The organism is Nocardia violaceofusca NBRC 14427 (assembly GCF_963869435.1).
Taxonomy (GTDB): domain Bacteria; phylum Actinomycetota; class Actinomycetes; order Mycobacteriales; family Mycobacteriaceae; genus Nocardia; species Nocardia aobensis.
In genome coordinates, this window is the sequence record NZ_CAWMPM010000017.1 from 1 (window position 1) to 56769 (window position 56769).

Genomic DNA, 56769 nt, shown 5'->3' on the forward strand with positions numbered 1-56769 from the left:
ATGAAACCGATTGCGTTGCAACTGGTTTGCGTGCAGCTCCACCTCGTCGAGCACAGCCACCGCCTCCGGCCCCGACCCGCTCATGCCGTGTTCGACGGGCACGAGCGGGGGGCCTGCGTGGTGACGCTGCGCTGCCGCCTCCGGCCCCGACCCGCTCATGCCGTGTTCGACGGGCACGAGCGGGGGGCCTGCGTGGTGACGCTGCGCTGCCGCCTCCGGCCCTGACCCGCTCATGCCGGGCTCCGCGCGTACAGCCGAGCCCGCAGCCGCGGGTCCAGCACCGGATACACCAGATCGACCATCAGATTCACCACCACGAAAATCACTGCCGCGAGCACCACCACGGCCTGCACGACCGCGACGTCCTGGGTGCGCACCGCCGTCTCGGTCAATCGGCCCAAACCCGAACGGGAGAACACGGTTTCGACGATTACCGCGCCCGCCAGCAGATTCCCGAAGGTCACCCCGGCGATGGTCAGCGCGGGCAGTGCGGCATTGCGCAGCACCTCGCGCACCACCACCCACAGCCGGGTCGCGCCCTTGGCCAGCGAGACCGTCACATAGCCCGCCCGCATTCCACTGTCGAGGTTCTCCAGCAGCAACCGCGCGATCGGGGCCGACACCGGGATCGCCAGCGTCACCGCCGGCAGCACCAGGCTGGCGACGCCGTCGTTGCCGATCGGCGGAAACCAGCCCAGCCGGAACGAGAACACCTGCAGCGCCGCCAATCCCAGCAGGAACACCGGAATCGACACCCCGGCCGCCGGCAACGTCGCGAACAGTTCCGCCAGCCACCGCCATCGCGTATACGCGGCCACGATCGCGACCACCGTGGCCAGGACCACCGCCAGCACCAGCGCGGTGACCGCGAGCACCGCGGTCTGCGGCAGCACCCCGCTGATCATCGCCCACGCGTCCAGTCCGGTCCGGGTGGAGCGCCCGAAATCACCGTGCACGGCCTGCCCGAGACGGTGCAGGTACTGGCCGAACAGCGAGTGGTCCAGACCGTAGTAGACCCGGGCCTTCTGCTTGTCGCCCGCGGTGATCAGATCACCCTGGGTCGGATCGAACAGCACGTCCACCGCGTCGTAGGGCAGGACGTAGAGCAGCGCGAAGGTCACGGTGTAGGCGCCCCACACCACGAACACGGCCTGCGCGAGTTTCGCGGCCACATAGCGCAGCACGACTACCCCTGCTCGATCCAGGTGTCGTAGAACACATTTCGCGACTGCGCCTCGTAGCCGATGTTGTGCACCTTGGCACCGGCGGCGGTCACCTGCGCGGGGTTGTACACCGGCACGGTCAGCACCTGCTCGTCGAGCAGATACCGCTGCGCCTGCTCGGCGGCCTTCGCCCGCTGGGCGGGGTCGAGGGTTTTGCTCAGCGCGCTGAGTTTCGCGACCGCCTCGTTCGCCTCCGGACTTCCCGGCGCGAGTTTGGCCATATTCCCGTACTGCGGGGAGTACACCTGCTCGAGCACCGAGATATCCGCGCGACTCTGGTTGGCGACCTGGATGTTCCAGCGGCCCTGCTGGGTACTGGCGGCGGTGTAGTCGGGAATCGGCAGCACATTGAGCTGCAGGTCGATGCCGATCTTGCGCAGATCCTGCTGGATCAGCTGGTAGGCGGGCTTGTTGTTGACCAGATTGTCGATGCCCAGCAGATCGAGTTGCAGGCGCCGCCCGTCCTTGACCCGGATGCCGTCGGCGCCCTTGTGCCAGCCGTCGGCCTCGAGGATCTGTTCGGCCTTGCCCTGGTCCTCACGCAGATGCGCGGAGAAGTCCACGTATCCCGGAACACGCTCCGACACAACCGAACTCGATACCTTGTAGCTGGACGTCAGCACCGTCTTGACCAGCGCGTCGCGGCTCCAGCCCAGCTGCACCGCCTGACGCACGGCCTTGTCGTCGGTCGGGAAGCGGTCGGTCTTGAGGTCCAGCGAGATGTCGCGGCCCGGAATGAGTTGCGGCACGATCCGGTATCCCTGCGCCTGCAGTGGCGCCTCGTCGGTGTTGTTGACGTCGAGGATGGCGTCGACGGTTCCCGATCGCAGCGCACCGGTGCGCACCCCGGCTTCGGGGATGACGTCGATCTCGACCGCGTCCAGATACGCGTCACCGTTGTGTTTACGGCTCGCCGGCGCCCAGTGGTAACCGGGCCGCTTCTTCAGGACCGTCTTCTGCTGATAGACGTGCTGGGCGAGGGTGAACGGCCCGGTTCCGACGACATTCTGGGCCTGGCTGCGTTGTTCTTTCGGCAGAACCAGCGTCGAATGCGCCACGATTCCGGAGAAGTACAGCGACAACGCTTGCAGAAACCCGGCACTGGGCCGATCGAAACTGACCCGCACCGTCGTCGGATCGACCACCTCGGTGCCCTGATATCCCACCCAGTAGGCGGTCACCGGAACGATTCCCAGTCGCTGATCGCCCCGGCCGAGCAGATCGAAGTTCTCTTTCACCGAATCGGCGGTGAACTTCGTTCCGTCGCTGAAGGTGACGTCGTCGCGCAGATGGAAGGTGAACTGGGTCAGAGTGTCGTTGTACTGCCACGAGGTGGCCAGCCACGGCTCCAGCGCACCGGTCTTCGGATTCTGGTAGACGAGCTTGTCGGTGATGTTGCTGGTGATCAGCGATTCGGGATAGGAACTGCCGGAGTGCGGGTCGAGATTCGCCGGAGCGTCGAGCACGCCGAAGCGCAACGTCCCGCCGGGTACGGGCGTGGCGTTGTCGTCGCTCACGGCGACCTGCCGGGCGGGTGTGGCGCATCCGGCGACCACCGCCGCGGTGAGCAGGGCGAGCGCCAGCGCAACCGGACGGCGATGAATTCTTCTGTGTGACATAGGTTTCGATTCGTTTCAGGGGCGGCGCGATGCGCTCGTCAGATCGGACGCCTCGGGGCGTGCGCTCAGGCTAGGCCGGTCTCGGGACGGTTCCGAGGGTTGTGATCGGCCAGATCGACTACACCGTCGTTGAAGCGGATCTGAACGAAGACGAGAGATACCGTGCAGATACGTCGAGGGGCCATATCCGTTCACACGCGCACGGCGGCGGGAGCCGGCACCGGTAACCCGAAGCGTTCCCGCAGCGTCGACTCGCCGTATTCGTGCCGGAACAGCCCGCGGCGGCGCAGAATCGGGACCACTTCGTCGACGAAGGTGGTCAGGCCCGAGGGAAAGGCATCGGGCATGAGATTGAAGCCGTCGGCCGCGCCGCGGCGGAACCAGTCCTCGATCGTGTCGGCGACGTCCTCGGGTGTCCCGATCACCGCGCGATGGCCGGCGCCGCCGTGCAGTTCCCGAATCAACTCCCGCAGCGTCAGATCGCGTTCGCGGGCCAGTTCGACGATCGACTCCCGGAAGCCCAGGGAGGCGGAGAAGGTACTCGGATCCGGCGGACCGGCCAGCACCGCCTCCGGGAGTGGGCGATCGAAATCCAGCGAATCCAGCGGCACGCCGAGAGTCGCCTCCAGCCGTCGTCGCTCGGGGCCCTCGTCGACCGACCGGAACAGGGTCTGAAACCGTTGCAGCGCTTCGGCTTCGGTGGAGCCGATGATCGTGGTCAGTCCCGGCAGGATCTTCACCTCGCTGGGATCGCGACCGGCTTCGCGCGCAACCGATTTCACGTGCCGGTAGTGCCGGATCGCCGCGGCCGCCGTCAGTTCCGCCGAGAACACGGCGTGCGCGCTGCGGCCGGCCAGGATCCGCCCGGCCGGCGAACCGCCGGCCTGGACGAACAGCGGATAACCTTGCGCCGAGGGCGGCGTGCGCAGTCCCCACTCCACATCGAAGTGTTCGCCGTGGTGGTGGACGACACCCCCGTCGATCGCACTGTCCCACAGTGCGCGCACCACGTCGACGAATTCCTCGGCCCGGCGGTAGCGCGCATCGCGATCGGGCATCTCGCTCAACCCGAAATTGCCGGCCGCCGCGGGCGAATAGGTCGTGACCACATTCCAGCCCAGCCGCCCGCCGGAGGCGTGGTCGAGCGACAGCAGCCGCTCGGCCAGTTCGACCGGATCGTTGAATGTGGTCGACAAGGTGCCGATCAGCCCGAGGTGCTCGGTCTCGGCGGCGACCGCCGACAGGATGACGCCGGGCTCGAGCGCGCGTCCGGGTTTGTGCCGGGGATCTTCGCGCAGGGCCGGTCCATCGGCGAGGAACAGCGCGTCGAGGGTGCCGCGTTCGGCGGTCCGGGCGGCCCGCACGAAATGCCCGGCGTCGACGAAAGCGCCCGCGTGCACGTCGTCGAGAGTCCACGCGCCGGGCGCGATTCCTACGTCGAGAACGTTGACGTTCAAGATCACATGCGCGGGCTGCGCGGTGGCGGTCATGGAGTCTCCTCGTCGATCCGGATCAAGCGGCGGGAAAGGCGCTGCGCGCATCGCGCGGAAGCACCGGTGCGGGCGCCGGAAGGCCGAGCCGCGCACGCAGTGTGGTGCCGGGCGGCGGCGCGGCAGTCGCCGTGACATGGCGGGCGGCTGCGGCGACGATCGCCGCGGGCGACCCCTCCCCCGCGATCACGACGCCGGCGGCTTCGGTGGTGGACGATGGGGGCGACCCGGCGTCGACCCATCGCAGCACCGGCCCACGCACCGGCGTAGCCGGCAGGCCGAGCACGACGTCAGCGAGATCGCCGAGGTCGTGGTATTCGGCGGGCACCGGGGACTCGGCGAAGATCGGTGGTTTGATCTGTGGCGGTTCCGGAATGTTCAACGGGCCGGTAATACTGTGTGCACCAGTGTGATCCACATATCGGATGCGCGCGGAATCAGCGAACACGCCGTGCTCACGGTCGTCCACGACGGCGTCCGGCGGCCAGCTCTCCCACAGTTCGCGGACGGCGCGCACCGCGTCGGCCGGAACGTCGCCACGCGGCGCCGAGGTCCACACACTGCGCCCGTCGGCGGCCGCCGGCTCGCCGAGCAGCACCAGCCAGCCGACCCTGCCACCGCTGGCGTGGTCGATCGAACCCAGCCGCCGGGCCAGGTTGTAAGGGTGATCGCGCAGCGGGGCGGCGGCCACCACCAGGCCCACCGACCGGGTGTGCCGCGCCAACACCGCGGCGGCGACCGAGGGGTCGAATCGCACGGTCGCGGAGTCTGGGCGCAGCACGACGAAATCGATTCCCGAACCGTCCAGCAGGGCACCGAATTCCGCTGTTCCGGTACCGTGCCGATCGAATATCGCTGCTACCTGCGCCCCGTCCAGGGCGGCGCCGACAATATGGTGATGGGTCACGGCAGGTGAACTTTCGTCGTCGCGGTCATGGGCAATCCCGGCTCGGGAGAAATGCGGGCCGCCATTTCAAAACCGCCCGCAGAATTTCGGCGGCACCGTGATGGCGGCAAGGTGGCCGAATGGCGAATCGGCCACTGCGGCTCGGTTTGTCATCGCGCCGACCACCTGGAGGTTCGATGTTTGGATGTCCGGCCCAGACTATGCCCACCGCTTCGAATCGCACCCGTTTGCGATCGGCAAGATTATCTACACGGTCACTACAGTCGGCCTTCACGTGCGGTGGCCAGGATTCCCATAAACGTTCGACCGCAGCGAATCAGGCTTTAAATTTGGCCGGACCGTAAATCGTGTGCGCGCCGGGCTCCGCCCCTACATTGTCGAAGGCGGCGCGCGGTGTTCCGTCGCCGTGACCGCGTGACGCATCGGGTGTCACGTGAAGCTCCCGGTGTGCCGACGGCCGCCGCGCCGCGCGGTGGTGACAGTCGGGCAGTATCCCCGGGCCGAGTGAAATGGGTTGTCCTGTGGTCGAATCCAATACATCCGCCGATCGGCATACGACGCGTGTGCTGCGCCGTTTCGGTCCCGATCCGGCGAACTGGGTGCAGCCCTCGGCGGCCGATCACGACGTCGTTGTGGTGGGCGGAGGCCAAGCCGGTCTGGGCATCGGATTCGCGCTGCGCCGTGCGGGTATCGCCCGCGTCTCGGTGATCGACGCCGCCGCGCCGGGTGCGAAGGGAGTGTGGACCACCACCGCGCGCATGATCGATCTGCGCACGCCGAAGCAGTGGCCCGAACCCGAATTCGGCTATTCCGAACTGAGTTTCCAGGCCTGGTACGAATCGGTGCACGGGGAGGAGGCCTACGAGAGCCTGTCGCGTATTCCGCGGTTGACCTGGGCACGCTATATCGAGTGGATCGAGACCCACCTCGGCGTCCCGGTGCGCCACCACACCCGATTGACCGATATCGCGCCGGCACCGGACGGCCTCACCCTCACCCTGACGGTGCGCCGACCCGACGGCACCGAAACCACCATCCAGGAGACCACTCGAAAGCTGGTGCTGGCCAACGGTGTCGAGGGAACAGGCGGCCCGTATCTGCCGCCCGAACTCGGTGACATTCCGGCGAGCCTGCTCGCCCACACCGGCCACCACATCGATTTCGCCCGGCTGGCCGGGAAAACGGTCGGCGTCCTCGGCGCCGCGGCCTCGGCCTTCGACGCGGCGGCGACCGCACTGGAGGCGGGCGCCGCCGAGGTGCATCTGTTCACCCGCAGGCCCGATCTGATCGTGCAGGGCGCGGGCGGGGCCGGACCGTCCGGAAATCTCGGCGCCCGCAACAACTATCACCGGCGCGGTGACGAGGCTCGCTGGCGCCAGCGGGTGCTCGCCGCTCGGGCGGGGCGCAGCGTGCCGCTCGAATCGGTCAGGCGCGCCACGGCATTCGCCGGTTTCCACATCCACCTGGACGCACCCTGGTCCGCCGCGACGCAGGCCGGCGACCGGGTGGTCGTCGAGGCGGCCGACGGCAGGCACATTTTCGACTTCGTGATCGCCGGAACGGGATACCAGTACGATCCGCGCACCCGCGCCGAACTGCGCGGCATCGCCGACGATATCGCGCTGTGGGGCGACCGGCACCGCCCCGGCCCCGATCTCACCGATCCCGCCTTGGCGCGGACCCCTTACCTGGACAACGGGTTCCAGCTGACCGAGAAACACCCCGGACGAGCGCCGTGGATCGGCCGCATCCATATCTTTTCCGCGGCAGCACATCTCAGCTTCGGCTATCCCATCGGCGACACCCAGAGCCTGGCTCACCACATCCCCCGGCTGGTCGACGCCCTGGGCCGCGATCTCTACTTCGAGGACCAGCAATCGTCGCCGACCCCCTCCCCCGCAACACCACCCGCGTCGTTGCGCGATCACTATCGCCACTCGATCTGGTCACCACAACAAGCGCACGAGCGAGACTTGGGTGTCCCCCTCCCGTAGAAACATGTCGACCTCGGGTGCATCACGTCGCCCGTCCGTCGGGAAGATCCACAGTCTCGGCTCCCATCCTGCTCTCTCGAGGTTCACGGCGGGGTTCGCCGGTCGAGAAGACTCACCCAGCAGTTCGGGCAATCGCCAGAAGATGCGCGCTGGTGTTGATGATGTCCGGATCCTGCTCCAGCAGTCGTGCGCACCGTAGCGCGGCTGTCAGGAGCGCCGGGACGTCGACCGGGTCGGCGCGGTCGAGCGCCGGCCAGGTCGGCCCCTCGATGCCGTAGATCTGGACCTCGCGGAGCCCAGCGGCTTCGATTTCGTCGCTGAGAAGTTCCAGGCGGCCGTGGACAGATCTGGCCAGGCGATCGCTCTCCACGCAGTCGAATAGTGTTGTACGAGATTGGAAGTCATACCGAATCCTGTCGGCAGAGCGTGTGCGGCTTCAACGGAATTCCCGATCAAATACTCGCGACGGCCGTGATGGTGCGCGGAACCACCGTGATAAGTGCCCTTTCCCGGTGCGCCGCGTGCTGGGCTGCGAGGGTCACGGCATCGACATACTTGGTTCGGATGCGTGCGGTCCACACGCTGCCCCGATCAGGCGACACGGTAGCGTCACCGATCACCCGGACCTGCTTGTTCGGACGCTCGCCGTCGGGACGGAGCGCGGCCTCCACGTCGATGACCAGGCCCACCCGTGGATTTCGCACGATTCGGTCCAGGTGCGGGCGGCCCGCGTAACTGGTCAGGTAGAAGACTCCGTCGACCCACAGAAACCAGATCGGCGTGACGTGCGGATAACCGTGCGAATCGATCGTCGCGAGGCGGGCGACAGTGTCGGAGAACAAGAGGTCTTCGACTTCGAGTTCGTCGAGTCGGCGCATGGATACCCGACCTTCGTTGCCGGTGAACAGGTCTCATCACTATGCCTTCGGACCCCGCGCCATGCATGTCATGTCGATGCCAGAGGCCGTCTCACCAGCCAACGAACTCCACACCCTCGCCGGCGAGGTAGGTTCATAAGCTTGCTATCGGTGCCAGGAGGTGTGTCTACCGTGCCGTTTCCGCCTGAAATCACCCAACGACTGCGCAGTACCCCCGAACAGATGGCCGCCGCGTGGGTCGGAGGAAGTCCCCCGAAGGGCGAACCTGTCGTTCTCGTTCCCTACGACCCGTGCTGGCCCCGAATATTCGACGAGCAGGCCGCCGCGATCCGGCGAGCGCTGGCCGGTCGAATGATCACCATCGAGCATGTCGGCAGTACCGCGGTCCCTGGCCTGGCCGCGAAACCGATCATCGACATCGACCTCATCGTGGCCGACTCCGCCGACGAGCCTGCCTACGTTCCCCACCTGGAACGGGCCGGTTTCCGCCTGGTTCTGCGGGAGCCCTCCTGGCACCAGCACCGCATGCTCACCCGCATCGCCCCGGCCGTGAACCTGCACGTCTTCAGCCCGAACGCGCCCGAACACATCCGACATCTGATCTTCCGGGACTGGCTACGCACCCACCCCGCCGACCGAAACCTCTACGAAACCGCCAAGCGCGACCTCGCCGCGAAAACTGTTGCTACTCCGGCCGACTACAACCTGGCCAAGAACCCGATCATCGACGAAATCTACGACCGCGCATTCGACCACGCTGCCCACAATGAACCCACCCAACGCGGCCCCTCCCCGGCGTAACGGAGCCACCGGCACCACGAAACCACCGCACACCTCGTCCTGTTGGTGGTTTTCGCGGGGTGGTGATTCAAGTCTGGTGGATCTCGCGGATGGCTGTCAGTTTTCGTCGCTGATTATTTCGTCGACGAGGCGCTGTGCCCGACCGGCCAGTTCGTGATCAGTGGCGCGATACTCGGCGAGGGTGAGCAGTGCCTTCCACAGCGCCCAACCGCGGGCACGCGCCCAGGTGGCGCCGTCGTGGTCGAGTGCTCGGCGGAAGGCTTCGCGGCTGTCGCCGGACAGCATCGTCCACGCCAGGACCAGGTCGCAGGCGGGGTCGCCGACCCCGCAGGTGCCGAAGTCGATGACCGCCGCCAGCTTCCCTCGGTCGACAACCAGGTTGCCGGAGGCGATGTCGCCGCGAAACCACACCGGGTCCCGGTCCCACTCGGTGGCCAAGGCTTTCTCCCAGACCGCCGTGGCCGCTACGGTGTCGACGCAACCGGTGAGGATGGTCAGGCAGTGACGGGTCTGCGAGTCATAGTGACCCGGTGCTCGGCCTCGGTAGAAGCTGTGCGCACCGGCCGACGGAGCATCGGTGGTATCGCACCGCTGCAACGCGCGGATGAATTCCGCGACAGCGACGGCGAATTCGGTCATATTCTCGATCTCGGCGCGATCAGCGGTCTCGCCCCGGATCCAGCGGCGCACCGACCACGGAAACCGATATCCGAGGGCGGGTGCTCCCTCACCGAGTACTGTCGGCACCGGTATCGGCAGTGCGGGGGCCAATCGCGGCAACCAGCGGCTTTCCTTGGCGACGGCGGGCGCGTAGCCGGCTGCGGTCGGCAACCTGACGGCCATGTCCTCGCCGAGGCGGTAGGTGCGGTTGTCCCACCCGTCGTCGGCCACCGGCCTGACCGGTAACGCGCTCCAGTGCGGAAACTGTCTCGCGATCAAGCGCGCCACCAGCTCCGCATCGATTCCCGCGCGCCCGTCCCCGGAAACTGTCACCGCGCCAGCCTGACCACAGCCCACCCTGCGTAGCCTGAACGGGCTCCTCAGTCGAGACAGAACTCGTTGCCTTCGATGTCCTGCATCACCAGGCACGACTCGTTGACGCCATCGGCACGCAGCAGGCGCACCCGTACGCGCCCGAGGGATCGACGCATGCCGAACCTCGATGCTCGTACCCCAACACCGAAGACCAGAAACGAGCGACGCGCTCAGGTTCCGCGCAGTCGAAGGTGACTTGGACCTGTCTCACCGAGGCCATCGCCCTACCCTAGCGACGGGCTCCGACGCCGTCTCCACTTCGAATCGCCATGCTCGCAATAGGAGCCGCGCCCGAGTTCGCCGGTAGCCCCACCCGACAGGCTGGTGGATTCGGATGTCGCTTCGCCCGAACGCGAGCAGCTGTCGATCTGCGCGAAAGTCGTTGCGGTATCGATGATCGTCGACGGTCGGCACCTGTCCGGCCTTCCGCGGGCCACGAGTACGAGTTCGCGCTCCGAAACTGCGGACCGTTCGCCGAAAGCCCAGCGCCCTTCGACCCCGGTGAAATACTGGTACCGGGTATCGCCAACTGTCGGCGACACTTTCGGGTCGGCTGATGCCGCTCTTGGTTGGGAGACGTTCGTGCAGTACATGCCTCATATCGAATCGGATATCGCCGCCATGCACACCGAGTACCAGTCACTTCTTCACGGGGATCGATGGTCGTTGCGCACTCTGTTCAGCACCGACGACTGCGATATCGCGGAATACTGTGGCACTTTCGCGCCGAACCGGTTCGGCGCCCAGGCGTGCGAGGCGGTCGAGACGTTCTGTCGCAGACACCGGATCTGGCTGGAAAGCGGTGGTGCCGCTTACAACTCGATGACACCCTACCTGCATCCGCGCACGATAGACCTGCCGCGGATGACGACGATCGGTGTCTACAACGCGATCCTGTTCGCACTCAACGACACGGTGGGCCGCGAGAAGTTCAGCCATCTGTCCGAGGACGAACGAGCGCAGGCACAGCGGGAAGTCGACCATCTGTGTCGATTATTCGAGTCCGGCCGGATCCGGCCGGACAACTCCACGCCCATCGTCGAGGCGAGCCTCGAATTCTTGACGACCCTCACCGAACAAGCCGAGCCCGTATGGTTGCAGCGATTCCGCGCATCGACGATCGACCACCTGCGCTCGGCGATCCGCGATCAGAACGTCGGCGCACGCGGTGACCTGCTCAGCGTCGACGACTACATAGCCCTGCGTAACGAAGTCTCGGGGATGTACCCCGCGATCCAGCTGTGCGAGTTCGCGCGCGACACCACCCTGCCCTGGGAGCAGCTCGCGGTCGCCGGCCTCGCCGAAGACCTGCGCACGCTGGAGCGCCTGACCGCCGAAGTCGGCGCCCTGATGAACGATGTCTTCTCCTTCGAGAAGGAGGTCATCGTGGACCGTTCCGATTTCAACCTCATCTCGATTCTGCTGCTCAATACGCCCGGCGCGACGCTGGCCGACGCCGTACTCGGCGCCGCGCAGATCGTGCGTGAGCGATTCACCCACTTCCGCGGCCTGCGCCGAGACCTGCTCGACCGCTGCGCCACTCTCGGGCCACCGCTGGCCACCGCCGTCACCGCCTATACCGACGACCTCGACCAATGCGTGCAGGCGAGCTGGGTGTGGCAATGCGCCACCTCGCGCTACAAGGGCCGGTCGATATTCGCCGAGGCCCACCACCCATAGGTAGTCCGCCGATGACGTGACGAATCGGGCATGCAGTACCTTTGACTGCAGCGTCTCGATCAGCAGTACCAGCCGGGGGACTATCGCCGGGCACCCGAAGTAGCAGCACAAGCGCATCGGACATGGGGAGTTGGAGTGGATGATCTGAGCACGGCACTCGCCCAGCAATGGGAGCGCGCGCTCGCGACGATCACCGCCCACCCTTCCTACGCCGACGTAGAAATTTCGTTTCTGCGCGATCTGCTGGAAGAAGTCCACGCCGGCCTCACCGCGGAGGTCTTCGACGCGGCCGCCGGCTCCCGGGTGGGAGCGGCGCTGGCGGGTGCCCAGCTCACCGATCCGGCGGTCCCGGTCGTGTCCGCCCCGGTACTGCACAGGCTCACGGAATTCAGCGACCACCCCGACACCGGCCGGCGCATGGCCGCCCTTCTCGTCGCGTTCGGACACGGCCACCACTTCCTGGCCGAAGCGATCCGGGCCGACGATGTCGAGGAAGGCCAGCGCCGGTTCCGGCTCGTGTTCGACCACGCCTCCATCGCCATCGCTATCGGCGACACCAACGGTGTTCTGCTGGAAGCCAATCCACATCTGGCCGACATGATCGGCGTACCGGTCGACTCGCTGCGCGGAATCAGCGTCTACGACTTCGCCCACCCCGACGATCAGGCCGCGATCCGCCAGATGGTCTACGACGACCTGGTACCGGCCAGGGCGGGTACCGCGAAGATCGAACGGCGCCTGCAGCGCGCGGATGGCAGCACCGGATGGGCCACATTCGCGATCACCTATGTCCGGAGCGCCTTCGGCCCGGACTATCTGCTCGCCATCGGTGAGGACGTCACCGAACGCCACCAACTGCAGGAGCAGCTCCACTACCAGGCGCGCCACGACGCGCTCACCGAGCTGCCCAACCGCCGCCACCTGCTCGACACGCTCAGAGCAGTGATCTCCACGGCCGGCGAGAACGATCAGATGGGGCTGTGCTTCACCGACCTGGACCACTTCAAAGAGGTCAACGACCGATACGGTCACGGCGTCGGCGACCAGGTGCTGGCCACCGTCGCCCGTCGCCTGCACGACAGCCTGCAGGACGACGGATGCCTGGTCGCACGGATCGGCGGCGACGAATTCGTCACCCTCATCCCGCCCCCGGCCGACACGCGACGGGTCTCCGATGTCGCAGATCGCCTGCGCGGCGCACTGTCGCATCCCCTCATCGTCGGCGGGCACAGGCTCCACATTTCCGCCAGCATCGGCGCCGTCGTCACACCGATCGCCGGCAAGGACCCGGAATGGCTGCTCGACGCGGCCGACACCTCGCTGTACGACGCCAAATCCGGCGCCCGCGGCAACTGGATCCTGCACACCGTCCACGCTGCCGAGTCCGCCGACGACGGCCCCGCCAGATACGGAAACGCCTGAGGACCTCAGGGCTACGACGGCTGCTCGGCGGCCGGCAACACTCGATAGACGATCTCCACGCCACCACCGTCCAACGGCCGCGAGCTCTCGAATGCGAGATCGGTCCGCGGATCCAGCGAGTCGGTCAGGCGTATGCCGCCGCCGACGAAGAACGGCAGGATCACGAGCTCGAGTTTGTCGAGGACACCGAGCGCGCGATAGGTCTCGATCGTGGCGGGCCCACCGATCAGATGGACATCGCCGCCGCGATTGGCCGCACGCACCTTCTCCAGCAGCCGCACCGGATCGTCGTCGACGGTCACGTCGTCGGGGGTGCCCTCGGGCCGATGCGAACCCAGCACGAAGACCTCGAGATCCGGCCACGGCCAGCGATCGGCGGACAGCGCCGGTTCGAAGGTCGTACGGCCCATCAACGCGGCCTCGCAGGTACGCAGGAATTCGGCGATGCCGTGACTGCCCGGACCGTGCACCGGATCGATGACCTGAGGCGGCCAGCCATCCGGAGTCGTCACGTAACCATCGGCGGTCATACACAGGCGGGCCAGGATCTGCATCGGTTCATCCATTCTGTCGAGTCGCAGAAGAGACGATGCGTGCGGCCGAAAATCATCGACGGTCGGTGCGTCCACGCCATCCGGCCGGTCGGAGACGGCCCTTCACTCGCCCCGGTAGCGCACCTGGAATTCCTTGATGCCGTTCAGCCAGCCCGACCGCAACCGCCGTGGGTCGCCCAGCTTGGTGATGTCGGGGAGGTGGTCGGCGACGGCGTTGAAGATCAGGTCGATCTCCAGTCTGGCCAGGTTGGCGCCGATGCAGAAGTGCGCGCCCGTGCCGCCGAAGGCCAAGTGCGGGTTGGGGTCCCGGGTGATGTCGAAGGTGAACGGAGCGTCGAAGACCTCTTCGTCGAAATTCGCGGATCGGTAGACGATCAGTACCCGCTGCCCCTTCCGGATGCGCACGCCGCCGAGTTCGGTGTCCTCCAGCGCGGTTCGCTGGAACGTACTCACCGGTGTGGCCCATCGGACGATCTCGTCGACGGCGGTCTTGGGTCGCTGCGACTTGAAAAGCTCCCATTGGCCGGGGTTTTCGAGAAACGCGATCATTCCGTGCGTGATCGCGTTACGCGTGGTCTCGTTGCCGGCCACGGCCAGGAGGATGACGAAGAAGCCGAATTCCTCCGAGGTCAGCGCTTCGCCGTCGACGTCGGCGTGGACCAGTTCGGTCACGATATCGTCGGACGGCCGCGACTTTCTCGCTTCGGCCATCTGCCAGGCGTAGGCGAGGAGTTCTGTGGAAGCGGCCAGCGGGTCGACGCCGGCATACTCCGGGTCGTCGTAGCCGATCATTTCGTTGGACCACCGGAAAATCTTCATCCGGTCCTCCTGCGGCACGCCGATCAATTCCGCGATCGCCTGCAACGGCAGTTCGCATGCCACCTGCGTGACGAAGTCACCCGCGCCCGCCTCGGCCGCCGCCGCCACGATGGCCTCGGCGCGGGCGGACAACTCCGCGCGCAGCCCGTTGACGGCCCGCGGGGTGAATCCCTTCGAGATCAGCTTGCGCATCCTGGTGTGTTGCGGCGCATCCTGATTCAGCAGAACGAGCCGCTGCATCTCCATCCGCTCGGGGGTGAGTTCGACGCCGTACCGCGGCAGCGCGGTGTTCTCGGCATTGGAGAACACATCGCTGCGCCGAGACACCTCTTTGACGTCGGCGTGTTTGGTCACCACCCAGAATCCGTCGTCCGGAAAACCGTCGCTGTGCGGCGGCTTCGAATTCCACCAGATCGGAGCCGCACGACGCAGTTCCGCCAGCTCTTCGACCGGCACCCGCCGGGCCCACATATCCGGATCCGTGACATCGAAATTCGCCGGGATATCGGGACGTGTCGCACGCATATCAACCACCGGGCCGTCATCGCTGACTGAAACAGGTTCTAGACACATTCAAGCACAATCGCAGGGCCCTGGGACGCGATCTACGGCGACCGCCACGACGGTTCGGCCGAGCCCGCGGGGGTCGCCGATCTATGCCGGCAACCGAAACGACGGCCTACGCGTCGACCGCTGACCGGGAAATGTCGGCAGTGCAGCGGCACGGCGATGGCAGGCTCGGGATATGACCTCCGTCGATACCCGCTCGGTACCCGAACTACTGGAATTGCCCACCGAACACGGCGTGCTGCGCTACCGCGACACTGGCGAGGGCCCGCCACTGCTGATGCTGCACGGGTCCGGGCCGGGTGTCACCGGCTGGCGCAACTTCAGCGGCAACGTGCCGACCTTCGCCCGGCATTACCGCACGCTGGTGCTCGAGTTCCCCGGGTTCGGGGTCAGCGACGATTTCGGTGCGGCACATCCGATGATGTCGGCGCAGCTGGCGGTCACCGCGTTCCTGGACGGGCTCGGACTCGAGACCGTCCGGATCATCGGCAACTCGATGGGCGGTTTCGTGGCAACGGAATTCGCCCTCGCCGCGCCGCAGCGGGTCGAACGTCTGGTCACCATCGGCGGCATCGGCACGAACATCTTCAGTCCGCAGCCGGGCGAGGGGATCATCCGGCTCAGCGAGTTCGTCGAGAATCCGACCCGCGACAGTTTGGTCGCCTGGCTGCGCTCGATGGTCTACGACCAGGCGCTGCTCACCGAGGAACTGATCGAGCAGCGCTGGGAGCAGGCCACCGAACCCGGCGTCCTGGAGAATTCACGGCGGATGTACGGCCGCGCGGCGCTGGCGCGCATGGCGGAGGCAGCGCGCGCCGCCGATGCCACTCCGGGCTGGGCGAATCTGCGCCGGATCTCCGTTCCGACGCTGATCACGTGGGGACGCGACGACCGGGTGAGCCCGGTCGACATGTCGCTGATCGCGATGCGGACCCTGCCCCACGGCGAGGTGCACATCTTCCCGAACTGCGGACACTGGGTGATGATCGAGCAGAAGCAGGCGTGGGAGGCGACCGTCTCGGCGTTCCTCGCCCGCTAGCCACCACATCGGTGCCGGTTCCGCCGCGCGATTACGGGACCGGCACCGACGGCTGGGCCATCACCGCCCGCAGACCGACGAGCAGCATCTTCATTCCGCGTAGCTGCAGGGCCTCCACCTCGGAGAAGTCGCCGCCGACCTCCTCGTCGACCCACTGGATGTAGGCCTGGCGGCTGGTGTGCACGATCAGCTCCGCCGGGAGTCTGCGCAGGAACGGATCGTCACCGAGTTCGACTCTCGCCGAAAGGAATTCCGTGATCGGCTCGCAGAGTTGCTCGCCCCATTCCAGCCAGCGCAGACGGTACTGCGGCGTATGGATCATCAGCGTCATGAATTTGCGGTCGGATTCGGGTGTCCGGCGCTTGTACACCTCGGTGGTGAACGCGCGCGCCAGTGTTTCGGCGACGTCGGCGTCGGCCGGCGCGTTCTTCAGGAAGTCGATGATGATCGCCTGGCTGCGCCGGAACAGCGGCCCCATGACGTCTTCCTTCACCGGGAAGTGGCGGTGGAAGGTCCTCGGCGCGATGCCGACCGTCTCGCAGATGCGTTCCACGGTCGCGGAGGTGTCACCGTCGGCGACGAACATATCGCGCGCGGTATTCGCGATGGCCAGGCGCAACTCCTCCGCGCGGCGTTCGGTCAGCGTCGGCCTGGACGACTTGCTCACGACCTCTGTCCTCCTTGATCGCAGTCCACAGTAACGCGGTCGGGAAATCGCCTGGAGGGGTTCGCATTCGTCGATCCGTTCGAGCACATCGATGTGATCTGCTTTACATCCATCTGCACCCTCCTTAGACTCAGACCTGTCAGAATCTGACAGGTAGTCATATTCTGCACATGTCTGGCGGTTGGAGGCAACAGGTGGCAACGGTGCAGCTCGAACAAACCCCCAACGCGATGATCGATCGCGTGGCGTCCCTGCTGGAGGCCTTCGTCGGGCAGCGGCCCATGACGCTGGCCGATATCGCCCGGCGCTCACATCTCCCGCGCTCGTCGGCGCATCGAATCCTGCAGCGGCTCGTGGAACTCGGCTGGGTGGAACGCCACGGCTTCGAATACGCCTTGGGCATAAGGATGTTCGAGCTCGGGTCGCAGGTGGTGCGCCAGCGCAGCGTCAACGACGTGGCGATGGCGGTCATGACCGCACTGCACCGGCGCACGGGCCTGACAGCACATCTGAGCCTGTTGTCCGGCGCGGAGATCCTGCATCTGAACCGGGTGGGCGCCTGGCCGACGCCGGGGCGCCAGTGGGCGGTCGGCGCTCGCCAGCCCGTCGAGTTCACCGCGGCCGGGCACGCGCTGCTGGCAGCGATGGAACCGGAGCAGTGGCCCGAGCTCTCCTTCGCCAGCGCGCCGACCTGCTACAGCATGCGGACTCGCCGGCAACTGGAGCGTGAACTGGAGAAGGTGCGCGATCGCAGCGGGGTCGCGGTGGACTCGCAGGGCTGCGCGCTGGGAGTGACGGTGGTCGCGGCCGCGCTCGACATCGATGTCGAGCGAGGGCGCGTGGCGGTGTCCCTGTGCGGTCCGACGCGCTCGATCAAAACCAGCGCGGTCGTCTCGGACGTGCGGCTGGCGGCGAACGAGATCCGGCGCGTGGCGCTCGCGGCGCCGCGGAGAGGTCCGCAGCCCGTGCACGTCTGACCGTCACGAGTAACGGTGCGGCACAGGTGCTTTCGCGGGCAAAAGCATCGCGCTGTCCCCTGAAGTCAGGCGGGCTGGCCAATCGGACGGATCGTCACCGTGTTGAGGTCGACGCCTGCCGGCTGATCGAGCGCGAAACCGATCGCCTCGGCCACCGCATCCGGGCTCATCGCGAGGGGCGGAACCTGTCCGTGCCAGAACGCGGTGTCGATCATGCCCGGGTTCACGACCGTGACTCCGATGCCGCGGGTCGTGGCGTGCAGGCGGAGGTTTTCGGCGAAGCCGACCACTGCCCACTTCGTGGCGGAGTAGAGGGTGCCCGGGCTGTTCTTGATTCCGGCCACGCTACCGATGAGCACCAGCGGGCCGCCGGATCGATCGAGGAGATACCGCACGGGCCCCTGTCGTCCAACGACGGCAGGGGCCCGCGGTCTCGATATCCGCTCAGCGCGCCGCGCTGTCGAGCACGCGTAGATCTCCGGATTCCGCAGCGGCCCAGATCGATTCCCGCAGCTGCGAGCAGTGCCGCATCGCCGCGTCCGAGAGTGCGCCGGCGGCATGACGTTCCACGCACGCGGCACTCGATTCCGCGTCCCACTGAATGCTCGTCTGCGCCCAGCTGCTCTTGCGGGCGAGCACGCGCGCACCGCACTGCCGGCACTCGACCGGCGCCATGGGCACTTCCCGGATACGTTCGTCGACCGGCGTCACGAGGTCGCCTCCGCGGCTTTGCGCGCGACGTTCTCGCGGACCTCCTCCTGCCAGGCGGCCAGCGGTCGCGTGGTGTCGAGTTCGAATTCGAACCGGTCGACCATTTCGGAGGCGACATCGGCGACGTCGACGTAGAACTGCTGATACCAGCGGCGCAGCTGATAGACCGGGCCGTCCTCCTCGCAGAGCAGCGGATTGTCGATGCGCGCCTTGCTCTTCCAGATCGCGACGTCCTGCTCGAAGCCGAGCTTGACCCAGTCACCGAGCGCGACGGCGGTGGCCATCGCCTGATCCTCGGGCAGCGTGTCGGACTTCTCGACGATGATGCCGTACTGCAGGACGAACGAATTCTCGTCGATCGGATAGTGGCAGTTGAGCAACACCGTCTTGTAGTCACCGTGCTCGTAGTGATAGACGAGGTCGTCGATCATGAACGACGGCCCATAGTACGAGGCCACCGACGAGGTGCCGAGCAGCTGCGGCTGCCCCACCGGTCCGGGCAGATCGTCGCGGGCGCCGCTTTCGAAATACTGCGTCGCCACCGGTCCCTCGAAAACATTCTTGAAAAAGGTCGGCAGGGAACCGTGGATGTAGAAGAAGTGCGCCATGTCCACGACATTGTCGATGATTTCCCGGCAATTCGTGTCGACGACCGTGGTGTACCAATGCCAATCGGTCCAGTTGGGGTCGCCCGCGCCCGCGATCCGCGGGATCGTCACTCCCTCCGGCGGCGGATTGCCCTCCGGATCGTTCCAGACGAACAACATGCCGTCCTGCTCGAGCGTGGTCCACGCCCGGGTCCGTGCCAGTGGCGGCACCCGCCGGGCATACGGGATCTGCTTGCAGCGCCCGTTGCCGCCCCAGCGCCAATCGTGGAAGGGGCAGGCGATCTCGTTGCCCTTGACCTCGCCGTCGGACAGGTCCCCGCCCATATGCCGGCAGAACGCGTCGAGGACGTTGACCCGGCCGTCCTCACCGCGGAACACCACCAGTTTGGTGCCGAAGGCCTGCACCGAATGCGGCCGGCCGTCGGCGAAGTCCCGGATCAGCCCCAGACAATGCCAGCCGCGCGCGAATCGCGTCGGCACCGTCCCGGCCTCGATCTGGCGAACCTCGTCCTGCGTCGTCGTCATATCTACCGTCCTTGAAAAGAGAGATGTCCCGCAGCGGTTTTCGCGGCGATGTAGCCGAAGACCAATCCCTGGCCGATGGTGGCGCCCGCGCCCGGATAGGTGTTGCCGAAGGCATTGGCCGCCGTATTGCCGATGGCGTACAGGCCCTCGATGACGCTGCCGTCCTCACGCAGCACGCGGGCCGAACCGTCCGCGCGCACACCGCCGCACGTTCCGAGGTCGGACAGCACCAGCTTCACCGCGTACAAGGTTCCCTTCCTGCCCAGCGGCCGCAGATTGGGATTCGGACCTATGGTGGGGTCGCCGTAGTAGCGGTCGTAGGCGCTTGCGCCCCGGGCGAATTCGTGATCGACACCCAGTTCCGCGGAGGCGTTGAAGGTGTCGAAGGTCGCGGCGAACGCGTCCGCGGGGACACCCATCGCCCGTGCCAGGCTTGCCGGATCGGTGGCTGTCGCCGCGATGCCGTTGTCGTACCAGGGCTGAGGCAACGGCTGACGCGGGAACAGGCCCGCGGCGAAGATGTAGCTGTTGCGGTAGCGCTGATCGAAGACGAGCCACATCTCCTCCACCGGATCACCCGCGCGCTCGCGCTCGAGTACCCGCTGACCGAAGGACATGTAGTCGGTTGCCTCGTTGACGAAGCGCCGCCCGCTCTGGTCGACGATGAACGATCCGGGCAGCGCACGCTCGGCCAGCAGCACCGCCGGCTGCCCGCCGGGCAGCGCGGCCACGGCCGGAAACCACCACGCCTGATCCATCAGTCCGATCGCCGCGCCGGCCTCCTGCGCCACAGTGATGGCGTCGCCGGTATTGGTGTCGCAGCCCAGGCTCGCATGCTCGACCAGCCGGTCCGACTGGTACTTTCGCCGCATCTCGGTGTCGTGGTCGAACCCACCGGCGGCCAGCACCACTCCGCGCCGGGCGGTGACCTCGGTGCGGACGCCGTCACGGTCGACGACTGCTCCGGTGACCGCGCCGTCCTCCCCCACCAGCAGTCGCACCAGCGAGGTGTCGGTCCAGATCGGAATCCCGGCGCGAATCGCACCCGCGAACAGGCCCGCCGCGAGCGCCTGCCCACCGGCGATGTACTCACGTTTGAGGGCGAGTCCGCCCACGCCGATCGCCATGGCCTTCATGCCGCGCCACAGCGCCTTGCGCGGGGTGCGCGCGATCAGGTTGAGCCACTTGTAATCCGCGCCGGTCACCGGCATCGGCAGCCCGGATGCCTCCATCACCCCGGGACGCAGCCGCGACCGGTGCGCACCGAGCTGGGACGCGTCGAACGGCTTGCACTCGCAGGTGCGTCCCGCCGCCGATCCGCCCGGCAGTTCGGGGTGATAGTCGGAGTAGCCGTCGGCCCACATGAATGTCATCGGAGTGGTTCGCGCGAGCATCTCGACGGCGGCGGGCCCGTGTTCGAGAAAGGCTGCGCCGCGTTCAGGTGGTGCCGATTCACCCACTACCGCTTCGACATACGTCGCTGCGGCGCGGGCATCGTCGGCCGGTTGCTGTTCGCGCAGCAGGAAATTGCCCGGTACCCAGAACGCTCCGCCGGATCTGGCCGTGGAACCGCCGACATATTCCGACTTCTCCACGACCAATACCGACAATCCCGCCTCGGCGGCGGTGAGCGCGGCGGCCAGACCGGTGCCCGATCCCACGACCAGCAGATCGACTTCGTGCTCGGCTGTGTGGTTTTCGCTGGAGTTCATCGCCGATCGGCCTTTCATGCTTGCTTCATCTGCTTGGCCCACAACCATTCATGGCCCCAGTAGCTGTCGGCGGTGATCTCCTCGGCGGTGTAGTAGGACTCGTCGACCAGTTCGCCCGCGGTCCCGTATTCGATATCCCAGCCACCGGGCACCCCGACGTAGAAGGAGATCATCTTGTCGTTGGTGTGGCGGCCGAGCGTCGAGGACACCGGGAAATCCCGTGCCATCACCCGATCGAGGGCACGCCCGACGGCATCGAGCGAGTCGACCTCGACCATCACGTGGATCAGCCCGGGGTCGCGTCCTTCCAGCGTGGGCATGATCGCCAGGCTGTGGTGGCGCTGATTCACGCCGAGGAACCTGATGCGCAACGGCCCGGTCCCCGGAGGCGAGGGCATCCGGAATGCGCCGCGGGACAGGAAGCCCAGCGTTTCGGTGTAGAAGGCGTAGGACTCCTCGAAGTTGGCGGTCGGCATCACCACGTGCCCGAGTCCCTGTGCGCCGGTGACGAATCGCTGCGCGTACTTGGTGACGACCGGACTGTGTTCGAGGACCGGTCCGTGGAAGAACTCCAGCGGTGTGCCACCCGGATCGGTCATGCAGATACCGGCTTCGACCTTGCGGCGGTCGGCCAATTCCTGTGACATGGGCGTGAATTCGTATCCGGCGGCGCGCAATGTCGCTTCCGGCCGGCGCAGCGCCGGTCCGTCGCGCAATTCCCAGCCGACCGCGCTCACCCGGTCGACATCGGCGCGTTCGACGGTGATCCGCGAAGGCCGCTCGTCCATACGGAAATGCAGCGCATCCGTCTCGTCTCCGAATCCCGGTGCGAATCCCAGCACATCGAAGCCCAATTCGCGCCAGCGATCCATATCGGTGGCGAGCACCCGGACATAGCCGAGCCCCTTGATTTCAGTCATGGACAACCGCTTTCGGTCATGAAGTAACTCGCGTTCTGTTCGGGCTCGGTCAGATCATCACGCGCAGAGGACCCTGCGGCACTTCCACACCCAGCGAAGCCATGGCCGCGGCGTGATAGGTCGTGCTGGAGACGTGAATGGCGTGGTGCAGCCCGGCGTGGGCATCGCGCCAGAATCGTTGCAGCGCATTGTCCATGCGCAGCGCGTTGCCGCCGGCGCGGTCGAAGATGTCGTCGGCGGCGCGGACCGCCCGCCACGCCGACCGGATCTGATCCCGGCGCACTCGGGCGCGCATTTCGAAATCGATCTCCTTGCCCGCGTCGACCAGGTCCCAGATGCGGTCGACATTGGCCAGCAACTGCTGCCGGGCGGCATCGATCTCAGAGGCCGATTCGCCGAGTGCGTGCAGGACGTAGGGGTCGTCCTTGACCAGAGTTCCGGTGGCCCCCACCCGATTTCGCTGATAGTCGATGCCGGCGGCCAGCACGCCCTCACAGATGCCGATCGTCGCCGAGGTGATGCCCAGCGGGAACATCGTCGACCACGGCATCTTGTACAGCGTTTCCGTGACGCCGTATTCCGCGGCCGCGCTCCCGTCGATGACCTTGCCCTGATCCATCACCCGGTACTCGGGGATGAACGCGTTCTTCACCACGATGTCCTTGCTGCCGGTGCCGCGCAGCCCGACCACATCCCACGAGTCCGCCACGATCTCGTAGTCCGAGCGGGGCAGGATCACATGCAACGGCTGCGGCGGCATGACCGGTGTGCCGTCCGCATTGCCCACCAAGGCGCCCAGGAAAATCCAGTCACAGTGGTCGGTGCCGGAGGAGAACTGCCAGCGCCCGCTCATGACGTATCCGCCGTCGGCCGGCACCGCGACGCCGCCCGGCATGTACGGCGAGGCCATCCAGGTGTCGGTGTCCTCGCCGAGAACCTCCTCCTGCACCTTCGGATCGGCGAAGGCGAGCTGCCACGGGTGCACGCCGACGATCCCGGCCACCCAGCCCGCGGATCCGTAGAGGCTCGCGGTCTTCATCACCGTCTCGGCGAACTCGCGCGGATGCGACTCGTAGCCGTTGTACTTCTTGCGCTGCAGCATCCGGATGACGCCGGCGTCCTTCAGCCCTTTGGCCATGTCGTCGGGCAGCCGGCCCAGCGAATCACCCTCGTCGGCCCCGTTGCGAATCTCCTCGGCGATGCTGTCGATACTGCCGATCACTGTGTTGGACATACGGCCCAGCTTGGCGGCTCGGCCCGCATTTGTGACCTGAGTCTCCTACTCATCGGAACACCGGATCGCGGTCTGAGAGCCGCCCGCGCGATTGAGGTAGCGGACTACTCGTGTGGAACACACGCGGGCGAGCCACGCTGAGCACGTTGCTTCACACCGAGGCGAGCCGCCGGCTCGGACGTACCGGTGGCCTTTCCGAACGAGGGAATGGTGTCGTGGGTACCACGTGGGCGCGCCGGCTGCCTGTCGGAATCGCCCTGATCGGAGTTACCGGACTGCTGCTGTGGGTCTGGCTCGCATCCGGATGGGAAACCATCGGAAAGGTCGCCGGCCTGATCACCGCGGTCATCGGCGTGCTGACCGCGGTGGCGGCACGATGGCCGGGACAGCGGACCACCGTCGATCCCGATGCCGCCTTGGAGGCGCTGGCCGGCGCGGTGCGTGAGCAGTGGCAGGCGGAGGAGAGATTGCGCCGGCTGCCCGACCCGCGGCCGCTGCAACTGCACTGGGAGAACTGTCGACGAGACGGGGTGATGGATTACTGGGAGGTGATCCGCGGCGTCGAGGGCTGCGACACCCCGATCGAACTGGGAGGACGGCTCCGCGAGATCGTCGAGGTCTTCGAGCGGATCCCCTCACGGCGGCTGGTGGTGCTCGGCGAGCCCGGATCGGGAAAATCGGTGCTCGCGATGCAGTTCACCCTGACCGCGGTGCGACGCCGGAGCCCCGGCGATCCCGTCCCGGTATTGATGCCGGTCGCGTCGTGGAATCCGGGCGAGGCGAGCCTGGCGACGTGGATGGAAGCGCGGTTGTGCGTGGACTATCCACTGCTCGGCGGACGCGGCGCCTCGGGATCGACGCTGGCGCACGATCTGATCATCCGGGGCCGGATCTGGCCGGTTCTGGACGGCCTCGACGAAGTCCCCGAAGAGCTGCGTGCCGAGGTGATCACCGCGTTGAATCGCACCCTCACCGTCGGTGACCCGCTCCTGCTGACCAGCCGCTCGGCGGAGTACGAGGCCGCGGTCGACGCTGCCGGCGACGTCGTGACGGCCGCCGCGGTGATCGAATTGACCCCGCTCGGGCTCGAGGAGGTCGCGTCCTATCTGCGAGTCACGTCGGCGCCGCGGCGGGGACGGAACAAGTGGGATCCCGTCCTCGCCCATCTCCACGAGCATCCGCGGGATCGCCTGGCCTCGGTATTGACGACTCCGTTGATGACCTCGCTGGCGCGGTCCGCCTACAGTGACGGACGCGCCGACCCCGGTGAGCTGCTCGACGCCACCGCCTTCGATACCCGGGAGGCCGTCGAGACGCACCTCCTCGACCAGGCGATCCCCGCCGGCTATGCGGGCGAAAGCTCGCCCGCGGGTCGCAACGGCGACGCGGTGGTCGACGCCGAACGCCGACTTCGGCTCCTCGCCGGTGACCTCGACCGCTGTGGCGATCGTGAATTGGCCTGGTGGAAGCGCCATCTCGCCATTCCCTCGCCATTGTTCGCGGTGGTGTCGGGAGTCGCGGTCGGGATGCTCGTGGTGGCAGTGACGCTCGCAGCGGCATGGCCGACCGACAGCTTCACATCGACCAGATGGGGGGAGAGTGTCGAGTGGTCTGTTCGGCTGGGATCGCTCGCCGCGGTCGTCATCGGCTTCTTCACCTTGGCAGACCTGGACCGCGAGAGACCGACATTCCGCCGCCAGGCTGGGCGCTTCACCACGGTGATGGCATTCGGTTCGATCGCCGCGCTCGCCGTCGGCGGGCTGACCTACCGCGCATGGATCGACACGAGCTATCGGTCCGAGATAGCCGCCAGTGCACTCGGCGCCGCGCAATACGTCGCGGAGACCTTCTTGCTCATCGCCCTCGTCGTCGGTTTCCTGCGCGTACCTCCGGCACGGTCGCCCACCGCTGTCCTCCGAGAATCACCTCGAATCGCCGATACGACTGCCGGGCGCTTCCGGGCGAGAATCGGGCCGATCGCCGGCACAGCGGCCGTCGTCGGGATCGTTTTCGGGCTGATCCACGCAATCGGCGCGTCGGCTGAAAGTGTTGCGGTACGGCACGAGTCGGTGCGGGACGGAGTTCTCGACGTGCCGCGCGAGTGGTTGACGGTGGGACCGATCGCCGGGCTCTGCTCGGCACTCGGCGTGCAGCTCGGCCGTCGCATTCTGCGGCCGGTTTTCGCCGCCGGCGCCGAACGGACGACGACGGGCCAGCCGCGGATTCTGGCAGCGGTCACGGTCACCGTGGCCGGGGTACTCGCCGGCGCGTTCATGCTACCGATCGTGAGAGACATGCTCGGTGGTGGGAAGGCAGTATGGGAACCGGCACTGCGCGCCGCGAAGGCCGGTGTCCGGCTCGGCATCGCCCCTGCGGTCATCCTCGCATTCCTGCCATGGGAAACCCGGCCGATGAGCCTGCAACTACGGCTACGAGGCAGGCTGTTGCGTTTGCTCATCGTCTCCGCGATCGCCGCGACAGTGGGAGCGGCGGCGCTCTGGTTCGCGGCAGACCTTCCCGACGCCGGACAGAAGGCACGAGACTGTGTGCTCGTCGGTCCGCCGTTCGGCCTCGCCGTCGGAATACTCGCCGTCGCGCTGGATCGGCCGGTCACCTTGGACCGGCCGATGGGACCCCTGGCATCGCTACGCCTGGATCGACGAGCGGCCGTCATCTACAGCCTCGCCTATGCGGTCGCCGCCGGCGCGGCAACCTGGCTCCACGCCGCGATCAGCTCGGCCGCCGCGCTCGGCGCCCAGGACATCGGCGTCTTCGCCGTCGCGTTCTTCGTGATCTCGTATTTCCTCACGGCCTCCGGCCGGCACACGATCGCATCCGTCTGGTTATGGCTGGCCGGGCGAATGCCGTTGCGGGACATGGAATTCTATCGCACCGCCCATCGCCGCGGGGTGCTCCGGCAAGTCGGCAGCGTCTACCAGTTCCGGCATGCCCTGTTGCAGGACCGGCTCGCCGCAGGCGCGCGACGGCCGTTCCGACACAGTCGCGCGCACGCCGCGCTCGTCCTCGTCGCCGCCGCGGCGCTGGTCCTTTCGTCCGTCGCCGCGCTCGTGCACCAGGCGTACGAACACCGGGAGCGGCTCGCGCGGAGCAATGCGGCCGCACTCCCCTTCGACGACGTTTCCTTACCCCTCGGTGTCGCGATCGACCACGCCGGAACCCTCTACGTGGCGGGCACGAGGTTCGCGACGAGCACCAACCACGTCGACAGCACCACCCGCGGCCGGTTGTGGCGATGGGAGAAGGGTGCGCCCACACCGTCGATGCTCCCTCTCACCGATTTCGGACTGGCCTTCACACTGGCGGTCGACCGAGCGAACAACCTCTACGTCGCCGACAGCGACAACCATCATGTTCTCGCGTTGAGTTCCCGATCGATCGTCCCCGCGACGTTGCCCTTCCCCGAACTGGTGGAGCCTATCGGCCTGGACGTCAGCGAATCGGGCGACGTGTACGTTTCCGACAACGGCACCGGTACGGTCTGGAAACTGCCGGCCGGATCGACGACCGCGACTCCCCTTCCGTTCCCGACACTCGACCATGTCACCGGTGTCGCGATCGACTCTACGGGGACGGTGTACGCCAACGAAGCCGGCCGCAATCGCGTATTGAAGCTGACCACCGGCTCGACCGTTCCAACGACACTGCCCTTCGACGGCCTCGACAAACCGACAGGGATTGCCGTCGATTCCGAAGACACCCTTTATGTCTGCGACTGGAACGGCCGAGTGATGAAACTTCACGCCGGGTCGGCCACCCCCGAGGCGGTGCACATGACCGGACTGAACCGTCCGCAGGGCATCGCCGTCGACGATGCGCACAACCTGTACGTCACCAACCCCTACGACAACCGCGTACTCGAACTACCTTCGCCCCGATGAAGGGTGAACCGGCGACGCCGGATGTGAATCATCGACCCTGAATCGCGCCGAAACAGTATCGCTCGGCACGGCGCGCCCGGCACCGCACACCATTCCCACCATGGCAGTCGAAACTGTCGAAATCTCGGGTAGCACGCTACCCGGATTCAACCGGAGATATCAGCCGGATTCGAGTAGAAATGGCTCTCCCCACGCGGTGTGGCAGCCACTAAAATTCAAGGGCACCATATCTTTTGGATCACCGGGTGATCCGGTTTCCGGGATTACCGTCCGCATGACAACGGCGGGTTTCGACTACGCCAGCGGGCCGTTCTCCCGGAGTGAACTACGTTTATCCGCTCGCCCTGGTAATCCTTTTCTGAAGGGCGAAAGGACATGTTGGTACGAATTCATCACAACGGCGACGACGCACTGGTCGCATGGAAACCCGACGGGTTCATTCCGGGGTGCCGCGGTTTCGCGCTCATGCGGCGACGCAACGGCATCGAAGAAGTCGTCAGCACTTGGGTCGGCTTCACCGACGATCAGGCCACCGCCGGGGAACGTCGCGCGTCCACGAACTGGCCGATTCAGAAATATCAATGGACCGACTACATGGCCGATCCCGGCGACAAGGTCGCCTATCGGGTCCTGCCGATGGTCGGGGACGACAAAGCCAACCTGCGCCCCGACCCGGACGCGGCGAGCGACTGGACCGACGAGATCACCCTGACGCATATGGCATCGCCCGATATCGAGGCGGTATTCAACCGCGGAATCGTTGCCGCACAATGGGTCTCACGCCGATTGGGGGTCACCGGCCACGAACTGCAGAACGCGAAGCTGGAAACCGTGCTCGAGACCACCGGCGATCCACTCCGGAACTACCTCGCCGGACCATTGGGCACGCGGTTGTTCACGCTGCTCGACAAGGCCGCCGGGGACGGATCCGAGGTATACGCGGCGTTGTACGAACTCGACGATCCTCAGCTGGAAGCCGCCCTGGCCGAGCTGGGCGAGCACGCGCACGTCGTACTGGCGAACGGAAGCGTGAAGAAGAAGGGGGACGATCAGAACGCCGAGGCGCGCGGCACACTGCGTGGGCAGATCGACCTGCACGATCGCATGTGTTCGCCGCGCGCTCTGGGACACAACAAGTTCCTGGTCGTCTGCGACCAGGAATCCACACCGCGATGGGTGTGGACCGGCAGCCAGAATTGGACCATGACCGGGTTGTGCACTCAGGCCAACAACTCGCTCCTGATCGAGGACCCGGCCCTGGCCGAACAATATCGGCACCAGTGGGACCTGCTCGAGCAGGCGGGCGACGCCACACCGGCGAGCCTGCGCACCGACAACAGCACACCCCGGGACGAGACCGTGGATCCGGCCCGGGTGCGACTGTGGTTCACCCCGACCGTCGGACAGGTCGACCTCGACGACGCACGCACGCTCATCACGGGCGCGGAGACCGGCATCCTCTTCCTGATGTTCAATCCGGGACCGAAGGACACCCTGCTCAACACGATTCTGGACACGGCTCGCGCGGGACGACCCGACGACCGACGTCTCTACATTCGCGGCGTCCTCAATCAGGACCCGAGCACTACGGCCAATCCGGTGCACCTGTTCGATCAGGACAACACCGAGAAGGCCGACTTCGACGTCGTCCTCCCCGCGGCCATCGACGCGCCGACCATGTTCTTCCGCGAAGAATTGAAGAAGCTGGACCGAGCATTCGCGATGGTGCACAGCAAGGTCATCGTGATCGACCCCTTCGGGGCGAACCCCGTCGTGCTCACCGGGTCGCACAACCTGGGCCCGAAAGCCAGTGGGACCAATGACGAGAACCTGCTCCTCATTCGCGATACGCCGGGCTTGGCGGACGCGTACGCGACGAACATCATGTCCGTCTACAACCAGTACCGGTGGCGCTTCCGCCGGCACCTGCAACCACCGAATCTGCGATGGCAGGGCCTGGTCGACAGCGACTCCTGGCAGAGCTGGTACCTGAAGCCCGACAGCCCTCAGATCCGCGAGATCGACTTCTGGGTCGCATAGCCGGCGCGGAGCGCGAACGATGGGTTGGCCCGCAACCACCGCGCGGGCGGATGCCGCAGATGAGCAACCATGACGCCGGAACCCGAGGCGCTCGGCGTCTTTCGAGAGAGGCATCGCCGACGGCTCCGGACACCAACGAGCACCTCGCTCAGCTCGATCACCGCGGGAGTGGCCGGGAACGCGAGAGGGACAGATGACCGATCCATCCGGCGGCAGCGGTCGCGCAGGTCAGCTCGAACCGCCTGTGCCCGAACCGCTTTCGGAGCCGGAGGTGCTCGCCTGCCACCGGATCACCCACGAGCGCTGATCATCTCCGCCCGGCAGGCACATTCGGTCAGTGCGAGCGCAGCCAGTCGCGGTAGTGCGTGGCGGCCAGCTGGGCGTCGGGCGGCGCTGTCAGTTCGTCGCCTTCGACCGCGGCGAACAGGCCCGCGGTGTTGTCGGTGACGACGTGGCGGCGGTCGCCGGTGGCTTCCAGCGTGAGACGGCCGAGTTCGTCGAGAGCGAAGACGTCGGGGCCGGCGATGTTGCGAATGCCCTGAAGCGGTGAGCCGGTGGCCACCGCCGCGACCTCGGCGGCGACCTCCGCGGAGCTGATGGGCTGGATCGGGGTGGCGGGCAGGTGGACGGCGTCGCCGTCGGTGGTCGAATCCATCGTCGGCGCGATGAACTCCATGAACTGGGTGGCGCGCACGATCGAGTACGGGATCGGTCCCGCCTCGACCAGGTTCTCCTGCAGGGTCTTCGCCCGGTAGTAGGCAAGGGCGGGCACCCGGTCGACGCCGACGATGGACAGCGTCACCAGGTGCCCGACACCGGCGGCCTGCGCGGCGGCCAGCAGGTTGGTCACCGTGGTACGGAAGAAGTCGAGGGACGCGTCGTCGAAGGTCGGCGAGTTGGTCACGTTCACGACGACCTCGGCGCCGTGCAGCGCGCCGTCGAGGCCTTGCCCGGTGAGCAGGTCGAGGCCGGTCGAGCGGGAATGTCCGGTCGCCTCGTTTCCCGCAGCGGTGAGACGCTCGATGACCTGGGAGCCGATCAGTCCGGTGCCGATGACGGAGACTTTCATGAATGCTCCTACCCGTTGGGTTCGAACTCGGAGGCCCGGATCACCGGGGCCACAGGTGTCCAGGCGTTGCGCCTGCCTCGGCCGGTGGAGCGTAAGCGCCGTGGCGGCTTCGTAGTTCAGCGCAGCAATCGTATCGTCGTGCGGTCGCGGGCCAAGCCGATGCGCCGAGAGGGTTTCGACGGCGCGGCCGAGTTGCCGCCGTCTCGTGATCCGACGAGGAGCGTGCCCGGTTCATCGTTTCCGCGTCGGGGTGATCCCGGCCAGGAGTACGTCGGCGACGTGGTCGGCGTAGGTGAGGGGGTCGATGTCCGGGTTCGTGTCGAGGTATTCGAGCATGCTGTCGACCATCCCCTGGTAGGTCACCGCCAGCAGGTGCGGATCGAGATCAGCGCGCAGCCGCCCCTGTTCCTGACCGCGCCGCAGGAGTGTGGCCTGCCGGGCATACAGGGCGCTGTACTCGCGGCCGCGAAGCGCGGCACCGCCGCCGAACGCGCCGAGATTGAGCACGATCTGGCGGATCGTTCGCAGCTCGGCGCCATGCGTCGCGGGCAGTTGCGCCGCGCGCCGAATCGCCGCTCGCAGCAGATCGTCGACATCGGCGTCGAGGTCGATATCGGCCGCTACGTCCGCTTCGAGCGAGGTGAACGCGCGCCGGGCAGCGTGTGCCATCAGGTCGTCGAAGTCGGTGAAGTAGTGCCAGAGCAAGCCTTTCGACACCCCGGCGGCGCGTGCGATCGCATCGGCGGTGGCCGCGGCCAGCCCGTCCCGTCCGACGATCTCGATCGCGGCGGTCTCCAATTGGAGGCGGCGGGCCTCGGCGCTGAGCCGCTGCCGAGCGCGCTGATTCGCGGCCGTCATATCCGCTCGCGAACGACCAGGAGGATGATCAGCGCCATCAGCACGGCGATGCCGAGCATCTCCAAACGCATCCACCCGGGGACGAAATGCGGTAGCAACGCCTCGATGACGTTCACCAGGAACAGCGCGGCCGCGATTACGCCGACGGCACGCAGCGCCGTGACGCTGCCACGACGTGCCGACCGGAACCGCAAGGGCAGCAGCACCGCGAACGCCGCCACGATCACCGCGTGCCCCCACGCCTCGCGCGGTGCCTCGTGCGGGGCCGTCACCGTCAGAATCGCCAGGGCGACAACGGTCGCGACCGCAGTCACGAGATAGGCCCACACCAGCATGCCGAGACGATCGGGCTCGACCGGTGCGGCGGACGTCTTATTGACCATGTAGTCAATACTAATGACCAGCCAGTCAATACGTCAATGCGCTCCTCGGCACATCAGCGCTATTCGTCGGCGACCCGAATGATCGTTCTGCCGGGCGTGCGGTGGCGGCGGGCGAACGCGGACGCGGTCTCGGTGAGCGGTCGCACGGAGCCGACGATGGGCTCGAGCCGCCCCTTCCTGACCCGCTCGGCGAGGTCGGCCAGGCGCGCACGGTCGGGTTCGACGACGAAGAAGACGGCCCGCCCGTCCCTGGGCTGCGTGGTGGGCGGCATGGCGATGGTGACGAGAGTGCCACCGGGACGGACCAATTCGGTCGATCGCTCGAGGATTCGGCCGCCGATGACGTCGAATACCACGTCCACCGCACCGGCGTCCCGCAGGTCGTCGCCGTCCAGGTCGAGGAAGGCCTGTGCGCCGAGTCCGAGCACGATGTCACGGTCGCCGGCTCGGCCGGTGCCGATCACGTGTGCGCCCACCTCGCGCGCGAGCTGCACGGCGATCGAGCCGACACCGCCCGCGGCGCCGTGAATCAGGACCGTCCGGCCGCACGTCAGGTGCGCGTGGTCGAACAAACCCTGCCATGCGGTCAGGCCCGAAATGGGCAGCGCCGCGGCCACGGTGTAGTCGATATCGGCCGCGAGCGGGGCGAGGTTGCGAGCCTCCACCGCGGTGTATTCGGCCAGCGATCCGTCGCGCGCCCAGTCGGTCGGCCCGAAAACCCGCTGGCCGACGGTGAGACCGGTGGTTCCGTAGCCGAGTTCGACCACGACCCCGGCCAACTCGTGCCCGGGGATGGTGGGTGTCCGATCGCGACCGGCGCGGTCGGACCAGGTCGCCGGCCACTCGAGTTCGCCGGGCGTGAAGCCGGCGGCGTGCACCCGCACCACGACATCGTTCTCCGCGGCGTGCGGGTAGGGTATGTCGGTCAATGTGAGCCCGGCGATACCGGAATCACGGTCGCGCACGGTGATCGCTCGCATGCTGGAGTCCTTTCCGGGACACCGTTCGGGCCGGAATGCGCGGTGTGGTGGGCAGCCGTCGAGAAGCTCTGCACCACAGGGCAATTCCGCGCGTCGTCGGCACCGTGGAGTTGGAAACGCTGAACGCCGTCGGCGACCTCCGGCACGACGGGCGGCCTTTCGACCGACTACATACCTCATCCCCCGTGGTCGGCAGGACCACGGGGGATGAGATCGGAGCGATGACAGTGCGTTACGCCGCGGGGACGAGCGCGTCGGCTGGGACGGGCGCGTCGGTCGGGGCGGGGTTCGGCGGGAGGGGCGCGGTGAGCCCGACGATCGCGCCGACGGCCCCGCCGAGCGCCCCGCCGAGCGCGGCGGCGGGACCGGCGACGATCGCGGCGCCGACGGCAGCGCCCACCAGCGGGCCGACCACCACGCCGGTCGGCAGGAACGGGAGACCGACGACGAATCCGGCGGCCGCACCGAGTGCCGCGGCCGGGATCGCGAGCGGCGCGGATACCGCCGCACCGATGCCGGCGCCGATGGCCGCGCCGACGCCCGCGTCGACCACCGTCGCGGCGCAGCGATCGGGATCGGCCGGAACCTGTTCGCAGAAGGTCTCGATCGGATGCTGATCCTCGACGGGCAGCGCGTCCGCGACCGGGGCCGGTATGGCGGCCACTGGATCGACGGGTACCGCGGCCGCGGTGGCGGCGGCCGTCTCAGCGACAGACCGGGCGTCCGCCGTCACAACCGGGGCCGAACCGTCGTCGACGGGTGCGTTCTGCGGGGCGACAGCCGAATTGTCCTGAACGACAGGCGCCTCGGCAGACGGCAATGGCAGCGGGATGGGCAGTAACCCCTGCACGTCGTGCGCCACCGTTTGCCAGTCCACTGCCAGCGGCGGCACAACGGGCGCCTGCGCAGCATCGGCCGGAGTGAGAACGAGATCGCCGGGAGACGCTGTGGCCACTCCCGTGCCTAAGAAGACCGCAAGCGGCAACATGCTCGCAATCAACAGTGGACGTGACATGCGCCGATGACCAGTCTCCGGCATTTCACACCTCCCGGGTGTATATCTTCGAGTTTGTCCCGACCCTCTCGCATGGTGGTGCACGTTGCGGCTGAGGTAGTTTAAGCTCCAACCGGGACCGGACAGTGAAGAAACGGCGAATTCATGTGCGTCGATCGAATGACGATTTCCGGTTTCGAAACCTCGAGTACGAGCTGCGCGCGCACTCACCGACGCGATTTGGCAAATTTTGGGCAGCCCGCCGGTGGCGCGCGACACACGACACCTCCACACAGCCCAGGGTGGAACGCGGCTACCCATGCCGCTGATTAGCTGTCAGTCCGGCCGGCGGCTGTCAGCCGCCAACTGCCCGAGCGACTCGCGCCGCCCCGGCCACCGCCCGGCGCAGAAACACGGACGCGGAGCAAACGCGGACCGATTCGCAAGGAGGCCTCCCCCGGAAATTTCCTCCTGCCGTGGCGACCAAGCGTAGAAAGAGACCATGGGAAGGCACGCAGCCGTCGTTGTCTACGTGTTCGCGCTGGTGGCCGTCGTGGTGAGCGTGGACGTTCTGTTCTTCCGGCACTATTTCCGGGAACGACTGCTGGTGAATGTGGGCATCGTGCTGGTGTTCGCCGCGTTCTATCTCAGGTTCGTACAGCGTTCGTAGCGCGGCGGGCGATGTCGAAGACGATCACACTCGTCTCTTCGAAGCGTCCGTAGCGGAGTTGCGAGTCGCCGGAAGCACACGAAGGCCTGGGATACGCTGGTGCGCAGCGTATCCCAGGCCGGTTCCGTCGTTCGTGACCGCCGAGGCGAGTCGGCGTCAGGGTTGCGGTTGCGCGGTGCCCGACACTCCGGTGCCGCGCCGGGTGAAGGGATTGCGCAGGCGCGGCTTCGGGGCGGCCGCCGGCTGCGCGGGCGCTGTCTTCGCGACGGCCGGCTGGGCCGGCGGCGTGTTCGCGAGATCCCTACGGGTGGCGGTCATTTCGCGGCGCGAGTGCCGCAGTTCGCGTCGGATCTCCGCATGGCGGCGCGCCGAGGAGAAGGCCCCGGTGAGGGCGATGCCCAAGCCGAGCATGCCGACCGCACCGAGGGCCGCGCCGGCGGCGAACAGCTCGTTCTGAGTGGGAGTGAAATGGGCTCCGAAGACGGTGAATTCGGTCGCCAGCACGTGCGTGTCGCCAGAATTGGCCAGTGCTGCGGCGATTCCGACCACCACTGCGGCGAACAGAATGATCAATCCGATGAATACAATCATGGCTACTACCGATTCTCAACATCGATGGACTGTTGTAGTTCGGAAATAACCCGCTTTCGGGTCGTCAAACAACCGTCTCGGCAAGACACTTCGAACGCGCGACTCCGCGCCTCCGCCGGAACCGGCCGAGCCCAACCACTTTCGGATGAGCCCGGAGCCTGCGGTGGAGGTCCTCGACACAGCCGCGCTGCCATCGTCTCGCCACCGGCGAGGGATCGCGGCGCGAAGGTCGTCGCTCGACTGACGGGCGCAATCGCGACGCGAGTTTCGGCGATCCGTCGCGACAGACCACTGATCGGATATGCGAGAAAATCTCAAGCAATTTATCGGCAAATACGAAATATTTCGAAACGCCCCCGGCCTCGGAGTAAAACTCTAGAGTCGATATGTCCAGCAGAGCCGGTCGCGGGTCTTGGAGGCTCGTATGGATCTGAACACCGTCGAGGACGTCATTCGCCGGCCCTCGGCCCGACCGGGTTCCGACTGGCACGCCGGAGATGCGTGGCTGGCCGGGGGGACGTGGTTGTTCTCCGAACCGCAGCCCACACTGCGCCGGCTCGTCGATCTCACCGCGCTCGGCTGGCCCGCGCTGCTGCCCACCGACGAGGGCCTGGAAATCGGTGCGACGTGCACGATCAGGGAGTTGCACGAGTTCGCTCCGCCGGAGGACTGGTCCGCCGGCAATCTGCTGCGTACCAGCTGCGATGCGTTCCTGGCGTCATTCAAGGTATGGAACGCCGCCACCGTGGGCGGCAACATCTGCATGTCGCTGCCGGCCGGTCCGATGATCACCATGAGCGTGGCACTCGAGGCGACCTATCGTTTGTGGGCGACGGACGGGACGGAGCGAACGGTCGCGGCCGAGAATTTCGTGGGCGGCAATCACCTGAATGCGCTGGGGCCGGGCGAAATACTGCGCAGCATTCATATCCCTGCCGACGCGTTACGGAAGACGTACGCGCACCGGCGATTCACGCTGACCAAGCTGGGCCGGTCCACGATATTCATGGTCGCCACCCGATCGCCGGGCACCGACGACCTGGCCCTCAGCATCACAGCGGCAACCGCATATCCGATTGTCCTGCGTTTCGATTCGGCACCCAGCGCCGACACCGTGCGGGACCGTATCGACGCGATCCCGGCGGACGTATGGTTCGCCGACCCCAACGGCACACCGGAGCACCGCAGACACCTCGCCCGGCACTACGCCGAGGAACTCCGGGCCGAACTCGGAGGCGCGAGATGAGCTTCGTCGTCAACGGCAAGACGTTCTCCCAGCAGCCGCGACCCGGACAGTGCCTGCGGACCTTCCTGCGGCATTTGGGCTGGTTCGGGGTCAAGAAGGGCTGCGACGCCGGCGATTGCGGCGCCTGCACCGTCTGGCTGGACGGGCGTCCCGTGCACAGTTGCATCACACCGGCATTCCGCGCGGACGGACACGAGGTGACGACGATCGAGGGGCTCGGAACGCCCGAGAATCCGCATCCGATGCAGCGGCAGTTCCGCGACGCCCCCGGATTCCAGTGCGGCTTCTGCACCGCCGGCATGATCATGACCGCGGCGGCCCTGACCGACGAACAGAAGCAGGACCTGCCACACGCGCTGAAGGGAAACCTCTGCCGCTGCACCGGCTATCGGGCCGTCGAGGACGCGATCAACGGCGTCTGCGCGATCGAGGTGGCGGAACCGGGCGCGGTGATCGGCACCAGCGTCGCCGCACCGGCCGCCACCGGCGTGGTGACCGGCCGCGCCGAGTACACGATGGATACCGCACCGGAGGGCATGCTCCATCTGAAAGTGCTGCACTCCCCCCACGCGCACGCGCGCATCGTCTCCGTCGACAAGTCCGCGGCGCTGGCCGTGCCGGGCGTACAACGCGTCTACACCTGGGAAGACGTGCCGCGCAAGCTGTTCACCACCGCCGTCCACACCGACCACCTCGTCGACCCCGACGACACCTACATCCTGGACAACGTCGTGCGTTTCGTCGGCCAGCGGGTCGTCGCGGTCCTCGCCGATTCGATCGCCGCGGCGGAAGAAGGCTGCCGCCGGGTCGTCGTCGAGTACGAGATGCTGCCCGCGGTGTTCGATCCCGAGCAGGCGATGGGCTTCGGCGCGCCGCAACTGCACGGCTCCGACGATCCGTTCGTCCAGGACCCGACGCACAACATCCTCGTCGAACTGCACGGCGAAATCGGCGATACCGCAGCGGGTTTCGCCGAGGCCGACGTCGTCCACGAAGGCACGTACTTCTCACCGCGGGTGCAGCACGTGCATCTGGAGACGCACGGATCGATCGCCTGGATGGACGCGGGCCGGCTGCACGTGCGGACCAGTTCGCAATCCCCGTGGGTCGCCAAGGGCAAACTGGCGCACCTGTTCGACCTGCGTCCCGACCAGATCCGGGTCTTCTGCGAACGCGTCGGCGGTGGTTTCGGCGGCAAACAGGAGGTGCTCAGCGAAGACCTGGTCGCGCTGGCAACCTTGGACACCGGTCGCCCGACCTGCCTGGAATACACCCGTGAGGAGGAGTTCACCAGCGCCCCGACCCGGCATCCGATGAAGATCACCGTGAAACTGGGGGCGCGCGCCGACGGCACCCTGACCGCGATTCACTTCCGCAACGTCTCCAATACCGGCGCGTACGGCAACCACGGCGGCGAGACGCTGTTCGCCGGGGGCTCGGCCGTCGCCGCCTACCGCTGCCCCAACAAGAAGTTCGACGGCTACGTGGTCTACACCAACACCCTGCCCAGTGGCGGGTTGCGCGGCTACGGCATGACCCAGCCGGTCTTCGCGATGGAATCGGCGATGCACGAACTGGCCGTCGCGCTCGGTATGGATCCGCTGGAACTGCGGCGCCGCAATATCGTTCGCCCGGGCGACGGGCTGCTGTCGATACACGACGAGGCCGACGACGTCGCCTTCACCGAGGACGGGCTGGGCGCGTGTATCGACCGTGTCGACGCCGCGCTGCGCGCGCACCCGGACGGGCAGGCGCTGGGCGCGGACTGGTCGATCGGCGTCGGCACCGCCGCCTCGATACACGAAACCGCACCGCCGACCGAACACATCTCGGTCGGGCTGGCCACCCTCGGTGACGACGGAATCTACGAAATCGCGGTGGGCACAGTCGAATTCGGCGAGGGCACCTCGACCGCGCACGTTCAGATCGCGGCGGCCGAGCTGGGAACCACCCCGGCGCGGATCCGGCTCGTCCAATCCGATACCGACAGAACCGGTTTCGACACCGGCGCCTTCGCCAGCGCGGGACTTTTCGTGGCCGGCAACGCCGTCGCGCGATCCGCGGCGGCGTTGCGCGACCGGATCCTGCGTTTCGCCGCCGCCCACACCGGTGTCGCCCTGGAATCGTGCGCCATGGACGACGACGCCGTGCGCTGCGGTGACACCCGCGTCCCGCTGGCCGACCTCGCGGTGGCCGCCCGGAGCCGGGGCGCGCGACTGACCGAATCGCGCAAGGCATACGGCTCGCCGCGCAGCCTGTCCTGCAACGCACACGGATTCCGGATCGCGGTGCACCGCGTGACCGGCGAGATCCGGATCCTCTACAGCGTCCAGGCGATCGACGCCGGGGTGGTGATCAACCCGGAGCAGGTCCGCGGGCAGATCGAAGGCGGTGTGGTCCAGGGCGTCGGTTTCGTCCTGACCGAACACCATCTGATGACCAACGGCGTCGTCACCAATCCGACGCTGCGCAACTACCGCATCCCGACCTACGCCGACGCTCCGCGCACCGAGGTGATCCCGGTCGGCTCGACCGATTCGGCGGGACCGGTGCGGGCCAAGGGCATCGCCGAATCCTGCGTCAATCCCGTGGCGCCCGCACTGGCCAACGCGGTGCACGACGCGACCGGCATCCGCTACCGCGAGCTACCGCTGACGCCCGACCGGATCTTCTCGGCGCTGCGGGCATCCCGGCTGACCTCGACCGGCTGAGCCGGGAGACCACGATGCCCCGCGAGACGCCGGCCGGTCACGCCGCCACCGTCATCATCGGTGAGAAGGTTCGTCCCGGCTGCGAGGAGGCGTTCCTGGCCTGGCAGCACGGGCTCAACAGCATGGCGGCGCAGTATCCGGGATTCATTGCCGCGGAGATCGATCCGCCCGCGCACCCGCGGGCGCAGTGGTCGCTGATCTACCGCTTCGACTCGATTCCGAATCTGCGCGCGTGGATCAACAGCGCCACCCGCCAGGACAGCCTCGCCGAGGGGCGGCGCTACCTCGACGGCCCGCCCACGCAGCAGATCGTCACCGGCGCGGCCGCGCCGCCCGACACCCTCGTCACCGCGGTGGTGACCCATCGCGTCGTTCCCGAGCAGATCGACGAGTTCCTGGCGTGGCAGGAACGACTCCGCCACGCGGAGAACGGGTTTCCCGGCTTCCGCGGTTCGGAGATCTTCCGGCCGATCGAGGGCGTACAGGACGAATGGACGATGCTCTACCGCTACGACAGCGCCGCCGACCTGGACCGCTGGCTGACCTCCAGCGAGCGGCAGCGACTGCTCGACGAGGGAAAACGGTTCAGCGACTTCCGATTACGCACGATCGACAACTCGTTCGGCAGCTGGTTCGCCTTCGACGAGGACGGTCCCGCACACGCACCGTCGCAAACGAAGACGTCGATCGCGGTCTGGGTCGGGTTGTATCCGACGGTCGTGCTGCTCTCGCTGGCATTGGCGCCCGCGGGAATGCCGCTGTGGCTGGGCATGCTGATCGGAAATCTGTTGTCCAGCTTCGTCATGACGTTCGTGACGATGCCGCGCTATGTGAATCCGTTGCTCGAACGCTGGCTGCAGCCGGCCCCCGGGGCGCCGCGCAAGGCGATCGAGATCCGCGGCGCCGTGCTCATCACCGCCGTGATGGCGTTCTGGACGGTGCTGTTCTGGCTGGTGACCTCCGTGTTCTGGCATCTGCCGTGACACCGGCCCACAACCGAGAAGGAGAAGTGACGACAATGACCGAATCCAACGGCAGCGCGGTCCCGGCCTTCATGCGCCCGGTGATCGCCGACGAGCCGCCCGCCGGCGCCCGCACCGTCGCCGAACAGTCGGTGCTGGCGCTCAACGCCGCCATGTTGCAGCTGTACGACGCATCGCTGGAGAAATTCAAACAGAACATGCTCGACCAGGTGCCCATCATCCTGGCGCTGTTCACCGGCGCGGGCGGGCAGATGATCCTGTACCGGCCCGGCCGGGAACCGGAGGTCGCACCGCCGGTGCCGATCGTCTACCAGCTCGCGAAGTCGGTGGGCCACAGCACCATGGCGATCTACGAGATCGTCGCACCGTACATCTCCAACGCGTATGCGAATCAGCTGTGGCGTCCGCCGCTGGAGATGTACCGGGCACAGCACCGCACCGCCTTCGACGGCCTCGGCGCACTGGAGATCTCGGACGAGGACCGCGCGGTGCTGCACGAGATCCTGCACCGCAATCTCACCTTCATGGACGAATGCCTCGACCGCGGCGGTTACACCTACGACGACGTCGAAAAATTCATTCGCGACACCGAACCGTATTCGGCCCGGTCGATCGGCATCGGCTCGGGAGCTCAGGTCGGCCACTGGATGTCGGTCCTCGACGAATGGAAGGCGGACCTCGGCGAGGACTGGGAGCGCACCTATGCGGTGAGCAACTCGCTGTACGTCGCGCGGCAGAACAACATCCTCTACAGCGTTCTCGTCCAATTCATGGGCACCGAGACGATGGGCGACCGATTGCTGCTGGTCGAGACGACCGAATTCGAGACCACACCCGAGAAGTTGCTCGACGTGCTCGGCCGCATCGTCGCCGACCGCTCGCTGGGCATGGTGTTCTTCCGCGACTACTACCTGATGGACGTCGAACTGCTCGGTGGCGGCGGGCGCGCGGCCATCGAACGCGAAATGGCCGCGCGCGGAAGGGAACCGATACTGCCGCCGCTGGCGCCGTTCCGTTCCGACGATTGGCCGTGGAAGACCGACCCCGCCAAGGGAACCGGACCGGCACGGCTGGAGGATGTCGGATGCCCGATCCGGCCGGAGCCGGTCCGCTGATGCCGGAGGCGAGGAGTTCCGCGGATTTCGCACAGCGTGCCGTCGACATCGCTCGCGACAGTGTCGCCGCGGGTGGACTGCCGTTCGGGACCGTGATCGTCAAGGACGGCGCGATTCTCGCCGAGGGCAGCAATTATGTTGCCCGTACTCATGATCCGACCGACCACGCGGAGATTCAGGCCATCCGCGAGGCGTGCCGGACATTGGGGACCGAGTATCTGACCGGCTGCACGGTCTACGCCATCGCCCACCCGTGCCCGATGTGCCTGGCGGCGCTGTACCACTGCGCGCCCGACGAGGTCGTCTTCCTGGCCACGCGGGAGGAGTGCGCGCCGTATATGGCGGGCGGGAAGGACAAGTACTTCGAACCGGCCACCTTCTACGCCGAGTTCGCCAAACCCTGGAATGAGCGGCGGCTGCCGATGCGCTATCTGCCGCGTGCCGATGCCGTGGAGGTGTATCAGCTGTTCGGGGAGCGACACGGCGTTGTTTCGTTGTGACACAACGGTATTCGCCATGCATTACGGCGTGTGGTCGTGATGGATCCGGCCTCCGAGTTCGGTCAGCGGATGACCGGCGCCGCCGTGGGTGCGCATGATGATCTCGGCGACGATCGACACCGCCGTTTCCTGTGGGCTGCGAGCGCCCAGGTCGAGACCGAGCGGACTGGCGAGCCGGCACAATTCGGTGTCGGTGAGTCCGGCCGCGCGCAACCGCCGCAGCCGATCGTCGTGGGTACGCCGGGATCCCATCGCGCCGACGTAGCCGAGTGCCGGGAGCCGCAATGCCACCCGCAGCAAGGGGACGTCGAATTTCGGGTCGTGGGTCAGGACACAGACGACGGTCCGGCCGTCGAGGGTGTTCCGCCGCGCCTGTGCGGTGAGGTAGCGATCCGGCCAGTCCACGACGACCTCGTCGGCGGCCGGGAAACGGTCGGCAGTCGCGAACCTCGGGCGGGCGTCGCAGACCGTCACCCGGTAACCGAGCAGCGCGCCCTGCTGTGCCAGCGCGGCGGCGAAGTCGATGGCGCCGAAGATCAGCAGCCGCGGGCGGGAGGCGAAGGCGTTCACGAAGACGTCCGTGCCGGCCTCCAGCGACGCGCAGCCGATCAGCTCCGCATGGTCGGCCGCGAGCAGTTCGCGAGCCCGCTCGGCCACCGCCGCGTCGGCTCGTGCGGATCCGAGCGAGCCGTGGACCGCATCCGGGATGACGATCAGCCGCCGGCCGGGCCGCGCGCGGTCCGCATCCGCGATGGCGGTGGCGATCGCGACCGGGCGGTCCGCGGCGACCGCGGCGATCACCACCGGCAGATGCGGAAACGTCTTCCGGGATATCGGCTCGGCGAAGAGGTCGATCTCACCGCCACAGGTGAGGGCGGTACCGAACAGTTCATCGGTATCGACTCCGTAGCTGTGCAGCCGGGGCAGCCCGGTCCGCGCCACCTCGGCGGCCAGCTCGTAGACGGCGGCGTCGACACAGCCACCGGAGACCGATCCGGCCACGGTGCCGTCGGGAGCCACCACCATCGCCGCACCCACGGGTCGCGGCGCCGATCCTCGGGTGCGGACCACCGTGGCGACACCGGCGGTGCCACCGGATCGCCAGACGGAGGTCAGTGCCGCGAGGACGTCGCGCACTGCCGGAGGCGCCCTTCGGTCGTGGCCGCAGCGCTCGACTGCTGTAACCGCATCCTTGAATGATGCCCGCCCCCGCAGCCTCGTGCGGCCACAACGCGTCGACGAGCCGCGGCCGATAGCAGTCAGCTCGTGTGATGATCCACGACGGCAGAGGTCGCGGGATGCGCCGGTTGCGCGGGTGGCAGCGGAGCCGCGGGCGCCGATGCGGGACGCGGCGAGCCGGAATCCTCGGAGTGCATCTCGCTCATTTCGCTTTTGAAGATGCGCAGCGAGCGGCCGAGGCCGCGGGCGGTGTCGGGCAGGCGTTTGGCGCCGAACAACACCACGACCACCAGTGCGATGATGAGCCAGTGGGTCGGACTCAACGAACCCATCGGAACCTCCGTTCGTTCGCCGGAGCCGCTCGGACGGTGGCCGTCGGCCCGGCGGATTCCACCGGCGAGACCATTCGCTCCCGGCGTCGGCATTGGACGAGTTCATAATAACTTGCCGCGCCCGTAGAGAAAGCAAATTGCACTTTCACCTGGCTCGATGAAGCGTAACGCAGCTACCACAACGTGTGAATGTGCAGTAACATACTCGCCGTTGCCGACGTGGTGTCACCGGGTCGGCAGCGACAGAGTCGAACAGCCGGTCGCGTGTGATGTGCACCGGAACGCAGGTGGAGGTTGCCATGGGTGTCGAGATTGCCGCGGCCCCTTCGTCCGTCGAGCAGCTGCCCGTCGAGGTGGACGAGATCACCGGCCGGTGCCACGATGTTCTGGACGAATTGTCCTTCGGCGGAAGCTGTTCGGGCGCGGCCGCGCGACTGACCGCCGCCGCGGACCGCTGGGTCCGGTGCGGGCTGAGCCTCGAGACCGTTCAGCACACGGTGTTCGAGGCATTCCGGTTGCACCTGGGGTCGCTGCGAACTTCCGGCGACGACGTCGACACGATCGTGATGTCGGTCGATCGCGTGCTGGACGCCCTGGAAATCGTGACAACCGGTATCGCGGACGCCTATTCGGCAGCGGTTCCCGAGGCGGCCGAGGACTACCGGCCGAGCAGCGATGCGGTGACCTCCGCGCTGCTCGGCGGCCGATCCGCCGCCGCGGCGGCCAGGGAATGCGGAGTGGAACTCGCCGACCGCTACCACGTGCTGGCGATGTCGTTCCCGACCGAGTCCGGCGACAGCCCCCGTTCCGACGTTTCGGTCCAGGCGCGACGGACCATGCGCCGTGCCCGGGCCGTCCTGGAACGGATGAACAACGGCGCGGCGCTGTTCCAGTTGTCGCCGAGCGGCGGCACCGTGCTGGTCCCCTATCCGGTGGTCGGTTCCGACCGCTTTCTCGATCACGTCGTGCACACGCTGGCCGCGGCCACGCGGACACCGATCACCGCCACGGCGGTCCACGCCGCCCGTGCCGCTGTGCCCGCGGCGGCCGCCCAAGCACACGAGTTGCTCGACACCGTGCACGCACTGCGATGCCGGCCCGGCCTCTACCGCATGCGCGACCTCGCCCTCGAATACCAGCTCACGCGGCCCGGACCGGCGCTGGAAATCCTCGGCACCCTCCTCGACCCGCTCGACGACCATCCGGAACTGACCGAGACGCTGGTGCGGCACTGCGGTAACGAGCTGAATCGGCAGCGCACCGCGCACGAGATGCGGGTGCACACCAATACGGTCGACTACCGGCTCAAACGCATCGGCCGGCTGATCGGAGTGGACCCGACCTCACCTTCCGGGCTGCTCCAGGTCCGGGCCGCGCTGGTCGCCCGCGCCTATCGCGCACATATGCCGGCCCGCTGACGCACCCGGCGACAGCCCCGCCGAAATGGAGCGCGGCGCTGCGGCTCGGTGCGCGCCGCGCTCCACCGTATCTTCGGGCCGTGGCGTGCACCGGATGGTGAAAACGCCTGACTTCCCTACAGATCAAGGTTTCGCGCACCTCCCTTGGGGACGTATCCGACCGGCGGCACGGGACGCCGACCGGCCGGGTGCGCACCGCCGCGCCGCCACCGTACATACTGACCACGTCACAGCAGAGGCGAGACGACCGTGCCCCGGGGCGTCGTCCATGACGAAAGTGGATAGGTGCGCAGCGGATCGGCGAGCGACGAACTACCGGAAACCGATGGCCCCCTGGGCGGTTCGACCGCCCCGGCGCCACCGTCGTGGTCCTCGATCCCGCCCGGCGACCACGGCGTGCGCTTGGTCGTCTGTGATATGGACGGCACCCTGCTCACGAAGGCAGGGACCGTGCCCGACACGTTCTGGCCGCTGCTCGAGGTGATGCGTTCGCGCGGAGTGACCTTCGTGCCGGCCAGCGGGCGGCAGTACGCGACGCTCGCCGCACTGTTCGAGCGGGCTGCCGACGAGGTGTCCTACATCGCCGAGAACGGTTGTCTGGTAGTCCATTCCGGCGTCACCGTGTCCGCGACCTGCCTCGATGTCGATATCGTGCGACAGGTCGTGCAGGCGGTCCGGGAAGCGCCCGGCGCCAGTGAGCTCGGCTTGGTGGTGTGCGGCCTGGACAGTGCCTATATCGAGCGCACGGATCCCGCGTTCGTCGCCGAGGCGGCGAAGTACTACGCCCGGCTGGAGCGCGTCGAGGATCTCACCGCGGTGACCGACAAGGTGCTGAAACTGGCGATCTACGACTTCACCGACGCCGAGCGGACAGCCGAGCGAGTTTTCGGATCCATCGCCGCACGCGAGCAGGTCGTGGTGTCCGGTAGACACTGGATCGACATCATGAGCCGCGATGCGGACAAGGGCCGCGCGGTGCGGTCGCTGCAGGAGACACTCGGCATCCCACCGGCCCGGACCGCGGTGTTCGGCGACTACCTCAACGACCTCGAGATGCTCGACGCCGCGCGGTGGTCGTTCGCGATGGCCAACGCCCACCCCGAGGTTCGCGCCCGCGCCCGCTATCTCGCACCCGCCGACGACGAGGACGGCGTGGTGACGGTGCTGTCGCGGTTGTTCGGTTCCTGAGCACCGTTCGTCACACCGCCCGCTCCGGTGCCCCGGCCATCCGCAGCACCGCGGCGGCCACCCGATCCGGGCATTCGGCCGGCACGATGTGCTCGGAGTCCGCGTCCTCGAACCGGCCGTTCACCCGATCGGCGAATCGGCGTTGGTATTCGCGGATGGTGTCGTGATGCCGAGCGTGCCACCGGTCGGCCCGCAGCGCGGAAATGACCACGACCTCGCCGCGCGGTGGCTGCGGCGGGATGTCCCGGAACGGGCCGATGCCGGTGGCGAAGGCATCGAATTCGCTTCGGGTGGCGGCGATGCCGGCCGCGGTGAAATCCTCCCGCAGCATGGTCTCGTAGGTATCGGCAGAGAACATGCGACCGTAGGACCCGGTCAGCGCGCGCATCACCGGCCGAAAGCGAGCGAGCGACTGTTGCACCGCGAGAACACGATCCGTCCGCACCGCGGTCGCCGCCCAGTCCGCGTAGAAGGGAGCCGCTTCCGGCGTCGGATCGACCAGAACCAACCCGATCGGTTGCGGCACAAGCCTTTCCGCGGCGCGACGCACGATCAGCCCGCCCATGCTGTGCCCGACCAGAATCAGCCGACGTGGTGCCAGCACCTCGACCAGCGCGACCAGGGTGGCCGCCATCTCGTCGAGATTCTGCGGCGGCCGCACCCGGGCACTGCGGCCGCGACCGGCCCGATCGTAGGCGACGGTCCGCACGGTGTCGCCGAGCACGGACACCACCGGATCCCACAGCGTCCGCCCGGCGCCGGCGCCGGATTCGAAGAGCACGCAGGTCTGTCCCGCGCCACCCTGCTCCACATATAACTCGATGCCGCGCACCGTCATTCGTTCGCCTGGCACGTCCCGCATCCGGGCCCCCTCTCGATCAATCCCAACTTTGGAAATAGTACCAATAATGGGATAGTTGAGCCATGGATCCTGCCGACCTCCTTCTGCATCCGGTGCGGCTGCGCATCGTGCACGCGTTGTCCGGGAACGCGCCGCGAAACGCGGGCGAGTTGTGCGACCGTCTGCCCGATGTGCCCCGGACGACGATCTACCGGCACCTCGGTCTCCTCGTCGACGGCGGCATTCTGGAGGTTGCCGATGAGCGGCGGGTCCGCGGTGCGGTCGAGCGGTCCTATCGGCTGCGCGCCGACCGCCCCGCGATCGACGAAAAGGCGGCCGCGGCCATGACCCTCGACGACCACCGCCGTGGATTCGCCACCGCCATGGCCGTCCTGATCGCCGAATTCGACGCCTATCTCGACGAGCCCGGCGCCGATCCGGTCGCGGACTCGGTCGGCTATCGCCAAGGCACGCTGTGGCTTTCACCCGACGAACTGAACACGATGCTCGACGGTTTCCGCCGCGTCCTCGCCTCGGTCACCGGGAACGGTCCCGGCCCGAACCGCCGACCCTATCTGATCAGTCCGGTCATGTTTCCCGGTGCGCGAACCCCCGGCTGAGCCGATCGCACCGCATTCGCCGTGCGTGCCGGACACGGGCGTGCGAGGCTGAGCGACATGTCCGAACGTACGGATGTCTCACCGAATCTCACCGAACAGGGCCGCGGCCCGGCCATCACGCGAGTCGCCACGGAACTGATCGCCTGGGTCGCGGCGCCGTGGGCGCTGGCGTCGTGGTCCGTGGCGGCGGCGGTGATCGCGGTGGTCGTCCTGATCGGCGTGCCGTCGATCTTCGCGACCCGCGGTGACAAGAAGCAGGTGCTCGTCGCCGTTCCGGGCTGGGCCACCATCGCGATGATGCTGGTGCTGATCGCCGCGGCGGTGCTGGGCGCCTGGTTCGCCTGGCCGGCCTGGGTTGCCGTCCTCGTCACCGTGCTGGCGGTCGCGACGGTCGGCACCGAACTGCCGCGCTGGCGGTGGCTGGCGCGAGCGCCCTGAGGCCGGATTCTCTCCCGATACGTTCTGTTTACGCCCGTCGAGGCCGGGTATCTGCGATTTGTTATCGAAGTACGGCCGAACGCGGCAGCGCCTGGATAACAAAAGGCAAAGGGAGAGTTTCACATGATTATTCTGGGAGTCATCCTCCTCGTTCTCGGGTTCGTTTTCAGCATCCCGATCCTCTGGACCCTGGGCATCATCGCCGTCGTCATCGGCGCGATTCTCGCCCTGCTCGGAGCGTTCGGACGTCCGGTCGCCGGCCGCGCGCATTATTTCTAGCGGCAGCGAATTCCTTTCTCCGGAGCGCGTACTTCCCCGTGCGGTGGAAGTACGCGCTTCGCTGTTCGTCCGTGCGGACCGCATCGCCTCGGCACGTCCGGGAACAAAACCCGGGTCGGGCATCCTTGGACGGAATACGCCGATCCAGAAGGAGACCCGTAGTGACCGAACTGCTTCCGCTCACCCCGGACGAATTGCTGACCACCACCCGTGCGGTGCGCCGCCGTCTGGATCTGACCCGGCCGGTGTCGCTGGACGTGATTCGCGAAGCACTGGAGGTGGCGCTGCAGGCACCGTCGGGAGGCAATCGGCAGCATTGGCACTGGATCGTGCTCACCGATCCGGCGATCAAGGCGAAGGTCGCCGAGCATTACCGGCGCTCACATCTGGCATACCGGGAAGCCGGAGGCGAACCGGCCGACGAGAGCGCCGCCCGCATCGCCACGAGTTCGGATTATCTGCGTGAGGTGATGGCCGAGGTCCCGGTACTGGTGATCGGCGCGATCAGCACCGGCGGCCACGCCGCGCTGCCCGAGAATCAGGCCGGACTGTGGGGGTCGCTGCTCCCGGCGGCGTGGAGCCTGGCGCTGGCCTTGCGCGCACGCGGCCTCGGAACCACTTGGACGACACTGCATTTGCAGTACGAGCGCGAGGTGGCGGAGATTCTCGGACTTCCCGACGACGTCCGCCAGGGTGTGCTATTCCCGGTCGCGTACACCAAGGGCACCGACTTCCGGCCGGGCCCACGCGTGGATCTGGATTCGGTCCTGCACATCAACGGCTGGTGACGGCGGCCGGACGCGACAAGCCGACGTTCGAAGCCAACGGGGTCCCGGACGCTGTGACACAACCCATACGCCGAAGGTGCGGAAAATGTTGTGGCGCTTCGGGTTCGGGGTAGGCCGACCGGTAGTACCGACCGATCGCGGAAGGAGAGAGCTCGTGAACGTTTCGATCACCGCTTCCCACCGTCGCCGCCGAGCCACGTCGAACGAACCCGAGGACGCCCGCTCGGCCGTGCTCGTCCTGATGGTCTGGGCCGCATTGATCGTCGCGGCCGGTGTGCTGCTGATCTCGCTCTAGCCGAGGGGAACGGGCGTAGGCGTTTGCCGCCCGGCTGTCGAGGTAGTCCGCTACGAACCTCGAGAAAGGACGAATTCATGTCCCAACCGAATCATCCGCACGACGACGACACCGACGAACCGCGGGGTGGGCGGCCCGGACCGGTGGACGAGGGCGACAACGGCGGGATGGCGACCCGGGAGGTCGCCGACGACGTCGGCACCGAGGACAACGCCCAGGAACCACCCGACTGATCCGCCGCCGCAACGGCAGTTGGGTCAGGAACGGCCGGCTGCGCCGGCCACCGCAGCGCGCAGATGGTCGAGGAGCAGTGCGGCGACCCGGTCGGAGGCCTGTTCGGGCAGCCAATGCGAGCCGCCGGCGAGGGCCTCGTAGCGATACGGGCCGGTGACGTAACGGCCGCACGCCTGCGCAGCGGCCCGTGTGACGTAACGGTCCGCGGTGCCCCAGCAGAACATCGTCGGAACATCGACGGAGCCGACCGGGCGGCGTAGCGCGAACGGCAGTCCCCGGTACCAGTTGACGGGGCCGCGCATGTCCCGCCGATGCGCCGCGCGTGCCGCGTATCGGTTCGCGGACTCCGCATCGAGCCCGGCGCGGATCAGGGCCTGCCGCATCGCCCGGCCACCCTGGGCGGAGAGCACGAGTTCCGGTAACCACGGCAGCTGACAGGCGGCCATGTACCACGACCGCAGGGCTTGGCTGCTCGTGACCATGGCGCGCGCGAAGGCCATGGGATGCGGCACCGACAGGGCGGTCAGCGACATCAGCCGGTCGGGCCGCTCGGCGGCGACGGACCAGGCGAGCGCGGCCCCCCAATCGTGGCCGACCAGATGAAAGCGCTCGACGCCGGCCGCGTCGGCCAGGGCATACACGTCACCGGTCATGCGCGCCGTGGCGTACGCCGACCGCCCGGCCGGGCGCGCCCCCGGTGAGTAGCCCCGCAGATCCGGTGCCAGGACGCGATAGCCCGCCGCGGTGAGGGTCGTCGTGAGCGCATCCCAGCAGTGGCGATCCTCCGGAAATCCGTGCAGCAGCACCACGGTTTCCGGCGTCGCGCTGCCCGAGGGCGGTGGCGTGTCGGTAACGTCGAAGACGAATCCGGCGTGGGTGAACGTGTCCATGTCCGTGCCTTCCCCTGACTGCGCGCGAACAGGTCACCGCCGCGAGCGCGGCGCCGATCGACGCGGTGCCGACAGTAACGGGCAGCAGGGGCCGCGCTCATCCGCCCGTGGACGGATTTCGCGACCGACCCGGGGACGAGGCCGAAGGGATCCTCGCCTGCTTTGCGCGGGCGATCATGAATGCACGATGCCGTCCGGCGACGCTCGATGCGCAGTCACGACGCTTGTCGCCGATGCGCTTCCGCCCTCTCCCCCGAGTCGTCCTCGCCCCGGCTGTCGTCGTCGTGCTCGGCGCCGGATTCGTCCTCGCCGGTGCCCGGGAAGAAGTGCCGCACGATGCGGTCGACGAGGAAGCCGAGGACGATCGCGCAGGCGATGCCGATCACGGCGGCCAACAGCGGCTGATCACGCAGCCAGCGCCCGAAGGCACTGGCGATCGCCACCGAATACGCCGCCCAGCTGATGCCTCCGATCACCGTCAGCGGGACGAATTTCCGGCGTGGATACCGGGTCGCCCCGGCGGTCATGTTGACCGCGATGCGACCGACCGGGATGTAGCGGCCCGTGATGATCAGCAGGGCCGCGCGTTTGTCGAGCATCCCGCGCGCCCAGTCGAAGGCCCGCCGGATCTTCGGCTTGCGCATCCACGCGAATCGATCCGTGCCGATCGCGCGACCGATCGTGTAGGCCAGATTGTCACCGATGATCGCGCCGATCGCGGCGGCGACGATCAGCAACCAGACGGAGGGTTTCCCGGTCGAACTGCCGATGGCCGCGAGTGCGGCGATCACCGATTCGCTGGGGACCGGCGGGAAGAAGGCGTCGATGATGCAGACACCCAGCAGCGCGAAGTACACCCACGGCGACCCGGCCGCGCCGGTGACGAGATCCTGCAGTTGGTTCATCCCATCGACACCCTTCCCGGTCTCCAGGCGAGTGCCCAGGATCGCGCCGCCGAACCCGATCCGATCGAGGTCGCGCTCAGGTGGCGAGGTACCCGCTCATCACCGCACCGCAGGCGTCATTCGTCCACGCACGGACGGGTGCCGGCGGTGCGCGACGATCGTCGACACCGTGCAGTACCGGGATAGGTACCGGCGGTGTCGAGAAGCCTTGTGCGGGAGCCCGTTCCGGAGTGCCGAGCGGAACGACTTCGGAAATGTGCGCGACCGCCGCAGCATCGGAGGCCATCGCCACCACCGCGGTGCCCGCACCGAGCGAATGGCCGATCAGGACGAGCGGCAGGGGCGGGTGGGCGACGTGGGCGAGGCCGGTCAAGGTCAGCGCGTCGACGGCGAGAGGTTAGGCTAACCAATGTGATTGGGAGCACGCAGGGGACTCGGGTCGCACCGCACAGCCAGGGCACGGCGAGCACGGCGCCCACCCGCGACGAACGCCGGCTGTACTACATGCACCGGCCGGGGCGGGACGGCGATCGTTCGGCCCTGGTCGTTTTCGAGAGCGGACTCGCCTGCACGCGCTCCTATTGGGCGGCGGTGCAGCGCGAATTCGACGACTACGCGGCGACCGTGGTCTACGACCGCAGCGGTCTGGGCCGCAGCGCCCCCGACAGCGCACCGCGCGGCCTCCGACGCCTGGCCGACGACCTCGTCGATCTGCTCGATCACCTCACCGAACGCTTCGCCGCACCGCGGTTCGTGCTGGTCGGCCACAGCTGGGGCGGTCCGATCGTGCGGGTCGCCGCCGCGGACCGGCCCGACCGGGTCGCGGGCACGGTCCTGGTCGACCCGACCGACGAATTCTGCGACGACCTGTTCACCGCGGCGTCGCGGCGGGCGGCACGAACCGGGCAGCGGCTCAGCGCCGCACTCGCACGGGTCGGCGCACTGCCACTGGCCTACCGTGACATCCTCACCGCGCTGCCCGCCGATGCCCGCGCCGACTTCCGCGCCGAAGGCTTCACCACGGCGGCGATGCGTACCCGGGCCGCCGAACTGTCTTGCCACACAGCGGATCTCGAACAGTTGCGCGACGCCGCCCCCGACCGCCGGGATATCGCCGTCACGATCGTGTCCGCCGACTCCCCCTCCGTCGGTATCTCGGCCCGCTCGCGTGCCGCGATCAATGCCGCACATCGGCGGCGGGCGGCACGGCCGCACGGCAGGCATGTCGTCGCCGAGCACTGTGGCCATATGGTGCCGACCCAGCGTCCCGGGCTGGTCGCCGCCGAAATAGTCCGGATCATCGACGAATACGGACCGCAGGGGCGACTCACGGGGTGACTTCCGGCGGCGGCGGGGTATGCGCGAATCAGGACGGATCCGCCACGACATCCGGGCGCCGCGGGCCCGGTCGGAGGAGATGCCGATGGTTTCACACAGCGCCGCCGAAGCGTTGCCGGAATGGGAGGCCTTCGCCCGCGCCGTGCAGGCACGCCGGCCCGACGCGGGCACCTGGTGCGAGGGCTGGACCGTCCGTGATGTCCTGATCCACAACACCGGTAACGCCGCCGAACTCGCGCGGGTGCTCGCCGCCCACGCGGCGGGCAGCCCGGTGCCGACCCGCGGTTTCGAGGAGCGTGAGGCGCCCTACCGCGCGATGCCCGACGCCGAGTTGTGGGCGGCGTTCGTGGACCGGTGCGAACAACTCGTCGAGACCGCCGAGGTGATCGACACGCTGTCTCCGCTGGAGGCGATCGGCTGGACCGGGCGAACCGTCGCCCCGGACTTCTTTCTCGAGCACATGCGTCAGGAGATGGTGCTGCACCGCTGGGATATGACCGGCGACGACGCCACGGCGATCGATATGCTCATGCAGCCGTGGATAACTCGCCACAGCGTGCGCGATGTGGGGCTGCCCTTGCTCGCCCGCGGCAGCAGGACTATCGATTTCGGTCCCGAGGGCCGCATCGAGGGCAGACTGCGGGCGCCGGGCACCGACGACGTCCTGGTCGTCGCCGATCCGGACGGCAACTCCATCGAGTTGGTACCGCCGGAGGGGCAGGCGACGGTGGAGAGCGATCCGGCCGTGCGCGTGCTGTTCCTCTGGGGTCGACGACCGGCCGACCCGACGCGCTGGCACAGTACCGCCGGCCCCGAGGAACTGGGCAGGCTCCGCGCGCTGCTCGGCGGATATTGAGACCGCGCCCACCCGGCCGGGATTGGGGGCCGTGTGGGCGGGTAGTCCGCGGAGATGGGTGCCGCAACCGATGTCGCCGTGGTCGGAGCCGGAATCGTCGGCCTGGCCACCGCGCACGCACTGCGCCGGGCCGGGCTGTCGGTCACCGTGTACGAGTCGGGCCTGCCCGGCGGCGGCCAGTCGGCCGGGCCGGCCCGCATCTTCCGCCATGCGCACACCGATCCGCGGCTGGTCGAGATGGCGGTGGCCGCGCGGCGCGTCTGGCGCGATTGGGAAGGCGAATTCGGCACCGAACTGATCTCGCGCGACGGGGCGGTCGCGCTCGGAGACGGCGTGGCGGACAAGCTGGAGATTCTGCGGCGAACGCCCGGAATCGACGCCCGCGGTATCGACGCCGAGGAGCTGGCGACCCGGCTGCCGCTGCTGGCCGGCTACGACGGACCGGCCATGCTGGACGCGACCGGCGGCTCCATCCGTACCGTCGCCGCGATCGACGCGCTCACCGAACGATTGCGCGATTCGCTCGTCACCGACCACGTCCTCACCCTGCGGCACACCGCGACCGGAACCGTCGAAATACGCACCGGCACAACCTGTTCGGACTTCGGCCGCGTCGTCGTGTGCGCGGGCCGCGGCACCGCGCCGCTGGCCGGCACCCTCGGCCTCGCCCTGCCGGTGCAGCTGTCCGCACACGTCCGGGTGACCTTCCGCCCGCGATCGGCGCCGCCCGCCACACTGGCCACCCTGCAGGACAGCAGCGGCGAATTCGGCGAAACCGGCATCTATGCCGCCGCGTTCCCCGGCAATACTCACTACGCGCTCGGACTCAGCGATTCCGTGCCCAGCAACGACGGCGGCTCGGTCGATCCCACGGCCCTGGCCGGGCTGGCCGAACGCGCCGCGAGCTACGTCGACCGCGCACTACCCGGACTCGCGCCCGAACCGGAGGGCTATGTGCACTGCTGGGTGACCCGGCTGCCGTGGGGTGAGGACGCGCTGGCCGCCTGGCAGGACGGCGGCGCCACCTTCCTCGCCGGGCACAATCTGTTCAAACTGGCCCCGGTCCTGGGCGCCACGCTCGCCGACAGCATCACCACCGGACAACCCGCCGCCACCCTGGACCCGTCGCGGCGGCTCGGCGATCCCGCCGCCGACCGGTAGGACGCCGCCCGGCACTACCGTCGAAAGTACTTAAGCGCGACAGATTCCCCGTCGCCCGGAACTCCATAACTTTGTGGTCGGAACGTCACCACCACGAAGGAGAATCCCGTGAGCGACATCAACGACCTGGTCGAACGCTACCTCGCCGTCTGGAACGAGACCGATCCCGCCGCCCGCGCCGCGCAGATCGCCGACCTGCTCACCGACGACGCCGAATACACCGACCCGCTGGTGTCGGTGCGCGGCCACGCCGGACTCGACGCGGCCGTCGCCGCGGTCCAGCAGCAGTTCGCCGGACTGGAATTCACGCTCGGCGGCCCGATCGACAGCCACCACGGCATCGCCCGCTTCACCTGGCATCTGGGCCGGCCGGGTGAGGAGCCGCTGGTGATCGGCTTCGACGTCGCCGCGCTCGGCGACGACGGCCGCATCCGCCAGATCCTCGGCTTCCTCGACAAGGTGCCCACCGGCGCCTGATCCCCCTCCCGGCACCCGACACTCACCCCCGCAAAGGACAAGGTCATGTACTTCACCACCACCGACGGAACCACCCTCGCCTACGAGGATTACGGCACGGGCGAACCGATCGTCTTCGTCGCCGGCGCCATGCTCAACACCGAGATGTGGGAGTACCAGATTCCGTACTTCACCGAGCGCGGCTACCGCTGCATCGCCCTGGACCGCCGCGGCCACGGCCGCTCGGACCGCCCGTCCACCGGCTACGACATCGACACCACCGCCGACGATCTCGGCGCCCTGCTCGATCATCTCGACCTGCGCGGCGCCACCCTCGTCGGCCACTCCACCGGCGGCGCGGAGATCGCCCGATATCTGGCCCGCCACGGTGAAAGCCGTGTCGCCCGAGTGGTTTTCCTCGCGGCGATCCTGCCCTTCATGAAGGCCACCGACGACAACCCCGGCGGCATCCCGGAAGCCATGCTCGACGCGCTGGTGGCCAGCATCCGCACCGACCGCGGCCGGTGGCTGGCCCGCCAGTCGCAGATCTACTTCAACAGCCACCTGAATCCGGACGTCTCCCCCGAACACATCGACATCACCTACCGTCAGTGCCTGTCGACCGCGCCGTGGGCGACGCTGCAGATGCAGCAGGCGGTCTTCCACTGCGACAACCGGGAAGCGTTGCGCGGCATCACGGTTCCCGCGCTCATCGTGCACGGCGCCCTGGACTTCTCCGCGCCCGCCGAGGTCACCGGCCGGCGCACCGCCGAGCTGATGCCGGAGGCCGTCTACAAGGAGTACCCGACCGCCGGTCACGGTCTGTACACCTCGCACGCCGCCGAGTTCAACGACGATCTCCTGGAATTCGTCAAGGGCTGAGCGAACCCCTTGTCCCGCAGCACGATCCCCGAGGAACACCCATGTCCACACCCAACCTGCTCGTCGGTGGCCCCCGCCCGGCGAGCGCACCGCCCGCACGGGCCACCCTGCTCGTCCTGCTGGCCGGAATCTTCATGGCCACACTGGACTTCTTCATCGTCAACGTCGCCATCCCCGACACCCAGGCCGATCTGCACGCGAGCAGCGCCACCATGCAGTGGGTGGTCGCCGGATACGGCCTCGCGGTCGCGGCCGGGCTGATCACCGGCGGGCGGCTCGGCGACCTGTACGGCCGCCGCCGGCTCTACGGCCTCGGCATGGCGGTGTTCACCCTCGCCTCCCTGGCCTGCGCGCTGGCCGGTGACGCCGCCGAACTGGTCGTCGCCCGGGTCGCCCAGGGGGCCGCGATGGCGCTGCTGATGCCGCAGGTCCTGGGCATCATCAGCGTGGTGTTCACCGGCACGCGCCGGGTGCGCGCCTTCGCCGCCTACGGGCTGGCCATGGGCCTGGCCGCGGTCTTCGGCCAGCTCATCGGCGGACTGTTGATCCAGGCGGATCTGTTCGGTCTGGGCTGGCGCACCATCTTCTGGATCAACGTGCCGGTGGGTGCGCTCACCCTCGCCGTGCTGACACGGCTGGTCCCCGAATCACGCGGAGACGGCGGCACCCGCCTGGACCGGCTCGGCGTCGGCCTCATCGCGACCGCGCTGGCGGCGGTGGTGTTGCCGTTGATCCAGGGCCGAGAGCAGGGCTGGCCACTGTGGACCTGGCTCTCACTGGCCACCGCCGCCGTGCTGATCGCCGTCTTCGTCACCGCCGCGCGGCGATCGGCGGCCCGCGGCGGGGAGCCGCTGGTGAATCCCGCGCTGTTCGCCGAACGCTCGTTCGCGGTCGGTTCCACGATCGCGCTGAGCTACCAGATGACCTTGGGATCGTTCTTCCTGTTCCTGGCGCTGTATCTGCAACAGGGGCGCGGCCTGTCGGCCCTGGGGTCCGGCCTGCTGTTCCTCGCCCTGGGCGGGGCCTACCTGCTCACCTCGATGCTGTCGGAGCGGGCAGCCGCCCGGCTCGGCCGGCAGGTCGTCGCGGCCGGCGCGGTGCTCCAGGCCGCCGGATATCTGCTGCTCGCGATCACCGCGCACGAGCTCGGCGGCAACGGCTCGGTGCTCGACCTGCTGCCGGGGATGATCGTCGCGGGAGCGGGGATGGGTCTGGCCCTGGTGCCGATGCCGGGCATCGTGCTGG

General features: G+C 67.7%; 56 protein-coding genes and 1 pseudogene (1 of these 57 only partly in view). 28 read left to right on the forward strand and 29 right to left on the reverse strand.

Annotation, left to right across the window (positions count from 1 at the left end; translation table 11 throughout):
- Positions 1–230 precede the first annotated feature (230 nt).
- The 4 genes from AC5592_RS15820 to AC5592_RS15835 form a co-directional block, all read right to left on the reverse strand.
- Positions 231–1184, reverse strand: a complete 954-nt coding sequence (locus tag AC5592_RS15820) for an ABC transporter permease (RefSeq protein ID WP_063064669.1) — start codon at positions 1182–1184, stop codon at positions 231–233.
- Positions 1185–1186: 2 nt separating this feature from the next.
- The gene (locus AC5592_RS15825; protein WP_063064670.1) at positions 1187–2842 is read right to left on the reverse strand and encodes an ABC transporter substrate-binding protein; all 1656 of its coding nucleotides are present in this window, start codon (positions 2840–2842) and stop codon (positions 1187–1189) included.
- Between the two features lie 191 nt (positions 2843–3033).
- Complete coding sequence (locus AC5592_RS15830; protein ID WP_063064671.1) at positions 3034–4332, reverse strand: LLM class flavin-dependent oxidoreductase; 1299 nt, start codon at positions 4330–4332, stop codon at positions 3034–3036.
- 22 nt (positions 4333–4354) lie between these two features.
- A complete protein-coding gene (locus AC5592_RS15835) occupies positions 4355–5239 on the reverse strand; it encodes an LLM class flavin-dependent oxidoreductase (RefSeq protein ID WP_063064672.1) in 885 nt (294 codons plus the stop codon).
- Between the two features lie 521 nt (positions 5240–5760).
- Here AC5592_RS15835 and AC5592_RS15840 point away from each other — a divergent pair.
- Entirely contained in the window at positions 5761–7233 is a 1473-nt protein-coding gene (locus AC5592_RS15840) for an NAD(P)-binding domain-containing protein (protein ID WP_063064673.1), read from the forward strand.
- A gap of 112 nt (positions 7234–7345) precedes the next feature.
- Here the strand turns inward: AC5592_RS15840 and AC5592_RS15845 are convergent, their stop codons facing one another.
- Both AC5592_RS15845 and AC5592_RS15850 read right to left on the reverse strand, forming a co-directional pair.
- The gene (locus AC5592_RS15845; protein ID WP_051024770.1) at positions 7346–7603 is read right to left on the reverse strand and encodes a hypothetical protein; all 258 of its coding nucleotides are present in this window, start codon (positions 7601–7603) and stop codon (positions 7346–7348) included.
- 82 nt (positions 7604–7685) lie between these two features.
- The gene (locus AC5592_RS15850) at positions 7686–8111 is read right to left on the reverse strand and encodes a pyridoxamine 5'-phosphate oxidase family protein (protein WP_036503414.1); all 426 of its coding nucleotides are present in this window, start codon (positions 8109–8111) and stop codon (positions 7686–7688) included.
- 171 nt (positions 8112–8282) lie between these two features.
- On the opposite strand from AC5592_RS15850, the gene AC5592_RS15855 reads away from it, so the two are divergent.
- Positions 8283–8912 (forward strand): GrpB family protein, encoded by a 630-nt coding sequence (locus tag AC5592_RS15855; protein ID WP_232329378.1) that lies wholly within the window; start codon positions 8283–8285, stop codon positions 8910–8912.
- 96 nt (positions 8913–9008) lie between these two features.
- On the opposite strand, the gene AC5592_RS15860 is transcribed toward AC5592_RS15855, so the two are convergent.
- Positions 9009–9905 (reverse strand): aminoglycoside phosphotransferase family protein, encoded by an 897-nt coding sequence (locus AC5592_RS15860; RefSeq protein ID WP_063064675.1) that lies wholly within the window; start codon positions 9903–9905, stop codon positions 9009–9011.
- A 184-nt stretch (positions 9906–10089) separates the two neighbouring features.
- Positions 10090–10167 (reverse strand): annotated as a pseudogene (locus AC5592_RS15865) (VOC family protein); the annotation flags it as partial.
- A gap of 371 nt (positions 10168–10538) precedes the next feature.
- On the opposite strand from AC5592_RS15865, the gene AC5592_RS15870 reads away from it, so the two are divergent.
- Positions 10539–11627, forward strand: a complete 1089-nt coding sequence (locus AC5592_RS15870; protein ID WP_084506742.1) for a terpene synthase family protein — start codon at positions 10539–10541, stop codon at positions 11625–11627.
- A 135-nt stretch (positions 11628–11762) separates the two neighbouring features.
- Positions 11763–13049, forward strand: coding sequence for a sensor domain-containing diguanylate cyclase (locus AC5592_RS15875; protein ID WP_063820395.1), 1287 nt, complete (start codon positions 11763–11765; stop codon positions 13047–13049).
- Between the two features lie 11 nt (positions 13050–13060).
- On the opposite strand, the gene AC5592_RS15880 is transcribed toward AC5592_RS15875, so the two are convergent.
- Both AC5592_RS15880 and AC5592_RS15885 read right to left on the reverse strand, forming a co-directional pair.
- Entirely contained in the window at positions 13061–13603 is a 543-nt protein-coding gene (locus AC5592_RS15880) for a dihydrofolate reductase family protein (RefSeq protein ID WP_036503467.1), read from the reverse strand.
- A 102-nt stretch (positions 13604–13705) separates the two neighbouring features.
- Positions 13706–14314 carry a cytochrome P450 gene (locus tag AC5592_RS15885; protein ID WP_371507222.1) on the reverse strand — a complete coding sequence of 203 codons (609 nt, stop codon included), beginning with the start codon at positions 14312–14314 and terminating at the stop codon, positions 13706–13708.
- A gap of 853 nt (positions 14315–15167) precedes the next feature.
- Between AC5592_RS15885 and AC5592_RS15890 the strand changes: the two genes are divergently transcribed.
- On the forward strand, positions 15168–16031 hold the full coding sequence (locus tag AC5592_RS15890; RefSeq protein ID WP_036503422.1) for an alpha/beta fold hydrolase: 864 nt from the start codon (positions 15168–15170) through the stop codon (positions 16029–16031).
- 31 nt (positions 16032–16062) lie between these two features.
- Here AC5592_RS15890 and AC5592_RS15895 read toward each other — a convergent pair whose 3' ends face one another.
- Positions 16063–16698, reverse strand: a complete 636-nt coding sequence (locus AC5592_RS15895; protein WP_039779670.1) for a TetR/AcrR family transcriptional regulator — start codon at positions 16696–16698, stop codon at positions 16063–16065.
- 194 nt (positions 16699–16892) lie between these two features.
- On the opposite strand from AC5592_RS15895, the gene AC5592_RS15900 reads away from it, so the two are divergent.
- Positions 16893–17675, forward strand: a complete 783-nt coding sequence (locus AC5592_RS15900; RefSeq protein ID WP_063064677.1) for an IclR family transcriptional regulator — start codon at positions 16893–16895, stop codon at positions 17673–17675.
- A 65-nt stretch (positions 17676–17740) separates the two neighbouring features.
- Here the strand turns inward: AC5592_RS15900 and AC5592_RS15905 are convergent, their stop codons facing one another.
- Genes AC5592_RS15905 through AC5592_RS15930 form a run of 6 tightly spaced genes read right to left on the reverse strand, consistent with a single transcriptional unit; the run spans position 17741 to position 23385 of the window.
- Positions 17741–18070, reverse strand: coding sequence for an SDR family oxidoreductase (locus AC5592_RS15905; protein WP_198163852.1), 330 nt, complete (start codon positions 18068–18070; stop codon positions 17741–17743).
- A 49-nt stretch (positions 18071–18119) separates the two neighbouring features.
- Positions 18120–18350 carry a hypothetical protein gene (locus AC5592_RS15910; protein WP_063064712.1) on the reverse strand — a complete coding sequence of 77 codons (231 nt, stop codon included), beginning with the start codon at positions 18348–18350 and terminating at the stop codon, positions 18120–18122.
- A 32-nt stretch (positions 18351–18382) separates the two neighbouring features.
- Positions 18383–19519 carry a 3-ketosteroid-9-alpha-monooxygenase, oxygenase component gene (locus AC5592_RS15915; protein ID WP_063064678.1) on the reverse strand — a complete coding sequence of 379 codons (1137 nt, stop codon included), beginning with the start codon at positions 19517–19519 and terminating at the stop codon, positions 18383–18385.
- Between the two features lie 2 nt (positions 19520–19521).
- Positions 19522–21231, reverse strand: coding sequence for a 3-ketosteroid-delta-1-dehydrogenase (locus AC5592_RS15920; RefSeq protein WP_063064679.1), 1710 nt, complete (start codon positions 21229–21231; stop codon positions 19522–19524).
- A 14-nt stretch (positions 21232–21245) separates the two neighbouring features.
- Positions 21246–22151 (reverse strand): VOC family protein, encoded by a 906-nt coding sequence (locus AC5592_RS15925; protein ID WP_063064680.1) that lies wholly within the window; start codon positions 22149–22151, stop codon positions 21246–21248.
- A 49-nt stretch (positions 22152–22200) separates the two neighbouring features.
- The gene (locus AC5592_RS15930) at positions 22201–23385 is read right to left on the reverse strand and encodes an acyl-CoA dehydrogenase family protein (RefSeq protein ID WP_036503442.1); all 1185 of its coding nucleotides are present in this window, start codon (positions 23383–23385) and stop codon (positions 22201–22203) included.
- Between the two features lie 215 nt (positions 23386–23600).
- Between AC5592_RS15930 and AC5592_RS15935 the strand changes: the two genes are divergently transcribed.
- Positions 23601–27284, forward strand: coding sequence for an NACHT domain-containing protein (locus AC5592_RS15935; protein WP_063064681.1), 3684 nt, complete (start codon positions 23601–23603; stop codon positions 27282–27284).
- A 375-nt stretch (positions 27285–27659) separates the two neighbouring features.
- Positions 27660–29324, forward strand: a complete 1665-nt coding sequence (locus tag AC5592_RS15940; protein ID WP_051024773.1) for a phospholipase D-like domain-containing protein — start codon at positions 27660–27662, stop codon at positions 29322–29324.
- Between the two features lie 334 nt (positions 29325–29658).
- On the opposite strand, the gene AC5592_RS15945 is transcribed toward AC5592_RS15940, so the two are convergent.
- The 5 genes from AC5592_RS15945 to AC5592_RS15965 form a co-directional block, all read right to left on the reverse strand.
- The gene (locus AC5592_RS15945; RefSeq protein ID WP_063064682.1) at positions 29659–30393 is read right to left on the reverse strand and encodes an SDR family oxidoreductase; all 735 of its coding nucleotides are present in this window, start codon (positions 30391–30393) and stop codon (positions 29659–29661) included.
- Between the two features lie 231 nt (positions 30394–30624).
- Positions 30625–31251, reverse strand: coding sequence for a TetR/AcrR family transcriptional regulator (locus tag AC5592_RS15950; protein WP_063064683.1), 627 nt, complete (start codon positions 31249–31251; stop codon positions 30625–30627).
- The gene (locus AC5592_RS15955; protein WP_036503451.1) at positions 31248–31634 is read right to left on the reverse strand and encodes a hypothetical protein; all 387 of its coding nucleotides are present in this window, start codon (positions 31632–31634) and stop codon (positions 31248–31250) included. The genes AC5592_RS15950 and AC5592_RS15955 overlap by 4 nt, the downstream gene beginning before the upstream one ends.
- Before the next feature lie 59 nt (positions 31635–31693).
- Entirely contained in the window at positions 31694–32614 is a 921-nt protein-coding gene (locus AC5592_RS15960) for an NADP-dependent oxidoreductase (protein ID WP_036503453.1), read from the reverse strand.
- 232 nt (positions 32615–32846) lie between these two features.
- Positions 32847–33569, reverse strand: coding sequence for a hypothetical protein (locus AC5592_RS15965; RefSeq protein WP_157121920.1), 723 nt, complete (start codon positions 33567–33569; stop codon positions 32847–32849).
- Positions 33570–34110: 541 nt separating this feature from the next.
- Here AC5592_RS15965 and AC5592_RS15970 point away from each other — a divergent pair.
- Positions 34111–34278 carry a hypothetical protein gene (locus AC5592_RS15970; protein ID WP_198163853.1) on the forward strand — a complete coding sequence of 56 codons (168 nt, stop codon included), beginning with the start codon at positions 34111–34113 and terminating at the stop codon, positions 34276–34278.
- A gap of 156 nt (positions 34279–34434) precedes the next feature.
- Here AC5592_RS15970 and AC5592_RS15975 read toward each other — a convergent pair whose 3' ends face one another.
- Complete coding sequence (locus tag AC5592_RS15975) at positions 34435–34869, reverse strand: hypothetical protein (RefSeq protein WP_051025355.1); 435 nt, start codon at positions 34867–34869, stop codon at positions 34435–34437.
- A 424-nt stretch (positions 34870–35293) separates the two neighbouring features.
- On the opposite strand from AC5592_RS15975, the gene AC5592_RS15980 reads away from it, so the two are divergent.
- From AC5592_RS15980 to AC5592_RS16000, 5 genes are read left to right on the forward strand one after another with little or no spacing between them, the layout of a single operon-like run.
- Positions 35294–36115: an FAD binding domain-containing protein gene (locus AC5592_RS15980; RefSeq protein ID WP_063064685.1), complete on the forward strand. Its 822-nt coding sequence runs from the start codon at positions 35294–35296 to the stop codon at positions 36113–36115.
- On the forward strand, positions 36112–38826 hold the full coding sequence (locus AC5592_RS15985; RefSeq protein ID WP_063064686.1) for a molybdopterin-dependent oxidoreductase: 2715 nt from the start codon (positions 36112–36114) through the stop codon (positions 38824–38826). The genes AC5592_RS15980 and AC5592_RS15985 overlap by 4 nt, the downstream gene beginning before the upstream one ends.
- Before the next feature lie 14 nt (positions 38827–38840).
- The gene (locus AC5592_RS15990; protein ID WP_063064687.1) at positions 38841–39809 is read left to right on the forward strand and encodes an antibiotic biosynthesis monooxygenase; all 969 of its coding nucleotides are present in this window, start codon (positions 38841–38843) and stop codon (positions 39807–39809) included.
- A 35-nt stretch (positions 39810–39844) separates the two neighbouring features.
- Entirely contained in the window at positions 39845–40924 is a 1080-nt protein-coding gene (locus AC5592_RS15995) for a hypothetical protein (RefSeq protein ID WP_063064688.1), read from the forward strand.
- Positions 40924–41424, forward strand: coding sequence for a nucleoside deaminase (locus AC5592_RS16000; RefSeq protein WP_063064713.1), 501 nt, complete (start codon positions 40924–40926; stop codon positions 41422–41424). The genes AC5592_RS15995 and AC5592_RS16000 overlap by 1 nt, the downstream gene beginning before the upstream one ends.
- Positions 41425–41445: 21 nt before the next feature.
- On the opposite strand, the gene AC5592_RS16005 is transcribed toward AC5592_RS16000, so the two are convergent.
- Together AC5592_RS16005 and tatA are read right to left on the reverse strand one after the other, a co-directional pair.
- Positions 41446–42561 carry an XdhC family protein gene (locus AC5592_RS16005; protein ID WP_063064689.1) on the reverse strand — a complete coding sequence of 372 codons (1116 nt, stop codon included), beginning with the start codon at positions 42559–42561 and terminating at the stop codon, positions 41446–41448.
- A 122-nt stretch (positions 42562–42683) separates the two neighbouring features.
- Positions 42684–42935 (reverse strand): Sec-independent protein translocase subunit TatA, encoded by a 252-nt coding sequence (tatA, locus tag AC5592_RS16010; protein ID WP_063064714.1) that lies wholly within the window; start codon positions 42933–42935, stop codon positions 42684–42686.
- A 299-nt stretch (positions 42936–43234) separates the two neighbouring features.
- On the opposite strand from tatA, the gene AC5592_RS16015 reads away from it, so the two are divergent.
- The gene (locus tag AC5592_RS16015) at positions 43235–44353 is read left to right on the forward strand and encodes a PucR family transcriptional regulator (protein WP_063920331.1); all 1119 of its coding nucleotides are present in this window, start codon (positions 43235–43237) and stop codon (positions 44351–44353) included.
- A 285-nt stretch (positions 44354–44638) separates the two neighbouring features.
- On the forward strand, positions 44639–45541 hold the full coding sequence (locus AC5592_RS16020) for a Cof-type HAD-IIB family hydrolase (protein ID WP_232329379.1): 903 nt from the start codon (positions 44639–44641) through the stop codon (positions 45539–45541).
- A 10-nt stretch (positions 45542–45551) separates the two neighbouring features.
- Here the strand turns inward: AC5592_RS16020 and AC5592_RS16025 are convergent, their stop codons facing one another.
- Positions 45552–46403, reverse strand: coding sequence for an alpha/beta fold hydrolase (locus AC5592_RS16025; RefSeq protein ID WP_063064691.1), 852 nt, complete (start codon positions 46401–46403; stop codon positions 45552–45554).
- A 62-nt stretch (positions 46404–46465) separates the two neighbouring features.
- Here AC5592_RS16025 and AC5592_RS16030 point away from each other — a divergent pair, with 62 nt between their 5' ends.
- The 6 genes from AC5592_RS16030 (at position 46466) to AC5592_RS16055 (ending at position 49035) form a co-directional block, all read left to right on the forward strand.
- Positions 46466–47002, forward strand: coding sequence for a helix-turn-helix domain-containing protein (locus AC5592_RS16030; protein ID WP_036508211.1), 537 nt, complete (start codon positions 46466–46468; stop codon positions 47000–47002).
- 57 nt (positions 47003–47059) lie between these two features.
- Complete coding sequence (locus AC5592_RS16035) at positions 47060–47440, forward strand: hypothetical protein (RefSeq protein ID WP_198163854.1); 381 nt, start codon at positions 47060–47062, stop codon at positions 47438–47440.
- A 123-nt stretch (positions 47441–47563) separates the two neighbouring features.
- A complete protein-coding gene (locus tag AC5592_RS16040) occupies positions 47564–47719 on the forward strand; it encodes a hypothetical protein (RefSeq protein WP_086007330.1) in 156 nt (51 codons plus the stop codon).
- 161 nt (positions 47720–47880) lie between these two features.
- A complete protein-coding gene (locus tag AC5592_RS16045; protein WP_063064692.1) occupies positions 47881–48507 on the forward strand; it encodes a nitroreductase family protein in 627 nt (208 codons plus the stop codon).
- A gap of 154 nt (positions 48508–48661) precedes the next feature.
- A complete protein-coding gene (locus tag AC5592_RS16050; protein ID WP_157121923.1) occupies positions 48662–48802 on the forward strand; it encodes a hypothetical protein in 141 nt (46 codons plus the stop codon).
- A 77-nt stretch (positions 48803–48879) separates the two neighbouring features.
- Positions 48880–49035, forward strand: a complete 156-nt coding sequence (locus tag AC5592_RS16055; RefSeq protein WP_167332015.1) for a hypothetical protein — start codon at positions 48880–48882, stop codon at positions 49033–49035.
- Between the two features lie 24 nt (positions 49036–49059).
- Here AC5592_RS16055 and AC5592_RS16060 read toward each other — a convergent pair whose 3' ends face one another.
- From AC5592_RS16060 to AC5592_RS16070, 3 genes are all read right to left on the reverse strand, one after another.
- Positions 49060–49926, reverse strand: coding sequence for an alpha/beta fold hydrolase (locus tag AC5592_RS16060; RefSeq protein WP_036507624.1), 867 nt, complete (start codon positions 49924–49926; stop codon positions 49060–49062).
- Between the two features lie 215 nt (positions 49927–50141).
- On the reverse strand, positions 50142–50831 hold the full coding sequence (locus AC5592_RS16065) for a DedA family protein (RefSeq protein ID WP_063920329.1): 690 nt from the start codon (positions 50829–50831) through the stop codon (positions 50142–50144).
- A 76-nt stretch (positions 50832–50907) separates the two neighbouring features.
- Positions 50908–51204: a hypothetical protein gene (locus tag AC5592_RS16070; RefSeq protein WP_063064693.1), complete on the reverse strand. Its 297-nt coding sequence runs from the start codon at positions 51202–51204 to the stop codon at positions 50908–50910.
- Positions 51205–51242: 38 nt separating this feature from the next.
- Here AC5592_RS16070 and AC5592_RS16075 point away from each other — a divergent pair, with 38 nt between their 5' ends.
- The 6 genes from AC5592_RS16075 to AC5592_RS16100 form a co-directional block, all read left to right on the forward strand.
- Positions 51243–52169 carry an alpha/beta fold hydrolase gene (locus AC5592_RS16075; protein WP_063064694.1) on the forward strand — a complete coding sequence of 309 codons (927 nt, stop codon included), beginning with the start codon at positions 51243–51245 and terminating at the stop codon, positions 52167–52169.
- An 85-nt stretch (positions 52170–52254) separates the two neighbouring features.
- Positions 52255–53025, forward strand: coding sequence for a maleylpyruvate isomerase N-terminal domain-containing protein (locus AC5592_RS16080; RefSeq protein ID WP_063064717.1), 771 nt, complete (start codon positions 52255–52257; stop codon positions 53023–53025).
- Between the two features lie 54 nt (positions 53026–53079).
- Positions 53080–54186, forward strand: a complete 1107-nt coding sequence (locus AC5592_RS16085) for an NAD(P)/FAD-dependent oxidoreductase (protein WP_063064695.1) — start codon at positions 53080–53082, stop codon at positions 54184–54186.
- Between the two features lie 108 nt (positions 54187–54294).
- Entirely contained in the window at positions 54295–54663 is a 369-nt protein-coding gene (locus AC5592_RS16090; protein ID WP_036507740.1) for a nuclear transport factor 2 family protein, read from the forward strand.
- 45 nt (positions 54664–54708) lie between these two features.
- Complete coding sequence (locus AC5592_RS16095) at positions 54709–55524, forward strand: alpha/beta fold hydrolase (protein ID WP_036507742.1); 816 nt, start codon at positions 54709–54711, stop codon at positions 55522–55524.
- Between the two features lie 41 nt (positions 55525–55565).
- Positions 55566–56769, forward strand: the 5' portion of a protein-coding gene (locus AC5592_RS16100) for an MFS transporter (protein WP_063064696.1). Its footprint extends 230 nt past the window's final position; the window shows 1204 of its 1434 coding nt (coding positions 1–1204); it begins with the start codon at positions 55566–55568; its stop codon lies off the right edge, out of view.

Excerpts from the sequence above, each read along its gene's own strand:
- AC5592_RS15985 (WP_063064686.1), top strand. The coding sequence starts at position 36,112 with ATGAGCTTCGTCGTCAACGGCAAGACGTTCTCCCAGCAGCCGCGACCC.
- AC5592_RS15930 (WP_036503442.1), bottom strand. The coding sequence starts at position 23,385 with ATGTCCAACACAGTGATCGGCAGTATCGACAGCATCGCCGAGGAGATT.
- AC5592_RS16060 (WP_036507624.1), bottom strand. The coding sequence starts at position 49,926 with ATGGACACGTTCACCCACGCCGGATTCGTCTTCGACGTTACCGACACG.
- AC5592_RS15915 (WP_063064678.1), bottom strand. The coding sequence starts at position 19,519 with ATGACGACGACGCAGGACGAGGTTCGCCAGATCGAGGCCGGGACGGTG.
- AC5592_RS16055 (WP_167332015.1), top strand. The coding sequence starts at position 48,880 with ATGTCCCAACCGAATCATCCGCACGACGACGACACCGACGAACCGCGG.
- AC5592_RS16085 (WP_063064695.1), top strand. The coding sequence starts at position 53,080 with ATGGGTGCCGCAACCGATGTCGCCGTGGTCGGAGCCGGAATCGTCGGC.
- AC5592_RS15890 (WP_036503422.1), top strand. The coding sequence starts at position 15,168 with ATGACCTCCGTCGATACCCGCTCGGTACCCGAACTACTGGAATTGCCC.
- AC5592_RS15975 (WP_051025355.1), bottom strand. The coding sequence starts at position 34,869 with ATGATTGTATTCATCGGATTGATCATTCTGTTCGCCGCAGTGGTGGTC.
- AC5592_RS15995 (WP_063064688.1), top strand. The coding sequence starts at position 39,845 with ATGACCGAATCCAACGGCAGCGCGGTCCCGGCCTTCATGCGCCCGGTG.
- AC5592_RS16030 (WP_036508211.1), top strand. The coding sequence starts at position 46,466 with ATGGATCCTGCCGACCTCCTTCTGCATCCGGTGCGGCTGCGCATCGTG.
- AC5592_RS15880 (WP_036503467.1), bottom strand. The coding sequence starts at position 13,603 with ATGCAGATCCTGGCCCGCCTGTGTATGACCGCCGATGGTTACGTGACG.
- AC5592_RS15970 (WP_198163853.1), top strand. The coding sequence starts at position 34,111 with ATGGGAAGGCACGCAGCCGTCGTTGTCTACGTGTTCGCGCTGGTGGCC.
- AC5592_RS15870 (WP_084506742.1), top strand. The coding sequence starts at position 10,539 with ATGCCTCATATCGAATCGGATATCGCCGCCATGCACACCGAGTACCAG.
- AC5592_RS16080 (WP_063064717.1), top strand. The coding sequence starts at position 52,255 with ATGGTTTCACACAGCGCCGCCGAAGCGTTGCCGGAATGGGAGGCCTTC.
- AC5592_RS15830 (WP_063064671.1), bottom strand. The coding sequence starts at position 4,332 with ATGACCGCCACCGCGCAGCCCGCGCATGTGATCTTGAACGTCAACGTT.
- AC5592_RS16065 (WP_063920329.1), bottom strand. The coding sequence starts at position 50,831 with ATGAACCAACTGCAGGATCTCGTCACCGGCGCGGCCGGGTCGCCGTGG.
- AC5592_RS15925 (WP_063064680.1), bottom strand. The coding sequence starts at position 22,151 with ATGACTGAAATCAAGGGGCTCGGCTATGTCCGGGTGCTCGCCACCGAT.
- AC5592_RS15945 (WP_063064682.1), bottom strand. The coding sequence starts at position 30,393 with ATGAAAGTCTCCGTCATCGGCACCGGACTGATCGGCTCCCAGGTCATC.
- AC5592_RS16035 (WP_198163854.1), top strand. The coding sequence starts at position 47,060 with ATGTCCGAACGTACGGATGTCTCACCGAATCTCACCGAACAGGGCCGC.
- AC5592_RS16000 (WP_063064713.1), top strand. The coding sequence starts at position 40,924 with ATGCCGGAGGCGAGGAGTTCCGCGGATTTCGCACAGCGTGCCGTCGAC.
- AC5592_RS15885 (WP_371507222.1), bottom strand. The coding sequence starts at position 14,314 with ATGGCCGAAGCGAGAAAGTCGCGGCCGTCCGACGATATCGTGACCGAA.
- AC5592_RS15955 (WP_036503451.1), bottom strand. The coding sequence starts at position 31,634 with ATGGTCAATAAGACGTCCGCCGCACCGGTCGAGCCCGATCGTCTCGGC.
- AC5592_RS15990 (WP_063064687.1), top strand. The coding sequence starts at position 38,841 with ATGCCCCGCGAGACGCCGGCCGGTCACGCCGCCACCGTCATCATCGGT.
- AC5592_RS15940 (WP_051024773.1), top strand. The coding sequence starts at position 27,660 with ATGTTGGTACGAATTCATCACAACGGCGACGACGCACTGGTCGCATGG.
- AC5592_RS15920 (WP_063064679.1), bottom strand. The coding sequence starts at position 21,231 with ATGAACTCCAGCGAAAACCACACAGCCGAGCACGAAGTCGATCTGCTG.
- AC5592_RS16095 (WP_036507742.1), top strand. The coding sequence starts at position 54,709 with ATGTACTTCACCACCACCGACGGAACCACCCTCGCCTACGAGGATTAC.
- AC5592_RS16040 (WP_086007330.1), top strand. The coding sequence starts at position 47,564 with ATGATTATTCTGGGAGTCATCCTCCTCGTTCTCGGGTTCGTTTTCAGC.
- AC5592_RS15960 (WP_036503453.1), bottom strand. The coding sequence starts at position 32,614 with ATGCGAGCGATCACCGTGCGCGACCGTGATTCCGGTATCGCCGGGCTC.
- AC5592_RS15980 (WP_063064685.1), top strand. The coding sequence starts at position 35,294 with ATGGATCTGAACACCGTCGAGGACGTCATTCGCCGGCCCTCGGCCCGA.
- tatA (WP_063064714.1), bottom strand. The coding sequence starts at position 42,935 with ATGGGTTCGTTGAGTCCGACCCACTGGCTCATCATCGCACTGGTGGTC.
- AC5592_RS16025 (WP_063064691.1), bottom strand. The coding sequence starts at position 46,403 with ATGCGGGACGTGCCAGGCGAACGAATGACGGTGCGCGGCATCGAGTTA.
- AC5592_RS15950 (WP_063064683.1), bottom strand. The coding sequence starts at position 31,251 with ATGACGGCCGCGAATCAGCGCGCTCGGCAGCGGCTCAGCGCCGAGGCC.
- AC5592_RS15910 (WP_063064712.1), bottom strand. The coding sequence starts at position 18,350 with ATGGCGCCGGTCGAGTGCCGGCAGTGCGGTGCGCGCGTGCTCGCCCGC.
- AC5592_RS15850 (WP_036503414.1), bottom strand. The coding sequence starts at position 8,111 with ATGCGCCGACTCGACGAACTCGAAGTCGAAGACCTCTTGTTCTCCGAC.
- AC5592_RS16015 (WP_063920331.1), top strand. The coding sequence starts at position 43,235 with ATGGGTGTCGAGATTGCCGCGGCCCCTTCGTCCGTCGAGCAGCTGCCC.
- AC5592_RS15825 (WP_063064670.1), bottom strand. The coding sequence starts at position 2,842 with ATGTCACACAGAAGAATTCATCGCCGTCCGGTTGCGCTGGCGCTCGCC.